60 protein-coding genes (1 of these 60 running past the window's edge) are annotated in these 53,996 nt (G+C 71.1%); 28 read left to right on the plus strand and 32 right to left on the minus strand.

The genetic code is table 11. The features are described from left to right. Positions 1-56 precede the first annotated feature (56 nt). Positions 57-941, minus strand: a complete 885-nt coding sequence (locus tag P5G59_RS00530) for a M48 family metalloprotease (protein WP_301214973.1) — start codon at positions 939-941, stop codon at positions 57-59. 7 nt (positions 942-948) lie between these two features. After that, positions 949-1,515 carry a LemA family protein gene (locus P5G59_RS00535; protein ID WP_115695507.1) on the minus strand — a complete coding sequence of 189 codons (567 nt, stop codon included), beginning with the start codon at positions 1,513-1,515 and terminating at the stop codon, positions 949-951. A gap of 211 nt (positions 1,516-1,726) precedes the next feature. On the opposite strand from P5G59_RS00535, the gene P5G59_RS00540 reads away from it, so the two are divergent. Then, positions 1,727-2,539, plus strand: a complete 813-nt coding sequence (locus P5G59_RS00540) for an ABC transporter ATP-binding protein (RefSeq protein ID WP_301214977.1) — start codon at positions 1,727-1,729, stop codon at positions 2,537-2,539. Then, a complete protein-coding gene (locus tag P5G59_RS00545) occupies positions 2,536-3,270 on the plus strand; it encodes an ABC transporter permease (protein ID WP_301214979.1) in 735 nt (244 codons plus the stop codon). The genes P5G59_RS00540 and P5G59_RS00545 overlap by 4 nt, the downstream gene beginning before the upstream one ends. Before the next feature lie 99 nt (positions 3,271-3,369). On the opposite strand, the gene P5G59_RS00550 is transcribed toward P5G59_RS00545, so the two are convergent. Beyond that, complete coding sequence (locus P5G59_RS00550; protein ID WP_301214981.1) at positions 3,370-3,822, minus strand: hypothetical protein; 453 nt, start codon at positions 3,820-3,822, stop codon at positions 3,370-3,372. After that, complete coding sequence (locus P5G59_RS00555) at positions 3,819-5,048, minus strand: winged helix-turn-helix domain-containing protein (RefSeq protein ID WP_301214983.1); 1,230 nt, start codon at positions 5,046-5,048, stop codon at positions 3,819-3,821. Before P5G59_RS00555 ends, P5G59_RS00550 begins: the two co-directional genes overlap by 4 nt. A gap of 140 nt (positions 5,049-5,188) precedes the next feature. Here P5G59_RS00555 and P5G59_RS00560 point away from each other — a divergent pair, with 140 nt between their 5' ends. The 7 genes from P5G59_RS00560 to ilvA all read left to right on the plus strand — a co-directional run bounded on the left by P5G59_RS00560 (position 5,189) and on the right by ilvA (position 12,547). After that, positions 5,189-6,325 (plus strand): ABC transporter substrate-binding protein, encoded by a 1,137-nt coding sequence (locus P5G59_RS00560; RefSeq protein ID WP_301214985.1) that lies wholly within the window; start codon positions 5,189-5,191, stop codon positions 6,323-6,325. Beyond that, a complete protein-coding gene (locus tag P5G59_RS00565) occupies positions 6,304-7,302 on the plus strand; it encodes an ABC transporter permease (RefSeq protein WP_301216948.1) in 999 nt (332 codons plus the stop codon). The genes P5G59_RS00560 and P5G59_RS00565 overlap by 22 nt, the downstream gene beginning before the upstream one ends. Beyond that, a complete protein-coding gene (locus P5G59_RS00570) occupies positions 7,290-8,162 on the plus strand; it encodes an ABC transporter permease (protein WP_301214987.1) in 873 nt (290 codons plus the stop codon). The genes P5G59_RS00565 and P5G59_RS00570 overlap by 13 nt, the downstream gene beginning before the upstream one ends. Before the next feature lies 1 nt (position 8,163). Then, positions 8,164-9,231, plus strand: a complete 1,068-nt coding sequence (locus P5G59_RS00575; protein ID WP_301214989.1) for an ABC transporter ATP-binding protein — start codon at positions 8,164-8,166, stop codon at positions 9,229-9,231. A gap of 74 nt (positions 9,232-9,305) precedes the next feature. Continuing rightward, positions 9,306-9,905: a hypothetical protein gene (locus P5G59_RS00580; protein ID WP_301214991.1), complete on the plus strand. Its 600-nt coding sequence runs from the start codon at positions 9,306-9,308 to the stop codon at positions 9,903-9,905. A gap of 63 nt (positions 9,906-9,968) precedes the next feature. Next, entirely contained in the window at positions 9,969-11,234 is a 1,266-nt protein-coding gene (locus tag P5G59_RS00585) for an AI-2E family transporter (RefSeq protein ID WP_301214993.1), read from the plus strand. Between the two features lie 53 nt (positions 11,235-11,287). Further along, on the plus strand, positions 11,288-12,547 hold the full coding sequence (gene ilvA, locus P5G59_RS00590) for a threonine ammonia-lyase (protein WP_301214995.1): 1,260 nt from the start codon (positions 11,288-11,290) through the stop codon (positions 12,545-12,547). 126 nt (positions 12,548-12,673) lie between these two features. Here the strand turns inward: ilvA and greA are convergent, their stop codons facing one another. Both greA and P5G59_RS00600 read right to left on the minus strand, forming a co-directional pair. Further along, a complete protein-coding gene (gene greA / locus P5G59_RS00595) occupies positions 12,674-13,165 on the minus strand; it encodes a transcription elongation factor GreA (protein WP_301214997.1) in 492 nt (163 codons plus the stop codon). Between the two features lie 110 nt (positions 13,166-13,275). Next, a complete protein-coding gene (locus tag P5G59_RS00600; RefSeq protein WP_301214999.1) occupies positions 13,276-13,677 on the minus strand; it encodes a DUF4307 domain-containing protein in 402 nt (133 codons plus the stop codon). Between the two features lie 186 nt (positions 13,678-13,863). On the opposite strand from P5G59_RS00600, the gene P5G59_RS00605 reads away from it, so the two are divergent. Beyond that, positions 13,864-14,148 (plus strand): hypothetical protein, encoded by a 285-nt coding sequence (locus P5G59_RS00605; RefSeq protein WP_301215001.1) that lies wholly within the window; start codon positions 13,864-13,866, stop codon positions 14,146-14,148. Positions 14,149-14,152: 4 nt separating this feature from the next. On the opposite strand, the gene P5G59_RS00610 is transcribed toward P5G59_RS00605, so the two are convergent. Then, the gene (locus tag P5G59_RS00610) at positions 14,153-14,791 is read right to left on the minus strand and encodes a LysE family translocator (protein WP_301215003.1); all 639 of its coding nucleotides are present in this window, start codon (positions 14,789-14,791) and stop codon (positions 14,153-14,155) included. Between the two features lie 113 nt (positions 14,792-14,904). Between P5G59_RS00610 and P5G59_RS00615 the strand changes: the two genes are divergently transcribed. Then, positions 14,905-15,357 carry an Lrp/AsnC family transcriptional regulator gene (locus P5G59_RS00615; RefSeq protein WP_301215005.1) on the plus strand — a complete coding sequence of 151 codons (453 nt, stop codon included), beginning with the start codon at positions 14,905-14,907 and terminating at the stop codon, positions 15,355-15,357. A 6-nt stretch (positions 15,358-15,363) separates the two neighbouring features. Here P5G59_RS00615 and trhA read toward each other — a convergent pair whose 3' ends face one another. After that, on the minus strand, positions 15,364-16,209 hold the full coding sequence (gene trhA / locus P5G59_RS00620; protein WP_301215007.1) for a PAQR family membrane homeostasis protein TrhA: 846 nt from the start codon (positions 16,207-16,209) through the stop codon (positions 15,364-15,366). A 72-nt stretch (positions 16,210-16,281) separates the two neighbouring features. On the opposite strand from trhA, the gene P5G59_RS00625 reads away from it, so the two are divergent. The 3 genes from P5G59_RS00625 to phoH2 all read left to right on the plus strand — a co-directional run bounded on the left by P5G59_RS00625 (position 16,282) and on the right by phoH2 (position 19,888). Beyond that, positions 16,282-17,079, plus strand: a complete 798-nt coding sequence (locus P5G59_RS00625; RefSeq protein WP_301215009.1) for an isoprenyl transferase — start codon at positions 16,282-16,284, stop codon at positions 17,077-17,079. 109 nt (positions 17,080-17,188) lie between these two features. Beyond that, complete coding sequence (locus tag P5G59_RS00630; protein WP_301215011.1) at positions 17,189-18,307, plus strand: aminotransferase class V-fold PLP-dependent enzyme; 1,119 nt, start codon at positions 17,189-17,191, stop codon at positions 18,305-18,307. A 156-nt stretch (positions 18,308-18,463) separates the two neighbouring features. Beyond that, positions 18,464-19,888 carry an RNA 5'-3' helicase PhoH2 gene (phoH2, locus tag P5G59_RS00635; protein ID WP_435871230.1) on the plus strand — a complete coding sequence of 475 codons (1,425 nt, stop codon included), beginning with the start codon at positions 18,464-18,466 and terminating at the stop codon, positions 19,886-19,888. An 82-nt stretch (positions 19,889-19,970) separates the two neighbouring features. On the opposite strand, the gene P5G59_RS00640 is transcribed toward phoH2, so the two are convergent. The 6 genes from P5G59_RS00640 to xseA form a co-directional block, all read right to left on the minus strand. Beyond that, positions 19,971-20,537, minus strand: coding sequence for a P-loop NTPase family protein (locus P5G59_RS00640; RefSeq protein WP_301215014.1), 567 nt, complete (start codon positions 20,535-20,537; stop codon positions 19,971-19,973). A 94-nt stretch (positions 20,538-20,631) separates the two neighbouring features. Beyond that, complete coding sequence (locus P5G59_RS00645; protein ID WP_301215016.1) at positions 20,632-22,038, minus strand: class II fumarate hydratase; 1,407 nt, start codon at positions 22,036-22,038, stop codon at positions 20,632-20,634. 35 nt (positions 22,039-22,073) lie between these two features. Beyond that, positions 22,074-22,670 (minus strand): carbonic anhydrase, encoded by a 597-nt coding sequence (locus P5G59_RS00650; RefSeq protein WP_301216949.1) that lies wholly within the window; start codon positions 22,668-22,670, stop codon positions 22,074-22,076. A gap of 38 nt (positions 22,671-22,708) precedes the next feature. Next, positions 22,709-23,368: a DUF4245 domain-containing protein gene (locus P5G59_RS00655; protein ID WP_301215018.1), complete on the minus strand. Its 660-nt coding sequence runs from the start codon at positions 23,366-23,368 to the stop codon at positions 22,709-22,711. After that, entirely contained in the window at positions 23,365-23,625 is a 261-nt protein-coding gene (locus tag P5G59_RS00660; protein WP_301215020.1) for an exodeoxyribonuclease VII small subunit, read from the minus strand. The genes P5G59_RS00655 and P5G59_RS00660 overlap by 4 nt, the downstream gene beginning before the upstream one ends. Position 23,626: 1 nt before the next feature. After that, positions 23,627-24,913, minus strand: coding sequence for an exodeoxyribonuclease VII large subunit (gene xseA / locus P5G59_RS00665; protein ID WP_301215022.1), 1,287 nt, complete (start codon positions 24,911-24,913; stop codon positions 23,627-23,629). 73 nt (positions 24,914-24,986) lie between these two features. Here xseA and P5G59_RS00670 point away from each other — a divergent pair, with 73 nt between their 5' ends. Beyond that, complete coding sequence (locus P5G59_RS00670; RefSeq protein ID WP_301216951.1) at positions 24,987-26,018, plus strand: 4-hydroxy-3-methylbut-2-enyl diphosphate reductase; 1,032 nt, start codon at positions 24,987-24,989, stop codon at positions 26,016-26,018. Between the two features lie 4 nt (positions 26,019-26,022). Here the strand turns inward: P5G59_RS00670 and P5G59_RS00675 are convergent, their stop codons facing one another. Then, positions 26,023-26,394, minus strand: a complete 372-nt coding sequence (locus P5G59_RS00675; protein ID WP_301215024.1) for a winged helix-turn-helix transcriptional regulator — start codon at positions 26,392-26,394, stop codon at positions 26,023-26,025. 94 nt (positions 26,395-26,488) lie between these two features. Between P5G59_RS00675 and P5G59_RS00680 the strand changes: the two genes are divergently transcribed. After that, the gene (locus tag P5G59_RS00680) at positions 26,489-27,358 is read left to right on the plus strand and encodes an SDR family oxidoreductase (protein ID WP_301215026.1); all 870 of its coding nucleotides are present in this window, start codon (positions 26,489-26,491) and stop codon (positions 27,356-27,358) included. Positions 27,359-27,510: 152 nt separating this feature from the next. Here the strand turns inward: P5G59_RS00680 and P5G59_RS00685 are convergent, their stop codons facing one another. Together P5G59_RS00685 and fbaA are read right to left on the minus strand one after the other, a co-directional pair. Continuing rightward, positions 27,511-28,137: a DUF6264 family protein gene (locus tag P5G59_RS00685; protein ID WP_301215028.1), complete on the minus strand. Its 627-nt coding sequence runs from the start codon at positions 28,135-28,137 to the stop codon at positions 27,511-27,513. 66 nt (positions 28,138-28,203) lie between these two features. Further along, positions 28,204-29,232 carry a class II fructose-bisphosphate aldolase gene (gene fbaA / locus P5G59_RS00690; protein WP_301215030.1) on the minus strand — a complete coding sequence of 343 codons (1,029 nt, stop codon included), beginning with the start codon at positions 29,230-29,232 and terminating at the stop codon, positions 28,204-28,206. 254 nt (positions 29,233-29,486) lie between these two features. Between fbaA and glpX the strand changes: the two genes are divergently transcribed. After that, positions 29,487-30,488 carry a class II fructose-bisphosphatase gene (glpX, locus tag P5G59_RS00695; RefSeq protein WP_301215031.1) on the plus strand — a complete coding sequence of 334 codons (1,002 nt, stop codon included), beginning with the start codon at positions 29,487-29,489 and terminating at the stop codon, positions 30,486-30,488. Between the two features lie 90 nt (positions 30,489-30,578). Here glpX and P5G59_RS00700 read toward each other — a convergent pair whose 3' ends face one another. Both P5G59_RS00700 and P5G59_RS00705 read right to left on the minus strand, forming a co-directional pair. Next, positions 30,579-31,979 carry a DNA recombination protein RmuC gene (locus P5G59_RS00700; RefSeq protein WP_301215032.1) on the minus strand — a complete coding sequence of 467 codons (1,401 nt, stop codon included), beginning with the start codon at positions 31,977-31,979 and terminating at the stop codon, positions 30,579-30,581. A gap of 124 nt (positions 31,980-32,103) precedes the next feature. After that, complete coding sequence (locus tag P5G59_RS00705) at positions 32,104-32,685, minus strand: exonuclease domain-containing protein (RefSeq protein WP_301215034.1); 582 nt, start codon at positions 32,683-32,685, stop codon at positions 32,104-32,106. A gap of 186 nt (positions 32,686-32,871) precedes the next feature. Between P5G59_RS00705 and P5G59_RS00710 the strand changes: the two genes are divergently transcribed. From P5G59_RS00710 to P5G59_RS00720, 3 genes are read left to right on the plus strand one after another with little or no spacing between them, the layout of a single operon-like run. Then, on the plus strand, positions 32,872-33,618 hold the full coding sequence (locus P5G59_RS00710; RefSeq protein WP_301215035.1) for a class I SAM-dependent methyltransferase: 747 nt from the start codon (positions 32,872-32,874) through the stop codon (positions 33,616-33,618). Between the two features lie 31 nt (positions 33,619-33,649). Further along, positions 33,650-34,723 (plus strand): redox-regulated ATPase YchF, encoded by a 1,074-nt coding sequence (ychF, locus tag P5G59_RS00715; protein WP_175338049.1) that lies wholly within the window; start codon positions 33,650-33,652, stop codon positions 34,721-34,723. A gap of 30 nt (positions 34,724-34,753) precedes the next feature. Beyond that, a complete protein-coding gene (locus tag P5G59_RS00720) occupies positions 34,754-35,161 on the plus strand; it encodes a DUF6188 family protein (protein WP_301215038.1) in 408 nt (135 codons plus the stop codon). A gap of 448 nt (positions 35,162-35,609) precedes the next feature. On the opposite strand, the gene P5G59_RS00725 is transcribed toward P5G59_RS00720, so the two are convergent. Then, positions 35,610-36,107, minus strand: a complete 498-nt coding sequence (locus P5G59_RS00725) for a DUF427 domain-containing protein (protein ID WP_301215040.1) — start codon at positions 36,105-36,107, stop codon at positions 35,610-35,612. Positions 36,108-36,142: 35 nt separating this feature from the next. Here P5G59_RS00725 and P5G59_RS00730 point away from each other — a divergent pair, with 35 nt between their 5' ends. Both P5G59_RS00730 and P5G59_RS00735 read left to right on the plus strand, forming a co-directional pair. Continuing rightward, complete coding sequence (locus P5G59_RS00730) at positions 36,143-36,742, plus strand: LON peptidase substrate-binding domain-containing protein (RefSeq protein ID WP_301215041.1); 600 nt, start codon at positions 36,143-36,145, stop codon at positions 36,740-36,742. 123 nt (positions 36,743-36,865) lie between these two features. Next, positions 36,866-38,200, plus strand: coding sequence for a coiled-coil domain-containing protein (locus P5G59_RS00735; RefSeq protein WP_301215043.1), 1,335 nt, complete (start codon positions 36,866-36,868; stop codon positions 38,198-38,200). A gap of 51 nt (positions 38,201-38,251) precedes the next feature. On the opposite strand, the gene P5G59_RS00740 is transcribed toward P5G59_RS00735, so the two are convergent. The 5 genes from P5G59_RS00740 to P5G59_RS00760 all read right to left on the minus strand — a co-directional run bounded on the left by P5G59_RS00740 (position 38,252) and on the right by P5G59_RS00760 (position 41,930). Continuing rightward, on the minus strand, positions 38,252-38,803 hold the full coding sequence (locus tag P5G59_RS00740) for a hypothetical protein (protein WP_301215045.1): 552 nt from the start codon (positions 38,801-38,803) through the stop codon (positions 38,252-38,254). Between the two features lie 412 nt (positions 38,804-39,215). Beyond that, entirely contained in the window at positions 39,216-39,623 is a 408-nt protein-coding gene (locus P5G59_RS00745; protein ID WP_301215047.1) for a rhodanese-like domain-containing protein, read from the minus strand. After that, complete coding sequence (locus P5G59_RS00750) at positions 39,620-40,276, minus strand: bifunctional 4-hydroxy-2-oxoglutarate aldolase/2-dehydro-3-deoxy-phosphogluconate aldolase (protein ID WP_301215049.1); 657 nt, start codon at positions 40,274-40,276, stop codon at positions 39,620-39,622. The genes P5G59_RS00745 and P5G59_RS00750 overlap by 4 nt, the downstream gene beginning before the upstream one ends. Further along, a complete protein-coding gene (locus tag P5G59_RS00755) occupies positions 40,273-41,196 on the minus strand; it encodes a sugar kinase (protein WP_301215050.1) in 924 nt (307 codons plus the stop codon). The genes P5G59_RS00750 and P5G59_RS00755 overlap by 4 nt, the downstream gene beginning before the upstream one ends. Next, positions 41,193-41,930, minus strand: a complete 738-nt coding sequence (locus P5G59_RS00760; protein ID WP_301215052.1) for a helix-turn-helix transcriptional regulator — start codon at positions 41,928-41,930, stop codon at positions 41,193-41,195. The genes P5G59_RS00755 and P5G59_RS00760 overlap by 4 nt, the downstream gene beginning before the upstream one ends. Before the next feature lie 158 nt (positions 41,931-42,088). On the opposite strand from P5G59_RS00760, the gene P5G59_RS00765 reads away from it, so the two are divergent. From P5G59_RS00765 to P5G59_RS00785, 5 genes are all read left to right on the plus strand, one after another. After that, a complete protein-coding gene (locus tag P5G59_RS00765) occupies positions 42,089-43,444 on the plus strand; it encodes an MFS transporter (protein ID WP_301215054.1) in 1,356 nt (451 codons plus the stop codon). A gap of 15 nt (positions 43,445-43,459) precedes the next feature. Continuing rightward, on the plus strand, positions 43,460-44,734 hold the full coding sequence (locus tag P5G59_RS00770) for a type III PLP-dependent enzyme domain-containing protein (RefSeq protein ID WP_301215056.1): 1,275 nt from the start codon (positions 43,460-43,462) through the stop codon (positions 44,732-44,734). Between the two features lie 9 nt (positions 44,735-44,743). Then, a complete protein-coding gene (locus tag P5G59_RS00775) occupies positions 44,744-46,336 on the plus strand; it encodes an N-acyl-D-amino-acid deacylase family protein (protein WP_301215058.1) in 1,593 nt (530 codons plus the stop codon). Between the two features lie 50 nt (positions 46,337-46,386). Then, the gene (locus P5G59_RS00780) at positions 46,387-46,770 is read left to right on the plus strand and encodes a RidA family protein (RefSeq protein ID WP_301215060.1); all 384 of its coding nucleotides are present in this window, start codon (positions 46,387-46,389) and stop codon (positions 46,768-46,770) included. A 164-nt stretch (positions 46,771-46,934) separates the two neighbouring features. Then, positions 46,935-48,143: a toxic anion resistance protein gene (locus P5G59_RS00785; RefSeq protein ID WP_301215062.1), complete on the plus strand. Its 1,209-nt coding sequence runs from the start codon at positions 46,935-46,937 to the stop codon at positions 48,141-48,143. A 13-nt stretch (positions 48,144-48,156) separates the two neighbouring features. Here P5G59_RS00785 and P5G59_RS00790 read toward each other — a convergent pair whose 3' ends face one another. The 3 genes from P5G59_RS00790 to P5G59_RS00800 all read right to left on the minus strand — a co-directional run bounded on the left by P5G59_RS00790 (position 48,157) and on the right by P5G59_RS00800 (position 50,052). Further along, positions 48,157-48,999 carry a hypothetical protein gene (locus P5G59_RS00790; protein ID WP_301215064.1) on the minus strand — a complete coding sequence of 281 codons (843 nt, stop codon included), beginning with the start codon at positions 48,997-48,999 and terminating at the stop codon, positions 48,157-48,159. Positions 49,000-49,139: 140 nt separating this feature from the next. After that, on the minus strand, positions 49,140-49,496 hold the full coding sequence (locus P5G59_RS00795) for an antibiotic biosynthesis monooxygenase family protein (RefSeq protein ID WP_301215066.1): 357 nt from the start codon (positions 49,494-49,496) through the stop codon (positions 49,140-49,142). 10 nt (positions 49,497-49,506) lie between these two features. Then, entirely contained in the window at positions 49,507-50,052 is a 546-nt protein-coding gene (locus tag P5G59_RS00800; protein WP_301215068.1) for a DapH/DapD/GlmU-related protein, read from the minus strand. 66 nt (positions 50,053-50,118) lie between these two features. On the opposite strand from P5G59_RS00800, the gene P5G59_RS00805 reads away from it, so the two are divergent. Next, on the plus strand, positions 50,119-50,580 hold the full coding sequence (locus tag P5G59_RS00805) for a phage tail protein (RefSeq protein WP_301215070.1): 462 nt from the start codon (positions 50,119-50,121) through the stop codon (positions 50,578-50,580). Here the strand turns inward: P5G59_RS00805 and P5G59_RS00810 are convergent. The 4 genes from P5G59_RS00810 to P5G59_RS00825 form a co-directional block, all read right to left on the minus strand. Beyond that, positions 50,530-51,216, minus strand: a complete 687-nt coding sequence (locus P5G59_RS00810; protein ID WP_301215072.1) for an alpha/beta hydrolase family protein — start codon at positions 51,214-51,216, stop codon at positions 50,530-50,532. The two genes, P5G59_RS00805 and P5G59_RS00810, sit on opposite strands and share 51 nt — an antisense overlap. A gap of 383 nt (positions 51,217-51,599) precedes the next feature. Then, positions 51,600-52,298: an MgtC/SapB family protein gene (locus P5G59_RS00815; protein ID WP_301215074.1), complete on the minus strand. Its 699-nt coding sequence runs from the start codon at positions 52,296-52,298 to the stop codon at positions 51,600-51,602. Positions 52,299-52,354: 56 nt separating this feature from the next. Continuing rightward, entirely contained in the window at positions 52,355-53,755 is a 1,401-nt protein-coding gene (locus P5G59_RS00820; protein WP_301215076.1) for an MFS transporter, read from the minus strand. 27 nt (positions 53,756-53,782) lie between these two features. After that, on the minus strand, positions 53,783-53,996 hold the 3' portion of the coding sequence (locus P5G59_RS00825; RefSeq protein ID WP_175338036.1) for a hypothetical protein. It continues 32 nt past the right edge of the window; only the last 214 of its 246 coding nucleotides appear in the window; its start codon lies beyond the right edge, outside the window; it ends in the stop codon at positions 53,783-53,785.

A 53,996-nucleotide genomic window follows, 5' to 3' on the forward strand; every position in this document is an offset into this window, starting at 1 on the left:
CACGTCGTGGTCGCTATTCGCCTCGAATAGCCGGCACGACGTGCAACTCGGTGGGGTTAGAAGGAGCCGCCCATCTCGTGGAGGCGCTCGACGCGCTGCGGGATCGGAGGGTGGGTGGAGAAGAGGCGCGCCATGAGGCCGGGCTTCAGCGGGTCGTTGATCCACAGGTGCGCCATGGAGGAGTTCTGCTTCTGCATCGGGCGGCCGTACGCCTCCAGCTTCTCCAGCGCGCCGGCGAGCGCGTCCGGGTGGCGGGTGGTCATCGCGCCGGTCGCGTCGGCGAGGTACTCCCGCTGGCGGGACACGGCCAGCTGCACCAGCGTCGCCACCAGCGGGGCGACGATCGCGGCGATCAGGCCGAACACCAGCACCACCGGGTTGCCGCCGTTGTTGTTGTTATTGCGGTTGCCGCCGAAGAACGCCATCCGCAGGAAGATGTCGGCGATGAAGCCGATGGCGACCGTGAGACCGAAGACGATCATCCCGAGCCGGATGTCGTAGTTGCGCACGTGCCCGAGCTCGTGCGCCATGACACCCTCGAGCTCGGCGTCCGTCATGATGTCGAGCAGGCCGGTCGTAGCCGCGACCGACGCGTGCTGCGGGTCGCGGCCTGTGGCGAAGGCGTTCGGCGCGGGGTCGTTGACGATGTAGACCGCGGGCATGGGCGTCCCGGTCGTGATCGAGAGGTTCTCCACGATGTTCCAGAGCCGGGGGTTGTCGGCCCGCTGGATGGGGATGGCCCCCGACATGCTCAGCGCCTGGCTGCTGGCCAGGTAGTACTGGAACAGGGCGTAGAGCACCGCCCCGATCAGCACCACGACGAGGATCGTGTAGCTGTTGTAGATGTACGCCGCCAGCCATCCGAGCGCACCGATGAGCACGAGGAACAGCAGGATGATGAAGACGGTGTTGCGCTTGTTCCTGGCGATCGCCCGATACATCGAGACCCTAGAACTGGACGCGCGGGGGCTCGGCGATCGCGGCGAGGTTGTCGACCTCGAAGAACTCGCGCTCGGTGAAGCCCAGCCGGCGGGCGAACAGGTTGTTCGGGAACACCTTGATCTTGGTGTTGAACTCCCGGACGCCGCCGTTGTAGAAACGGCGGCTGGCCTGGATCTTGTCCTCCGTGTCGACCAGGTCGGCCTGCAACCGGAGGAAGTTCTGGCTCGCCTGCAGCTGCGGGTACGCCTCCGCCACCGCGAAGATGCTCTTCAGCGCGGTCTGCATGTGCCCCTCGGCCACGGACGCCTCACCCGGTGTCTGCGCCGACAGCGTCTCCGCCCGCGCCTTGGTCACGGACTCGAAGACGCCCTTCTCGTGAGCCGCGTAGCCCTTCACCGTCTCGATGAGGTTCGGGATGAGGTCGGCACGGCGCTTCAGCTGGACCGTGATGTCGCTCCACGCCTCGTCGACGCGCACCTTCAGCGTGACGAGGGAGTTGTAGGTGGCCCACAGGTAGATCCCGATGATCGCCACGATCACGACGACGATGATGACCGGAATGAGCCATTCCATGGTGGTAGAACTCCTTGAGTGACGGGCGACGGGCGGCTGTGCTGCGCTTCCCACATCCTAGCTTTCGCGGACCGGGCGCTCACCGCGTTCCCATCACACTCGAAGCAACCGCCTCGGTGCCGGACAGCCGGGGAGAGGGCACGGCTGCGCGTCCTGACGGGGGTCCGTCGCCTCTTGACGCGGTCGCTCCCGCGGGCGAATGATTCAGCGCATGATGAGTTCGCCGGACGCGGCGGAGCCCGCGGTCGTCATCGAAGGCCTGCGGGTGCGCCGCGGCCGGACCGACGTGCTGCACGGGCTCGACCTGCACATCCCGCGCGGCCAGGTCGTCGGCCTGCTCGGCCCGAGTGGATGCGGCAAGACAACGCTCATGCGCTCGATCGTCGGCGTGCAGCGCGTGAAGGCGGGAACCGTCTCGGTGCTCGGCCAGCCCGCCGGCTCCGCACCGCTGCGACACCGCGTCGGCTACGTCACGCAGGCGGCGAGCGTGTACGACGACCTGACCGTCCGGCAGAACCTGGACTACTTCCGCCGTGTGCTCGGGGCCGGTCGCGCCGACGTCGACCGGGCGATCGAGGCGACCGACCTCGGCGACCACGCCGGGCGGCTGGTCTCAGCGCTGTCCGGCGGCCAAGTGAGCCGCGTCTCCCTGGCCGCGGCGCTGCTCGGCTCGCCCGACCTGCTGGTGCTCGACGAGCCGACCGTCGGCCTCGACCCGCTGCTGCGCGTCGAGCTGTGGGCCCTGTTCCACCGGCTCGCCGGCTCGGGGACCAGCCTCCTGATCTCCAGCCATGTGATGGATGAGGCCACGCGCTGCGACCGCCTCATCCTGATGCGGGAGGGGGCGGTGCTCGCGGACACGACCCCGGCCGACCTGCTCGCCGAGACCGGCGCGGCCGACGCGGAGGGTGCCTTCGTGGCTCTGCTGCGCCGCCACCACGCGCGTCACGCCCTTCCGGATCCGGACGTGGACGGCGACTCGGACACATCCGGCTCCTCCGGCGCCGGGGAGGACGCGCGATGAACCCGACCCGCACCCTCGCGACCGCCGGCCGCGTGCTCACCCAGATCCGCCACGACCCCCGCACCATCGTGCTGCTCCTCGTGGTCCCGAGCCTGCTGATCGGCCTGGTCGCCTGGATCTTCACCGACACGCCGGTCTTCCAGACGATCGGGCCGGCCATCCTCGCGCTGTTCCCGTTCATCGTGATGTTCCTGGTCACCTCGATCACGACTCTGCGGGAACGGCGCACAGGGACGCTGGAGCGTCTGCTCTCGATGCCGCTCGGCCGCAGCGACTTCATCCTCGGCTACACGCTCGCGTTCGGGCTCCTCGCCGTGGTGCAGGCGCTGCTCGCCTGCGCCTACGCGCTGTGGGTGTGCGGACTCGAAGTGAAGGGCGACCCCTGGCTGCTGGTGGCGGTCGCCGTGACCGACGCCGTGCTGGGCTCCACGCTCGGCCTGTTCGCGAGCGCGTTCGCCCGCACCGAGTTCCAGGTGGTGCAGTTCATGCCGCTGCTCGTCTTCCCGCAGATCCTGCTGGGCGGTATCTTCCTGCCGCGCGATCAGCTGCCGGCCGGCCTCCAGGAGTTCAGCGACTGGCTTCCGCTGTCGCACGCGGTGGACGCGCTCAACGCCGTCGCGACGAACTCGCACGACGCCGCCTACGTCGGCGGCCAGCTGCTCATCATCGGAGCCTTCGCGGTCGCCGCGGTCGTCCTCGGCGCCCTCACCCTGCAGCGCCGCACCGCGTAGCCGCGCGCCGCGCGCGCGCTGCGACTGCGGCCTCCCGGAACGCCCGCGGGTGCGCGCGCGGCCGCACACGTACCGCGGGCCCGCAGTCGCGGGCGCGGCTCAGACGGCGGCGGTCTCGTCCTCGTCGGGCTCGGGCAGCTCTGCGGTGCCCGTGTAGCGGTAGCGGACGCGCGTGCCCGTGGCGGGCTCGTCCAGCAGGCGCCACTCGGTGCCGACGTTGTCGCCGTCGCCGACGGTCGAGACGTCGCGGATGACCTCCTTCGGCTGCCCGTCGACGAACGACTGGATGACCTCGGCGTACACCTCCGAGTCCGGGTTCAGCAGCACGGCGATGTAGTGGTCCGATCGCCGCACCTCGCGGGCGGGCACCCACATCCGGCCGTCGAACTGCACGAGGGTGCCGCCGTCGGCGGCGCCGTGCGGTCTGACCCCGGTGACGATGCCGTCCAGCCAGGTGTCGCCGTCGCGGTACGCGTACAGCTCGCGCATCGGCGACTCGTAGTCGGCCTCGTCGGCCCCGTCCTCGTCCAAATAGTCCAGCGGTGACGTCATGCCCCGAACCCTACCCCCGCGCGGAGCGCGTCCGCGAGGAGGGGAGCGAGGTCGCCGCGGGCGCCGTCGGCGACCTCCACCCGCTCCAGGCCCTGCCAGGCGGCGGTCTCGTGGAGCAGCGGGACGAGCCGGTCGAGCGTCGCGGCCGGCGCGCCCGGCTCGGTCCACGCCGACTGGACGCGCAGCACGCCGGCCTGGCGGTCGCTCTTCAGGTCGATGCGGCCGACCAGCGCGTCGTCGAGGAGGATGGGCAGCGAGTAGTAGCCGTAGACCCGCTGCGGCGCCGGCGTGTAGATCTCGATCCGGTAGTGGAACCCGAACATCCGCAGCGCCCGGTCGCGGAACCACACCACGGGGTCGAACGGCGAGAGCAGCGCGGCGGCCTCGATGCTGCGCGGCTTGCGGGCGTCGCGGTGCAGCCACGCCTTGACCGGACGACCCGCGCTCTCCCAGCCGGGGACGGTCACCGGGATGAGCTCGCCCGTGTCCTCCAGCTCCTGCAGTGCGACCGAGACCCGCGGACCCTTGATGCGGTAGTAGTCGGCGAAGTCGCGCGCGGTGCCGATGCCGTAGGCGACCGCGGCGCGGCGCAGCAGCTCGCGGATGGCGTCGGCGTCGTCGACTGTGCGCGACAGGACGCTCGCGGGCAGCACGTCCTCCGCCAGCGCGTAGCGGCGCTGGAACCGCGTGCGCCCGGCGATCGCGACCTCGCCGAACAGGAACATCCGCTCGAGCGCCCGCTTCACCTCCGACCAGCCCCACCACGGACCCGTGCGGTGGTTCGCGTCGTGCTCGATCTCGCCCGCGACCAGCGGGCCACGCGTCGCGAGCTCCGAGCGAAGCCACTCGACGGTGCTGTCGTTGACCTCGAACCAGCTGCCCGGACCGCCGTAGCGCTCGCGGTAGGCGCGCATCCGCCAGGCGAACAGAGGCCAGTCCTCCTTGCGCATGAAGGCGGCCTCGTGCGGCCAGTACTCGGTGTGCGGGCCGCGGCCGTCGAAGGTCAGCCGGTCGAGCAGCGTGCGGTCGTACGAGCCGAGCCGGGCGAAGGCGGGCAGGTAGTGGCTGCGCTCGAACACGTTCACCGAGTCGATCTGCAGCAGCCCGAGCCGGTCGATCAGCCCGTTGAGCTGGCGCGTGCCGACGACTGCGGGCCGCGGCCTCCCGAACCCCTGGGCGGCGAGCGCGATGCGTCGGGCGAGAGCGGGGGAGACCTGTTCGACCACGGCTCGACCCTACCGACAACCCCGGACATCGGACGTTCACCGAGCCGTCACCCGCGCGCGACCGGCCGGACGCCTGGCCTTTCTAGCGTGACGCGAGTCCGGGCGCTCCGCCCGGGCGACACCTGCACTGGAGGAAACCCGTGATCAACAAGCGCGCACGTGTCGCCGGCCTCGCCGCCGCGGCCACCGTCGTCGCACTCTCGCTCGCCGCCTGCTCGGGCGGGGCGAACGCCAGCACCGAGGACCCCTCGAAGATCAAGACCGCCACCGACGTCGCGTCCGCCGGGGGCATGGACGCGCTGGTCGCGGCCGCGAAGAAGGAGGGCAGCCTCAACATCATCGCGACGCCGGGCGACTGGGCGAACTACCAGGAGATCTTCGACGGCTTCACCAAGAAGTACGGGATCACCATCAACCCGAGCCAGGACAGTGCCTCCAGCCAGGAGGAGATCGACGCCGCCAAGAAGCTCAAGGGCCAGGACACCGCTCCGGACACGTTCGACATCGGCTCCTCGGTCGCGCTCGCGAACACCGAGTACTTCGCGCCGTACAAGCCGACCGGGTGGGACGACATCCCCGAGAACCAGAAGGAGAAGGACGGCCTCTGGAAGGTCGGCTACTACGGCGTCATGGCGGTCGGCTACGACGCCAACAAGATCAAGACGGCGCCGAAGAGCTTCGACGACCTGCTGAAGCCCGAATTCAAGGGCGCCGTCGCGCTCAACGGCAACCCGACCCAGGCGGCCGCCGCGGCCGGCGCGGTCGCGTACGCGACCCTGCAGAACGGCGGGACGCTGGACGACCTGAGCAAGGGCGTCGAGTGGTTCGGCAAGCTCAAGAAGGCGGGCAACTGGAACGCCGCCGACGGCAAGCCGAACACCATCGCCTCCGGTGAGACCCCGGTGCTGCTCGACTGGTCGTTCAACCAGAAGGGCTACGCCACCTCCGACACCATCAAGGGCGGCGGCGTGAACTGGAAGTACGTCGTGCTCCCGGGCACCGCGTACGTCGGCTACTACAACCAGGCCATCAACAAGGACGCCCCGCACCCCGCGGCCGCCCGCCTGTGGGAGGAGTACCTCTACAGCGACGCCGCCCAGAACGCGTGGCTGAAGGGCGGCGCCTACCCTGCCCGCGTCGACGCGATGGAGAAGGCCGGCACGCTGGACAAGGCCGACTTCCCGGGCAAGCTGGACAAGGTGGCCGTCATGACGGACAAGCAGGCCACCGACGCGGGCACCCTGCTCAACTCCACCTGGGCGAACGCGGTCGGCTGATGACCGACACCGTCGCAGGCGCTGCGGCGCCCGCGGCCGGACGCACTGCCGCCGGGAGCTCCGTGACGGAGCCCCGGCGGCAGCCGTCGTCGGCCCGGCCCGCCGGAGCGCGGGCCGGGCGCCGGCGCCGGGGCGGCGTCGCGGCCGTGCTGGGGCTGACCCCCTTCGCCTTCTACGTGGTGGTGTTCCTCGCCATCCCGACCGTCGTCGCCGTCGGCAGCGGGTTCGTGGACGGCGAGGGCCGCTTCACCTGGTCGAACCTCTCCGGGCTCGCCGAGCCGGCCATCGCGGGTTCGTTCTTCGGCGCGTTCTGGCTCTCCGCGGTCACCGCGATCGTGGGGGCGATCGCCGGCGCCGCGCTCTGCTTCGCCATGCTCCGCTCCCGTCCGGGAGGCGTGACGCGCTCGCTCGTGGACTCGGCCAGCAGCGTCCTCGCCCAGTTCGGCGGCGTGATGCTCGCGTTCGCGTTCATCGCCACCATCGGTGCGCAGGGCCTGGTCACCGTTCTGCTGCGGAACCTCGCGCACATCAACATCTACGAGAACGGCGTCTGGCTCTACACCGTGCCCGGCCTCATCCTGCCGTACCTCTACTTCCAGATCCCGCTCATGGTCATCACCTTCCTGCCCGCGCTGGAGGGCCTGCGTCCCCAGTGGCTGGAGGCGACAGCGACCCTCGGCGGCAGTCGCTGGACGTACTGGACGCGCGTGGGCGGCCCCATCCTGCTTCCGTCGTTCCTCGGCAGCCTGCTGCTCCTGTTCGCGAACGCGTTCTCGTCGTACGCGACCGCCGCGGCCCTGGTCGGCCAGGCGAACAACATCGTGTCGCTGCAGATCCGCCAGGCGCTGATCAGCGAGACCGTGCTCGGCCGGGCGAACCTCGCGGGGGCGATGGCGCTCGGGATGCTCGTGGTCATGGTCGTCGTCATGCTCGCCTACTCGGCGCTGGTGCGCCGGACCGCGCGGTGGCAGCGGTGACCCGGGCGGTGGATGTGCAGCCGGCGCAGGCGGGGCCGGCGCGCCGCCGTCGCGCCCCCGAGCTGCGCCTCGGTCCTGGCCGCACCGTCCGGACCGTGATCTGGGTGGTGCTCGGGCTGTTCTTCCTCATCCCGCTGCTCTCGATGGTGGAGTTCACCCTGCGCGGGCCGAAGCCCGGCGTCTACACTCTCGACCGCTGGGTCGCGGTGTTCTCCGGCGAGACGACGCGCTACGACCGCGTCTACCAGGGGCTCGGCAACTCGCTCGTGCTGGCGGCGGTGACCGTCGCGATCGTGCTGCTCGTGCTGCTGCCGACGATCGTGCTGGTGGAGCTCCGCTTCCCGAAGCTGCGCCGCCTGCTCGAAGGCGTCTGCCTGCTGCCGATCATGATCCCCGCGATCGTGATGGTCGTCGGGCTCGCGCCGACCTACGCCGTCGTCACCGAGGTGTTCGGCTCCGGAGCCTGGACGCTCGCCTTCGCCTACGGCATCACCGTGCTGCCGTACGCGTACCGCGCGATCCAGAGCAATGTCGCCGGCGTCGACATGGTCACCCTCAGCGAGGCCGCGCGCTCCCTCGGCGCCGGCTGGTGGACCGTGTTCTGGCGCGTGCTCGTCCCGAACCTGCGCCGCGGCATCCTGGCCGCCTCCGCGCTCTCGGTCGCCGTCGTCCTGGGCGAATTCACCATCGCCTCGCTGCTCTCCCGCGTCAACCTGCAGACCTCCCTGCTGCTGGTGTCGCAGTCCGACCCCTTCGTCGCGGTCATCTTCGCGCTCCTCGCGCTGGTGTTCGCGTTCGTCCTCCTCGTCGCCGTCGACCGCCTCGTGAGCGTGCGGCGCCGGCGCACCGCGAAAGGCTGACATGACCGCCCTCGAAACGCCCCTCCTCGGCGCGCGCACCGGATCCACGGTGAAGTTGCGCGACCTCGTCCGCGACTTCGGCGGCGGGGCCGGCCTCTCCGGCTTCGACCTGGCGGCCGCGCCCGGCGAGCTGATCGCCCTGCTCGGCCCGAGCGGATGCGGCAAGACGACCGCGCTGCGCTCGCTGGCCGGCCTCGAGCGGGTCGACAGCGGCAGCATCCTCATCGACGGTCGCGACGTCACCGACGAGCCGACCAACCGCCGCGACCTCGGGATGGTGTTCCAGTCGTACTCGCTGTTCCCGCACCTGACGTCGGGCCAGAACGTGGAGTTCGGTCTCCGGATGCGCCGTGTCGCCCCGGCCGAGCGCCGCCGCCGGGCCGAAGCGGCACTGGAGCTGGTCGGCCTCGACCACCACGCGGGCCGCTACGCCCACCAGCTCTCCGGCGGCCAGCAGCAGCGCGTCGCGCTCGCCCGCGCGCTCGTCACCGAGCCGCGGGTGCTGCTGCTCGACGAACCGCTGTCGGCGCTCGACGCGAAGGTCAGGGTCCAGCTCCGGGACGAGATCCGCCGCATCCAGACCGAGCTCGGCATCACCACCTTCTTCGTCACCCACGACCAGGAGGAGGCGCTCGCCGTCGCCGACCGGGTCGCCGTCATGCGGTCGGGCCGGATCGAGCAGATCGGCAGCCCCGAGGAGCTCTACCACCGCCCGGCGACGGCGTTCGTGGCGGAGTTCGTGGGTCTGACGAATCGCGTCGACGGCACGGTCGCGGGCGGGCGCCTGCAGGTGCTCGGCCAGGAGGTGCCGCTGGCGTCGGAGGTCGCCGACGGGCCGGTCACCGCCTACCTGCGGCCGGAGGACGTGCTGCTCGCGGCGGACGGCCTCCCCGCCGTCGTGCTCACCACGAGCTTCCTCGGCGCGCTCCGCCGCACCCGCGTGCGCCTGGCGGACGGCACCGAGCTCGCGCTCCAGCACGGCGCGCGCGAGCGTCCGGAGCCGGGCGACAGGGTGTCCGTCGCGCTGACGGGCTCGCCGGTGACGGTCGCTCCGCGCGCCGACGCCTGACGTCGGGATCCGGACGCCGCGCTGTCCGGAAACCGGGCAGTCCCGTGGCGCGACCTCCGGAGTAGAGTCCGCGCATGTCCAGCGAGTCTCCACTCTCGGGGGAGCGCGCGGGGGAGGACCAGGAAGCCGCTGTGCCGATCGATCCCGCGACGTTCGAGCGAACCCAGTCCCTCACGGACATCGCGCACCGCATCACCGTGCGCGATGTCATCACCTTCCCGTGGTTCCGCCCCATCGACACCATCAGCCCCACCCACACGGTGGGGAAGGGACGGACCAACCTCACCCTGATCGCCCCCGACATCATGCAGACGGACACGACCGGCACGCCGTACGCGTCGTTCAGCTTCCGTCCGACGCCGTCGGGCGGACCGGGGGTCTCGGTGCACTTCACCCCGGGCGACTACGGCGCCACGACGGTGAGCGACTACCTCGTGACCTTCGTCGTCACGGCGAACGGCGCCGTGAACCTCAACGTGGGCGGCTACGCCGGCGGCACGACGCCGACGGGACTCGGCCCGCGCACGGTCAACGGCAACGTCGCGATCGTGGTCGGCCTGAAGAGCGTGCCGCCGACGCAGGTGACCTACGCGTCCATCCAGCAGACGGGAGGCGCGGGCTGGCAGTGGTTCCGCACCGCCATCGAGTACCCGCCGCTCATCATCCAACTGTGAGGCCCCCGGCAACCGCGTGGCCCGTTCATTGATCGGTCGGCGGCCCGGCATACACTGACGGGCATGTCAGACATCGACCGCCCCGCCCAGCCGCACGTTCCGACGCCCGGCGAGGCGGCCGAGACCAACCGCGCGCCCGCGCGCTCCTGGTTCCAGCGCCGCCGCCGCGAGCTCGGCGAGCCGGTCGAGCCGGCCGACGAGGCGGTGCCGCGCGGGATGCGGATCGCGGGCGCCTGGTCCTGGCGCCTGCTGGTGGTCGGCGCCGTCATCGCGGTGCTCATCTTCCTCATCATCCAGCTCAAGCTGATCGTCATCCCGGTGCTGATCGCCGTGCTGCTCTCCGGTCTGCTGGTGCCGTTCAAGGACTTCCTCATCCGGCACCGCTGGCCGAAGTGGCTCGCGATCGTCACGGTCCTGATCGTGCTGGTCGTCGTCGTGGCCGGCCTGTTCTACCTCGCGATCTGGCAGGTGACGCGGCAGAGCGCCCAGCTGCGGGATCAGACGGTCACCGCGTTCAACGGCCTGCAGCAGTGGCTGACCACCGGCCCGCTCGGGCTCACCCACGACCAGATCAGCGGCGCGTTCTCCTCGCTCGGGAAGTCGATCCAGCAGGACGGCCAGGTCTTCCTCTCCGGCGCCCTGTCGGTCGGCTCGACGCTGGGTCACGTGCTCGCCGGCGCGCTGCTCACCCTGTTCAGCACCATCTTCATCCTGATCGACGGCAAGGGCATCTGGGCGTGGATCGTCCGGATCTTCCCGAAGCGGGCGCGCCCCGCAGTCGACGGCGCGGGCAAGGCGGGCTGGGTCACCCTCCGCAACTTCGCCAAGGTGCAGGTGCTCGTCGCGTCCATCGACGCGCTCGGCATCGGCCTCGGCGCCTTCTTCCTCGGGCTGCCGCTCGTCCTCCCGATCGCGGTGCTGGTCTTCCTCGGGTCGTTCATCCCCGTCGTCGGCGCGGTCGTCACCGGCGCGCTCGCCGTGTTCATCGCGCTCGTGTTCAAGGGATGGGTGTTCGCGCTCATCATGCTCGGCGTCGTGCTGCTGGTGCAGCAGATCGAGGGACACATCCTGCAGCCGCTCATCATGGGCTCGGCCGTCAAGGTGCACCCGCTCGCCGTGGTGCTCGCCGTCGCCGCCGGATCCCTGCTCGCCGGCATTCCGGGCGCGCTGTTCGCCGTGCCGTTCGTCGCGGTGCTCAACGTGATGGTGCACTACGTCTCCAGCGGCGTCTGGCGGACCGATCCCAGCGCGGTGTGGAAGGACGTGCCCGACCGCGCCATCTGGGAGACCGTGCCTCGGCCGGTGCGGAAGCCTCCGGCGCGGTCATGACCGCGGCAAACCCCATGCGGCCGGGAGAATACGTCCGCCGGTAGGCTGACCACGTGGCAACCGCGACCGATCACACGCGCACCCCGTTCGCCGGCCCCGGCCTCGGTGAGTTCGAGGCCGCCAGGGCCATCGTCGCCCGCGTCGCCCAGCCGACGCCGATGGAGAGCTCGCGCTACCTGTCCGACCTGCTCGGCGCGCCCGTGCTGCTCCAGTGCGAGAATCTGCAGCGCACCGGGTCGTACAAGATCCGCGGCGCGTACAACCGGCTGTCGAAGCTGAGCGCCGAGGAGCGCGAGCGCGGAGTCGTCGCCGCGTCCGCCGGCAACCACGCGCAGGGCGTCGCCTTCGCGGCGCGCGAGCTCGGCATCCACGCCACGATCTTCATGCCGGTGGGCGTCGCGATCCCCAAGTTCCAGGCGACGCGGGCGTACGGCGCCGACGTGGTGCTGAGCGGCAGCATCGTCGACGAGACGCTGCAGGCGGCGGCGGACTTCGCGGCCGAGACGGGCGCGGTGCTCATCCCGCCGTTCGACCATCCGGATGTGATCGCAGGCCAGGGCACGCTGGGCCTGGAGATCCTGGACGCGGTGCCCGACGTCGCGACCGTCGTGGTGCCGATCGGCGGCGGGGGACTGATCTCCGGCGTCGCCAGCGCCATCAAGCAGCGGGCGGCAGTGGAGGGGCGCACGGTCCGCGTGATCGGCGTGCAGGCCGCCAACGCCGCCGCGTACCCGCCCTCGCTCGCGGCGGGCGAGCCGACCGACATCGCGCTCCTCGCGACGATCGCCGACGGCATCGCGGTGCGCCGTCCGGGCGCGCTCAACTTCGAGATCATCCGCGAGGCGGTGGACGCCGTGGTCGCGGTGTCGGAGGACGACATCGCGCGCGCCATGGTGGTGCTCCTGGAGCGGGCCAAGCTCGTCGTGGAGCCGGCCGGCGCCGCGGGGGTCGCCGCCATCCTGACCGGCCAAGTGCCGGCCGACGGGACGACGGTGGCGATCCTCTCGGGCGGAAACATCGACCCGCTGCTCATGCAGCGCGTGATCAGCCAGGGCCTCGCGGCCTCCGACCGCTACCTCAAGCTGCGGATCATGCTGCCCGACCGGCCAGGGCAGCTCGCCCGCATCGCCGAGATCCTGGCGGGCGTCAACGCGAACGTCGTGGAGGTGCTGCACACGCGCCACGGCCGCGGCATGCAGCTCAGCCAGGTCGAGCTCGACGTCAGCGTGGAGACGCGCGGCACCGAGCACCGCAGCCACGTCATCGACGCTCTCCGCGCCGCGGGCTACGACCCCGTCGTCGACGACGAGTAGCCCCACCCCCGCCCTGAGCGCGCCCGCACGCCTCCCACGCCAAGAGCTCCGGACTTTTTCGAGCGAATCGCGTGGATTCGGTCGAAGAAGTCCGGAGCTCTTGGCTGCGGCGGCTCCCGCGGAGGGTTACTGGCCGGAGTAGGTCTCGACCTTGGTGACCTCGACCGGGATCTGGCGGCCGTTGGGGGCCGTGTACTCGGTCTTGTCGCCGACCTTGAGGCCGAGGATCGCGGCGCCGAGCGGGCTCTGCTCGCTGTAGACCGGGAGGTCGGTGCCGGTCGCGATCTCGCGGTTGCCGATCAGGAAGACGCTCTCGTCGCCCGCGATCGTCGCGGTGATGACGGTGCCCGGCTCGACGACGCCGTGGCTCTCCGGAGCGGCGCCGACGGTCGCGCTGCGCAGCAGGTTCGTGAGCTGCACGATGCGGGCCTCGATCTTGCCCTGCTCCTCCTTGGCGGCGTGGTAGCCGCCGTTCTCCTTGAGGTCGCCCTCCTCGCGGGCCGCCTCGATGCGCTTCGCGATCTCGTTACGGCCGTTGACGCTGAGCTCCTCGAGTTCGGCCGAGAGACGGTCGTACGCGTCCTGGGTCAGAAACGTGACCTGAGACTCCTGGGACATGATGAACTCCTTCGCGCCTGTGCGGATGTCACCGCGTCGGCTGATGGGCCGGTCTGACTACCGGGTGTAAAGTCGACGCCCCGGCGATGCCGGGGCGTATCCGCACAATACTAGGTCAGCCAGCAGGTGTTGATCAAACCCGTGTTGGGCTTCATGATCGTGCGGATGCTCTCGTTGTGCGTGGTCACGCGGGTGTCGGATCCGGGGTACTCGACGACGCGCCAGCCGACGATGGCGAAGTCCTCGTTGAGCGCCTGCAGGGCGCATGTCACCGGCGTCCCGGGCGGCGCGTTGATGGTGAAAGAGATGTCGACGTGGTGGTCGTCGGGGATCGTGTACGCGGTGTCGGTGGTCTCGAGGTCGGCGCCGTTGTTGTCCCAGCCCGCCCAGAACACCCAGGCGGTGACGACCGCGACCATCCCGATGAAGCCGCCGATCAGCAGCCAGCGGTCGCGCCGCTTGCGCTGCGGGGTGCGGCCGTACCGGGTGTCGAGGGTCGGGGTCGCCGTCATGCGTGCACCGCCATGCCGTCCAGCACAACCCTCCCGGTCTCAGGGGCCTCCCGCCGGGCGACGGTAGGCTGAGACAAGCCTAGGAGACGAAGCTGTGAATGCCTTCGCCCGCCTCCTGCTCGTCGATGTGAAAGTGGAGACCGTGATGCCCGAGACCGACCGCTTCGCTCTGCCGGAGGTGGGTGCGTGATCCACGACGCCCTGCTGCGCGCGTCCGTCCGGCTCGCGGCGACGCCGACCCCCACGCCCTCCGGCAGCCCGAGCGACGACTCGGTCACTCCGGGCCTGCTGGGATTCCTCGTCACGTTCCTGATCGCGGTCGCCGTCGTCCTGCTCGTGCTGGACATGGTGCGCCGCATCCGCCGGGTCCGCTACCGCGCCGAGATCGCCGAGAAGCTGGACGCCGAGGAGGCCGAGGCCGCTGCCGCCGACGCGCGCGGCGACGACGACGCGGGTACGACGCGGCGCTGACGACTCAGAGCAGCTGCACGGCCCGCTCGATCAGCAGCGAGAGGCCGATGAGCGTCATCGCGACGGCCGACACGCGCGCCATCACGATCGTGCCGCGCGGGCGCGCCGAGAGCAGTCGCCGGGCGAGCACCGCGACGCCGAGGTAGACCACGGCGCAGGTGCCGACGAACAGCCCGCCGAGCACCAGCATCTGCGCGGCCGGCGCCCACGCGCCGTGCGCGGTCGTGAACTGGGGGACCAGCGCGACCAGCACCAGCAGCCCCTTCGGGTTGAAGCCGCTCACCCCCGCGCCGCGCAGGAAAGAGCCCACCGGCGACGCCACGACGGCCGCGGTCTGCGCCTCCGCCTGCGCGGCGAGCGGACGGGCAGAGCGCACCAGCCCGCCGATCCCGAGCCACAGCAGGTACAGCGCGCCGCCGACCGTGAGCGCGTCGAGCAGCACCGGGTTGGCGGCGACCAGCGCGCCCAGCCCGACGGCGACCGCGGCGACCACGACCGCGTAGCCGAACAGGATGCCGCCGATCGAGGGCACGAGCGTGCGGCCCCCGAGCCCCGCGGTGATCGCGTACGCCCAGTCGGCGCCGGGCGTGCACACGAGCAGCGCGGCGACGCTCCAGAAGCCGAGGATCATCGAGAGCTCCATACCGTGCCTCCTTCTCGGCCGTTCGTGGTTCTACCGGAAAGGTATGGCGAAGAGGCCCGAAGGTGCTTGCGACTTTCGGGCATAACGGCGCTCTGTGTGGAAGAATCCACCGCATGGATGCGATCGATCGCCAGATCCTTGCCGCGCTTCAGGAGGACGGCCGGCTCAGCCTCACCGATCTCGCCGCGCGCGTCGGGCTGACGCTGTCGCCGTGCCACCGCCGGGTGCGGGAACTGGAGCGCGACGGCGTCATCGAGCAGTACCGGGCCGTGGTGTCGCCCGCAGCGGTCGGCCTCGACTTCGAGGCGATCGTGTTCGTCACCATCGCCCGCACCGACCCGAAGACCGTCGGCGCGTTCGAGGAGGGCGTGCTCGCCATCCCGAACATCGTGCAGGCGGAGCGGCTCTTCGGCGACCCGGACTACATGCTCCGCGTGCTCACGGCCGATCTGACCGCCTACCAGGAGCTGTTCGACGGCCCGCTCGGCGCACTGCCCGGGGTCCGCAAACTCTCGTCCACCCTCGTCATGAAGCAGGTGACCGGCCGCAGAGCCCTTCCCACGTGACCGGCGTCAGCCGGCGTTGTAGGCGGGGTGGAGGGCGATGAGCAGCGTCGCGGTCCAGTGGCAGAGGAAGGCGAGCACCGTCAGGGTGTGGAAGATCTCGTGGAAGCCGAAGACCCCGGGGATCGGGTTCGGCCGCTTCATCCCGTAGATGACCGCGCCGATCGTGTACAGGATGCCGCCCACCAGCACCAGGACCATCATGGCGACGTTCGCGTCTACCAGGTCGACGATGTACATGAGGGCCGCCCAGCCCAGCGCGACGTAGATCGGGACGTACAGCCACCGCGGCGCCGTGATCCAGAACACCCGGAAGCCGATGCCGAGCAGCGCGCCCGCCCACACCAGCGACAGCAGCAGGATGCCCTTCGACGGGGGAAGCGCCAGCACCGCGAGAGGCGTGTAGGTGCCCGCGATGAGCAGGAAGATGTTGGCGTGGTCGATGCGCTTCAGGATCACCTTGGTGCGCGGCCGCCAGTTGAACCGGTGGTAGAGCGCCGAGTTGCCGAACAGCAGCATCGACGTGAGCATGAACACCGCGGACGCCCACTTCGCCGGGGCGCCGTGCGCCAGGCAGATCAGGACGATGCCGGCCGCGATCGTGACCGGAAAGGTCCCGGCGTGGATCCAGCCGCGCCAGGTCGGCTTGATGTCGGCCGGGTTGGCGGGCGAGGCGTCGAGCAGGGGGATGTTGGGCAGATCGCGGCCGCCGTCGCGCGTCGCGCGCTCGTCGGCCTGCACTGCGGCGTCCGCAGCGTCGAGGTCGGCGGCCGGCTCCTCGAGGAGCTCGGCGACGTCCTCACCGGAGCGGCGCGCGCCGGCGGTGCCGGTGTTCGGGCTCTTCCTGGGCGTCATAGACCAAGAGTAGGGGAGCGGCGGTGTCCGGATGCTGTGAGTCGGGCGAGGTTGGCGCGCTAACGTAGCAGCGTGAGGGGACGCGGATCGCCGGGGAGCCGGCTGCAGGCCAGTGGGCTGCTCTACGGGCTCTACCAGAAGCGGCTCCGGCGCGACCTGAACCGCGACGCGCTGCCGAAGCACGTCGCGATGATCATCGACGGCAACCGGCGCTGGGCGCGCCAGGCGGGCCTCACGACCGTGGCGCACGGGCACCGCGCGGGGGCCGCCAAGATGCGCGAGTTCCTGGAGTGGTGCGACGAGCTCGGCATCCAGGTGGTCACCCTGTACCTGCTCTCGTCGGACAACCTCACCAACCGCGACAGCGGCGAGCTCGGCGACCTGATCGAGATCATCGCGCAGCTGGCCGACGACGTCTCGCAGTACGGCGACTGGCGGGTGAAGCACGTGGGCACGTCCACGGGCCTGCCGCCGCGGCTCGTGGAGGCGCTCGCCGCGGCGGAGGAGCGCACCGCGGGCAAGACCGGCATGCACATCAACCTCGCGGTCGGCTACGGCGGCCGCAAGGAGATCACCGACGCCATGCGCAGCATCGTCGCCGCCCACCATGCGGAGGGCGGCAGCCTGGAGACGCTCGCCGACCTGCTCACCCCCGACCTGATCGGCGAGCACCTGTACACCGGCGGCCAGCCCGATCCCGACCTCGTCATCCGCACCTCCGGCGAGCAGCGGCTGAGCGACTTCATGCTGTGGCAGAGCGCGCACAGCGAGTTCTACTTCGTGGAGGCGCTCGGTCCCGACCTGCGCGAGGTCGACTTCCTCCGCGCCGTGCGCGACTACTCCCGCCGCCAGCGCCGCTACGGCGGCTGACCCGTCTCCGATCCCTCCCGCCGCCATCGAGTCCGCGAAGACTGCACGCTCCTGCGGCGTGTCGCGTGCAGTTTTTGTGGACTCGGGGGTGGGCGGCCAGGATGGGGAGGTGACGACGATCGAGGAGTTCGCCGCTGGGTTCGGCGAAGAGCCGGGGTACCTGGACTACGGACGGGTCGGGCCGCTGTCGGCCGCGGCCCGCGCAGAGGCGCTGGGGCAGTACGAGATCCTGTCGAAGGCCCGCTTCGGCACCATCGAGCGGATGCGGGCGGAGGACGAGCGCGTGCGCGAGGCCGTCGGTGCCCTGACCGGGTTCCCCGCCGACCAGGTGGTGTTCCAGCCGAACGCGTCCAGCGGCCTCCTGCACGCCGCCTTCGGGCTGACCGGCGGCGAGGTGCTGCTCTCGCTCGCGGAGTTCCCCTCGCTGACGTACGCCGCCGAGCGCGCCGCCCACGCCCTCCGCGTGATCACGCCGACCTGGCTCGAGACCGACCACGGCCGCGTGACGCCCGCGCGCATCCGGGAGCAGCTGACCGAGAACACCGCCGCCGTCATGGTGAGCCTGGTGGACTCGCGCACCGGCTACCTCGCCGACATCGACGGCATCCGGCAGGTCATCGGCGACCGGCTGCTGATCGTGGACGCCATCCAGGGGTTCGGCGTGGTCGACGCGCCCTGGGAGGTCGCCGACGTGGTCGTCTCCGGCGGTCAGAAGTGGCTGCGTGCGGGCTGGGGCACCGGCTTCCTCGCGCTGAGCGAGCGCGCGATCGACCACCTGACGCCCGTGTTCAGCGGCTGGACCGGCTCCGGCCCCGAGCAGCCGTGGGACGAGGTGCGGGAGCCCGTCCACGGCGCCGCCGCCTTCTCCATCTCGAACCCGGACCTGGTCGCCGAGGCGCGCTTCGCGGCCGCGCTGGAAGAGGTCGCCGCCGTGGGTGTGGAGACCGTGGCCGCCGCCGTCGCGGACAACGCCGAGCGCGTGATCCAGCTCGCCGACGAGTTCGCCGTGCCGGTGAGCTCCTCCCGCAGCCCGAACGAACGCGCCGGCATCGTCGTCCTGGAGCCGCTGCCCGAACAGCTGACCGCGCTCGGCGCGTCCCTGTTCAACCACGGCGTGAGCGCGAGCGTGCGGGCGACGTCGGTGCGGATCAGCGTCCACGCCGGCACGACGGAGGAGACCTTCGACATGCTGCGGGCCGCGTTCACGTCGTACGCGTCCGTCGCCTGACGGGCTCTCTCGCTGCTCCCCGAAGTGGGGGCGGATTGTTCACCTGACCGAAACACGACACACCGGCATCCGGTGCGTCCGTGTCGGCGGCCGGGCGTAGGTTCGACGCATCGGGCACCGCGCCCGATCGAGACGGCCACGAAAGTTCGTCTCGGAATGCAAGCGGCCGTCTCGCCAGTGAGATCCGCCGGCCCCCGAGGGGGCGGCGGGGTGGGAGTGGTCGTGGCGGAATCAACAACCCGACAGGCAGCAACCCGGTCGACCGGCTCGGTGGAAGACAGGGCGAAGACGAGCGAGCGCACCTACGTGCTCGACACGTCCGTCCTCCTCTCCGACCCGAAGGCCATCTTCCGCTTCGCGGAGCACGCTGTCGTCATCCCGGTCGTGGTCGTGAGCGAGCTCGAGGGCAAGCGCAACGATCCCGAGATCGGCTACTTCGCGCGCCAGGCGCTGCGCAACCTCGACGACCTGCGGGTCCAGCACGAACGGCTCGACTTCCCGATCCCCGTCGGCGACGGCGGGTCGCTGCGCGTCGAGCTCAACCACTCCAACATGTCGGTCCTGCCGAGCGGCATGCAGCTGGGCGACAACGACTCGCGCATCCTCGCCGTGGCGCTGAACCTGTCCAACGACGGGCTCGACGTCACCGTCGTCTCCAAAGACCTGCCGCTGCGCGTGAAGGCGGCCTCGATCGGCCTCGCCGCGGAGGAGTACCGGCACGAGCAGGTCGTCGACTCCGGCTGGACCGGCCTCGACTCCATCGACCTCGGCAGCGACGAGATGGCGGCGCTGTACGAAGACGAGTGGATGCGGACCGAGCTGGCCGCCGGGATCCCGGTGAACACGGGGCTCGTCATCCACTCCGACCGCGGCTCGGCGCTGGGCCGCGTCGTGGCGGACGGCGAGGTGAAGCTCGTGCGCGGAGACCGCGACGTGTTCGGCCTGCACGGCCGCTCGGCGGAGCAGCGGCTCGCGATCGACCTGCTGCTCGACCCGGAGATCGGCATCCTCTCGCTCGGCGGCCGCGCCGGCACCGGCAAGTCGGCGCTCGCGCTGTGCGCAGGGCTCGAGGCGGTGCTCGAGCGCAGGCAGCACAAGAAGATCATGGTGTTCCGCCCGCTGTACGCGGTCGGCGGCCAGGAGCTCGGCTACCTGCCGGGCGACCAGGGCGAGAAGATGAACCCGTGGGGGCAGGCCGTGTTCGACACCCTCGGCGCGCTGGTGTCGCAGAACGTGCTCGACGAGGTGCTGGACCGCGGCATCCTGGAGGTGCTGCCGCTCACGCACATCCGTGGCCGCTCGCTGCACGACGCGTTCGTGATCGTCGACGAGGCGCAGTCGCTGGAGCGCAACGTGCTGCTCACCGTGCTCAGCCGCATCGGCCAGAACTCGCGCGTGGTGCTGACGCACGATGTGGCCCAGCGCGACAACCTGCGGGTCGGCCGCCACGACGGGGTCGCCAGCGTGATCGAGACGCTGAAGGGCCACCCGCTCTTCGCCCACGTGACGCTGACCCGCTCCGAGCGCTCGGCCATCGCCGCCCTCGTCACCGAGATGCTGGAGGCCAACGAACTCGCCTGACCCCCCCGCCCATCATCGCTTCCTCGAGTAATCCGCCGACACGCCGCATCTGGCCGGACTTTTCGAGGAAGCGATGGTGGGGTCAGGCGGTCGACGCGCGAAGGGGGCCGGTGAGCCAGGCGTCGGCCTCGCGCGTCGAGCGGAGGCGCACGACGGTGAGGTGCGGATGCGCACGCTCGGCGGCCGGGACGCGCTCGGCGGGGGTCCGGCGGGTCGAGACCGACCAGCGGACGATGTGCTCGGGGTCGCGGAGGATGGTGTGCAGCGGTGGCTCCCGGTTGCCGTTCCACAGCTCCGTGCGGCGGAAGCGTCGGCCCAGCGTCCGGCGCACGACGCGCGGGAAGGTGACGCGCCAGTAGGGCGGGTCGAGCCACACCAGCAGGTCAGCGCGTTCCGCGAGCAGCTCCCGCACGGACGAGTACTGCCACTCAGTCGTCCACGTCTCCTCGGCCGTGAACGCGAGGACGTCGTCGCGGAACCCCGGCCGAGGCTCCCAGTCGGGGCCGTGGAACAGCCCGTCGATCTCGGTGTGGGGTCCGCCGGTCACCGCGGCGATGCGCGCCGCCAGCGTCGTCTTGCCGCTGCCGGACACACCCGCGACGAGCACCCGCCGCGGCTGGCGCGGCAACGGGTCGTCGAAGCGGAGCATCCCCCGAGCCTCCGCCATCGTGTCCGCGAAGAATCCGCCGACACGCGGGGTGACGACGGATTCTCCGAGGAGCCGACGGCTGGGAGGGGCCGGGTCAGCCGGGGTGCGTCATCGAGAGGACGTCGAGGGCGCTGTCCAGCTGCTCCAGGGTGACCTCGCCGCGCTCGACGAAACCGAGGTCGATGACGGCCTCGCGCACGGTCATGCCCTTCGCGACGGCGTGCTTGGCGACCTTCGCGGCGGCCTCGTAGCCGATGACGCGGTTCAACGGGGTGACGATGGACGGGCTCGACTCGGCGAACGCGCGGGCCCGGTCGAGGTTCGCCTCGAGGCCGCGGATCGTCTTGTCGGCGAGCACACGACCCGCCTGGGTGAGCAGGCGGATCGACTCCAGCAGCGCGGTGCCCATGACCGGGATCGCGACGTTCAGCTCGAACAGGCCCGATGCACCGCTCCAGGCGATCGTGGCGTCGTTGCCGACGACGCGCGACGCGACCATGAGCACGGCCTCCGGGATGACCGGGTTGACCTTGCCCGGCATGATCGACGAGCCCGGCTGCAGGTCCGGGATGTGCAGCTCGCCGAGACCCGTGTTCGGGCCCGAGCCCATCCAGCGCAGGTCGTTGGAGATCTTCGTCAGCGACACGGCGATGGTGCGCAGCGCGCCGGAGGCCTCGACGAGCGCGTCGCGGTTCGCCTGCGCCTCGAAGTGGTTGCGCGCCTCGGTGATCGGCAGCTCGGTCTCCTGCGTCAGCAGCTCGATGACCAGCTGCGGGAAGCCGAGCGGCGTGTTGATGCCGGTGCCGACGGCCGTGCCGCCCAGCGGGACCTCGGCGACGCGGGGGAGGGCCGCGCGGATGCGCTCGATGCCGTAGCGGATCTGGGCCGCGTAGCCGCCGAACTCCTGGCCGAGGGTGACCGGGGTCGCGTCCATCAGGTGCGTCCGGCCGCTCTTGACGGCCTCCGCCCACAGCTCCGCCTTCTCCTCCAGCGCGACCGCGAGATGGTCGAGCGCCGGGATGAGGTCGTCGGTGAGCGCGCCGGTGACCGCGATGTGCACCGAGGTCGGGAAGACGTCGTTCGACGACTGCGACGCGTTCACGTGGTCGTTCGGGTGCACCGGACGGCCGAGGCGCTGCGACGCGAGGGTCGCGAGCACCTCGTTCATGTTCATGTTCGACGACGTGCCGGAGCCGGTCTGGTAGACGTCGATCGGGAACTCGGCGTCGTGCGCGCCGGCCGCGACCTCGTCGGCCGCCGAGGCGATCGCGTCGGCGACCTCCTGGTCGAGCACGCCGAGGCGCGCGTTCGCCAGAGCGGCCGACTTCTTGATGCGCGCGAGTGCGGCGATCTGGGCCGGCTCGAGCACGGAGCCGGAGATGGGGAAGTTCTCCACCGCACGCTGGGTCTGCGCGCTGTACAGGGCGTCCTTCGGGACGCGCACCTCGCCCATCGTGTCGTGCTCGATGCGGTACTCGGTGCCCGCCTGGGTGTCCACCACGGTGTGTGTTCCTTTCTGTGAGCGGAGTATCGGTGTCAGTCGCGCATGCCGACGACGACGTCAGGGACGACCCGGCCCTCCGCGAGCCGGTAGTTGGCGCCGACGATCGCGAGAGTGTTCTCGGCGACCGCGGAGGCGATGATCTCGGACTGCGCGAGCAGCTCGGAGACCGTGTCGCGCAGGTGCTCGCGGCCCACCTCGGAGGCGTCGACGCTCTCCGGGTCGACCGCTCCGTCGCCCGCGACTCGGTGCACGGCCGGGACGATCGGGGCGATGAGCTGGGCGATGTGCGGGGGCAGTGGATCGGCGTCCTCCGCCTGCGAGGCGATGGCCGACGCGACCGCGCCGCAGCTGTCGTGACCGAGCACGAGGATGAGCGGGACGTGCAGCACGGCGACCGCGTACTCCAGCGACCCGATCACAGAGTCGGAGACGACCTGGCCCGCGTTGCGGACGACGAACGCGTCGCCCAGCCCCATGTCGAAGATGATCTCGGCGGCGAGGCGCGAGTCGGCGCAGCCGAAGACGGCGGCGACGGGCTCCTGGCCGTTCGCGACGCTCTCGCGTCGCTCCACATCCTGGTGGGGGTGCTGCGGCTCGCCGGCGATGAAGCGGGCGTTGCCATCGAGCATGGCGTTCCAGACCTTGCCGGGGCGCGTGGTTGGCACTGCTACTGACCTCCTGGGAGTGAGTGGATCTGGCCGGCCAGCGACGACGCGACCGTTCGGAACTCGGCGTCTTCTGCGGTGCCGAAGACGATGACCGTGCTGTCGCCGGACGAGGTGACCAGCGCGTACTCGACGTTGCCGTCGTCGGAGCTGGAGGTGCGGTTGTCGTAGACGTCCCAGGTCACGCCGTCGATGACGCGTGTGCCCTTGATCCGCGACTTGTTCACCTGATCGGACACCCAGCTGTCGTTCGCGCCGAAGCCCTGGGTGATGCCGATGAACTGCTGCTTCGGGGTGATGAGGCCGAGGTACCAGGAGTCGACCTTGTCGGAGGTCTTGGTGCGCAGCTCGGCGTTGTTCGACTTCCAGTCGGACGGGAGCTTCGGCACCAGCAGCGCGTCGGGCTCGCTGCCCTGCGCCTGCTGGGCGATCGAGGCGTAGTCGACCGCGGGCTTCGTGGCCGACGGGTTGCCGCGCGGCACGATGAGCACGATGACGGCGACGATCGCGAGGGTCGCCAGCAGCGAGTAGACCAGGTTGTTGATCGTCTGCCGGTTGCGGTGGTTCGCGGAGTTCTGCGCCTTGCGGGCGGCGGTCTCCTCCGGCGTCTCGGGGCGGCCGAGCTCCGCGACGACCGCGGGCGGCTTGTTGCGGGGGCTCATTCGCCGTCGATCGCCCCCGGGGCGCCGGCGCCGGCGCGGGCCGCGTCGAGGCGCGCCTTGGCGCCGATCAGCCACTCCTCGCAGTGCCGGGCGAGGGCCTCGCCGCGCTCCCAGAGAGCGATCGACTCCTCCAGCGTGGCCGAGCCCTGCTCGAGCTCCTGCACCACGCGGATCAGCTCGTCGCGCGCCTCCTCGTAGGTGAGCGTGCTGAGCGGATCCCCGGCCGGGGTCGTCTCGGAAGTGGGCATGGCGTCCATTCTATTTGGCCCGCTGGGCGTCCGCTGGGGCCTGTGGATGACCGGCCGGCGACGGCAGTGCGGCGCCCGCCGTCGCCGCGAGGGACCCGCCGGAGACCGTCAGCCGCAGCTCCGCGCCCTCCGGCGCCTCGGCCGGGTCGGTCACCACGTGCCCGGCGGCCGTCTGCACGATCGCGTAGCCGCGGTCGAGCGTGCCCTGCGGCGAGAGCGCGCGCAGCTGGCCGCGCAGCTCCGCCACCCGGGTGGTCTCGCGCTCGACGCAGCGGCCGACGAGCTCGGTGCCGCGGGCGACGTAGCGCGTCAGCTCCTCGGCGCGCGCATCCACGATCCACGAGGGGGAGGCGAGCACCGGGCGGGTGCGCAGGTGGCCGATCCGGTCGATCTCGTGCGCGATGAGGTGCGTGACCCGGGTGCCGAGCCTGGCGCGCGCCTGGTGCACGCGGGCCAGCTCCTCCGCGACGTCCGGGACGACGCGCTTGGCGGCGTCCGTCGGCGTCGACGCGCGCAGATCGGCCACCTCGTCGAGCAGCGGGCGGTCGGCCTCGTGGCCGATCGCGCTCACGATCGGGGTGAGGGCCGCTGCGGCCGCTCGCACGAGCCGCTCGTCGCTGAACCCGAGAAGGTTCTGGAAGTCACCGCCGCCGCGCGCCACGATGATGACCTCGACCTCGGGGTCGGCATCCAGCGTCCGGATCGCGGAGACGACCTCCGTCACCGTCCGCTCGCCCTGGACGGCGGCGTGCACCACCCGGAAGCGCACCTGCGGCCAGCGCAGCTGCGCGTTGCGGAGCACGTCCTTCTCGGCGTCGGAGTCCTTGCCGGTCACCAGCCCGATCGTGTGCGGCAGGAACGGCAGCCGCTTCTTGCGCTCCGCCGCGAACAGGCCCTCGGACGAGAGCTGCTGCCGCAGCCGTTCCAGCCGCTCCAGCAGGTCGCCGAGACCGACGTGCTTCATGTCGTAGACCTGCATCGTCAGGGTGCCGCCCTTGACCCAGAAGTTGGGCTTGATGGCGGCGACGACGCGGTCGCCCTGCTTCAGGTCGGCCGGGATGCGCGCCTTCACCGAGGACCAGATCGTGAAGCTGATCGTGGCGTCCTCGTTCAGGTCTTTCAGCTTGCCGTAGACGTTTCCGCCGGAGACGCCCCACTGCGTGATCTCGCCCTCGACCCACGCGGTGCCGAGGCGGTCGATCCAGCCCTTGATCTTGCTGCTCAGCAGCGCGACCGGCCAGGGGGCGTCCGCCGTCGGGGGAGCGGCCTGCATGACGACCGGTGCGGTCTGGCTCACTGGCCCCTCCCATTCCGTGCTCAGCGTGCTCACGTAGGATCGAAGGGTGAGCGACGCAACCATCAGCCTCCCGATGCCGCGCATTCCCGGCGCCAGGCGACGGCTTCAGGATAACCCGGTCGTCGGACACAAGCGGGTGCTTCTGGCCGCTCCGCGCGGTTACTGCGCCGGTGTGGACCGCGCCGTGGTCGCCGTGGAGAAGGCGCTCGACCTGTACGGCGCGCCCGTCTACGTGCGCAAGCAGATCGTCCACAACGTGCACGTCGTATCCGAGCTGGAGCAGCAGGGCGCGGTCTTCGTCGACGAGGTCGACGAGGTTCCGCCGGGCGCACACGTCGTGTTCTCCGCGCACGGCGTCTCGCCGGCCGTCGTCAACGCGGCGTCCGAGCGGGGGCTGCTCGCCATCGACGCCACGTGCCCGCTGGTCACCAAGGTGCACCGCGAGGCCGTGCGGTTCGCGCGCGACGACCGCGAGATCCTCCTCATCGGCCACGCCGGCCACGAAGAGGTCGAGGGCACCGCGGGCGAGGCGCCCGACCACGTGACCCTGGTCAACGGCCCGGACGACGTCGACTCGATCGTCGTGAAGGACCCGGACCGGGTGGTGTGGCTCTCGCAGACCACCCTCTCGGTCGACGAGACGATGGAGACGGTCCGCCGCCTGCGCGAGCGCTTCCCCAACCTCCAGGACCCACCGAGCGACGACATCTGCTACGCCACGCAGAACCGCCAGGTCGCGATCAAGAAGGTCGCCGAGCAGGCGGAACTCGTGATCGTGGTGGGCTCGGCCAACTCCTCCAACTCCGTGCGCCTGGTGGAGGTCGCGCTCGAGTACGGCGCCAAGGCCGCCTACCGCGTCGACTACGCCAGCGAGATCAAGCAGGAGTGGCTCGACGGCGTCTCCTCGGTCGGCGTCACCAGCGGCGCCTCGGTGCCGGAGGTGCTCGTGCAGGAGGTGCTCGACGACCTCGCGGGCGCGGGCTACCGCGACGTGCAGGAGGTCAAGACGGCCGAGGAGGACCTCATGTTCTCGCTGCCGAAGGAGCTCCGCAGGGACATCACCGGCAAGCAGGACGCGCGGGCGCTCGGCGGTCGCGGGCGCTGACCGGCTACGCGCCGGTGAGGATGTCGTCGGCGTTGTCCGAGATCCACGACATCAGCGGCAGCAGGTGCTCGGTCACGGCGCGGCCGCGGTCGGTCAGGCTGTAGTCGACGCGCGGCGGCACGGTCGGCTGCGCGGTGCGCAGGACGAACCCGTCCTTCTCGAGCGTGCGCAGCGTCTGGGCGAGCATCTTCTCGCTGATGCCCTGCACGGTGCGGCGAAGCTCGCCCCAGCGCAGGTCGCTCTGCGAGAGCGCGACCAGCACGAGCACGCCCCAGGTGCTCGTCACGTGGTTGAGCACGATCCGGCTCGGGCATTCGGAGGGCAGCACGCCATCCGTGAAGCCGAAACCGTTGAGGGAGGCAAAACCGGTGTCCACGTTAGTAACTTACCGAAAAGTGGGTACCTTCGTCCGGGAAGTTTTGAGTCCGACGGCCGGTTGCCGCTGAAGTAACCGATCGAAAGGATCCCCCATGACCATCGTCGTCACCGGAGCAACCGGCCACCTCGGCCGTCTCGTCGTCGAGTCCCTGCTCGAGCGCGGCGTCCCCGCTGCCGACATCCGCGCCCTCGGCCGTCGCGCCGAGCGTCTCGCGCCTCTCGCCGAGCGCGGCGTCGAGACCGCGGTCATCGACTTCGAGCGCCCCGAGACGCTCGACGAGGCCTTCCGCGGCGCCGACGCGCTGCTCCTGGTGTCCGGCTCGGAGGTGGGCAACCGCATCCCGCAGCACCGCAACGCCATCGACGCGGCCGTGCGCGCCGGAGTCGGCCGCATCGTCTACACGAGCGCGCCGAAGGCCAGCGACACCGCGCTCATCCTCGCGCCGGAGCACGCGGAGACCGAGCGTCTGCTCGCGGCCTCCGGCCTGCCGACGACCATCCTGCGCAACAACTGGTACACCGAGAACTACGTCGGCACCCTCGACCAGGCGGCGGCGACCGGCGAGATCGTGGGCAGCGCAGGCGAGGGGCGGGTTGCGAGCGCGCCGCGCGCCGACTACGCGGAGGCCACCGCGGTCGTGCTGACGACTCCGGGCCACGAGGGCGCCGTCTACGAGCTGAGCGGCGACGTCGCCTGGACGTTCGACGAGCTCGCCGCCGTCGCCTCCGAACTGCTCGGGCGCGACGTCGTCTACCGCCCGGTCTCGCCGGAGGAGCACGCGGCCGCGCTCACCGCAGCCGGGCTCGACGAGGGCACGGTCGGCTTCGTCGTCGCGCTCGACGGCAACATCCGCGACGGGCTGCTCGGGGAGGCGTCGCCGACGCTCGCCGAGCTGATCGGCCGCCCGACCACCTCGCTCAGCGAGGGGCTCGCGAAGGCGCGCGAGGCGTCCGCCGCCTGACGCGCGACCGCGTCGGCGCCGGTGGGGTCGGCCCCGCCGGCGCCGACGCGATGCGGCTCGGTGCTCCTGCGGGGCGCGACTGCGGCCTCCCGTAACGTCTGCGGGCGCGCGCGGCGCCGCAGTCGTTCCGCAGCGCAGTAGTCACTCGCGGGTCAGGGGGTCGGGCTGGGGGAGGTCGGGGGCGTGGTCCCGCTGTAGAAACCGAGCAGCACCGGGTCGGTCGCGAGCACGGCCCCGGCGAAGATGAGCAGCGCCACCATCGCCACGATGCCCGCGACCAGCGGCACCCAGAACGCCAGGCGGCGCTTCACCAGCAGCCACGCGGCGATGCCCGCCGAGACGGCCCAGACAGCGGCCATCGTGATCGAGCCGGCGAACACCAGCGAGCCGACGACCGGCGCAGGCGTGTACTGGCCGAGGTTGTTGGTGCTGTGCAGCAGCTGCATCGACGCGGGGATCGCCTGCAAGGTGGCGATCGAGTACGACATCCCGAAGAAGCCGAACACGGTCAGCAGGATGGTGAGGGTCAGATTCCAGGTCGGCGCAGGCCGCTCGGGCCGGGCGTTCTGGCTGTAGTACGGGCCATCGGACGGACCAGGACCGCCGTACGGCGCGGCCGGCGACGGCTGCTGCGGCGCGTCCGTGTCGTCCTCGGCGACGCGCCGTGAGGTGTCGAGCCGGTCAGCGTCCTCCGGCGGATGCCACACCCACCCGGGCGGCGCGAGCTCGCCGTACCGGGGCCGCGGCCGGTCGTCCGGCTGCTGTTCCTGCTCGGCCATGCCGGCGGCTCCTTGCTGATCTGGATGGTGGTGCGGGCGGCGGGGATGCCCCGCCGCCCGTGCGGCCTACTTGCCGGAGTGTCCGGCCGAGCCGAGCTGCTGCGTGGCCTCGACGACGCGCTGGGCCATGGCGGACTCCGCCACCTTCCCCCACGCGCGCGGGTCGTACAGCTTCTTGTTGCCGACGTCGCCGTCCACCTTGAGGACGCCGTCGTAGTTCTGGAACATGTAGCCGGCGATGGAGCGGGTGAAGGCGTACTGGGTGTCGGTGTCGATGTTCATCTTCACGACGCCGTTGCGCACCGCCTCGGCGATCTCCTCGTCGGTCGAGCCGGAACCGCCGTGGAAGACCAGGTCGAGCGGCTTCGGGCCGGTGCCGTACTTGGCGGCCAGGCCGTCCTGGATCTCCTTCAGCAGCTCCGGACGCAGCTTGACGTTTCCGGGCTTGTAGACGCCGTGCACGTTGCCGAAGGTGAGGGCGGCCATGTAGCGGCCGTTCTCGCCCAGGCCGAGCGCGTCGACGGCCTTCTCGGCGTCGGCGAGGGTCGTGTAGAGGGCCTCGTTGGAGCCCTCGTGACGGACGCCGTCCTCCTCGCCGCCGACGACGCCGATCTCGACCTCGAGGATGGCGTTGATGGCCTTGGTGCGCTTGAGCATCTGCTGCGCGATCTCGAGGTTCTCGTCGAGGGGCACCGCCGAGCCGTCCCACATGTGGGACTGGAAGATCGGGTTGCGCCCGGCCTTCACCTCCTCCTCGGAGGCGGCGATGAGCGGCAGTACGAAGTCGTCGAGGGCGTTCTTCGGGCAGTGGTCCGTGTGCAGCGCGACGGTGATGGGGTAGTTCTTGGCGACCTCGGTGGCGAACTTGGCGAAGGCAAGCGCACCGGTGGCGCGCGCCTTCACGCTCTGACCGGCGAAGTAGTCGGCGCCGCCGGTCGTGACCTGGATGATGCCGTCGCTGCCCGCTTCGGTGAGCCCCTGCAGGACCGCGTTGATCGTCTGCGACGACGACACGTTGAACGCGGGGTAGGCGAAGCCGCCGGCCTTCGCTCTGTCGAGCATCTCTGCGTACTGGTCCGGCGTGGCGATGGGCATTGCAGCTCCTTGGGGATCGGTGTGTCGAACGCCCTCATCATACCGGCGCGCCCGGAGCGGGTCCGGGGCGGGTCCGGGGCGGGCCGCGTGCTCACGCCGCGTGAACGTCCGTGCATAACTCCTCACGCCGCGCGGGGCCGCGGATACACTGGCAGCGTCCGGCCGCAGACGCCGCCCGGCCGGTGCGCCGGCGGGACGGGCACGCCGAGCCGGGATCGACGACGACGTTCCGAATCCGTCCGGGAGGACCCATCATGACCAGCACCGACACCGCATCCCACTTCACGCACCCGGACCGGAACCTCGCGATGGAGTTGGTGCGGGCGACCGAGGCGGCGGCCATCCGCGCGACTCCGTGGATCGGGCGCGGCGACAAGAACGCGGCCGACGGTGCTGCGGTGGATGCGATGCGCAAGTTCCTCGGGACGGTCAACTTCGACGGCGTGATCGTGATCGGCGAGGGCGAGAAGGACCACGCGCCCATGCTGTTCAACGGCGAGCACGTCGGCAACGGGCGGGGACCGGCGGTGGACATCGCGGTCGACCCGATCGACGGCACCTCGCTGACCGCGGCGGGCCGTCAGAACGCGCTGTCGGTGATCGCGGTCTCCGACCGGGGGTCGATGCTGGACGCGTCGAGCGTGTTCCGCATGAACAAGATCGTGACCGGCCCGGCGGGACACGGTGTCGTGGACCTGTCGCAGTCGATCGGGGAGAACATCCGTGCACTGGCGAAGGCGCTGGGCAAGCCGGTCTCGGAGATCCGGGTGGCGGTGCTCGACCGGCCGCGGCACGAGGAGCTGATCGAGGAGATCCGCGCGGCGGGAGCGGGGACGCGGCTGCTGCTCGACGGCGACGTCGCGGGCGGCATCAACGCGGCCCGGTACGAGTCGCGGATCGACATGTGCGTCGGTATCGGCGGCAGCCCGGAGGGTGTGATCACGGCGGCGGCGATCAAGGCCCTCGGCGGCTTCATGCAGGGCATGCTGGCGCCGAGCGACGACGAGGAGCGGGCCAAGGGGATCGCCGCGGGGCTGAAGATGGACACCATCCTGAGCGCCGACGACCTGGTGCAGGGGGACAACACGTTCTTCGTCGCCACCGGCGTGACCGACGGCGGTCTGGTCGAGGGCGTGCGCCGGAAGGGCCCGATCATCCGCACCGAGTCGATCGTGCTGCGCTCGAAGTCGGGCACCGCCCGCCGGGTGATCGCCGACCACCTCGCCGAGAAGTGGCTGGAGCCCGACCAGCTCTGACCCGCCGCCTTTCGTGACGGATGGTCGCGATTCGTGGCGAATCGCCGCGATTCGTGACGAACGGTCGCGATTCGTCACGAATCCGCGCTGCTACGCGACCCCGGGCTCCTCGGCGTCGGTGGCGGCACGGCCGCGCTCCTTCTCTTCGAGCGCGAACGTGTCGATGCCGTGCAGGTCGCGCGGCTCCAGCTCGCTCACGAGCTCGAAGGCGGTGAGCTCGCGCGGAGCCTCCTCGATGCCCTCCATCACACCGATCACCTTCGACTCGTCGAGGGCGTTCAGCTTGCGCGCGGCCGGGAAGACCTGGCGCTCGAAGGATCCGACGAAGCCGTTGTAGTCCTTGACCGTGCGCTCCAGCGACCGGCCCAGCTTCTCGATGTGGCCCGCGGTCGTCGACAGTCGGCTGTAGAGCGTGCGGCTCAGGTCGAACAGCTGCTTCGCCTCCTGCGTCAGCACATCCTGCTGCCAGCTGAACGCGACCGTCTTGAGCACCGACCACAGCGTCACGGGGGAGGCCAGCGCGACGCGCTTGCCGAACGCGAACTCCATGATCGACGGGTCGGCCTCGAGCGCGGACGACACCAGCGACTCGCTGGGGATGAACGCGATGACCAACTCGGGCGAAGACTCCAGCCCGGTCCAGTACGCCTTGTTGCCCAGCGTCGTGATGTGGTCGCGCACGGCCTTGACGTGCTGCTTGAGCAGCGCCTCGCGCTGAGCGCCTTCCGGACCGGTGGCGGTCGCCGGGATCTGACTGGCCTCCAGGTAGGCGTTGAACGGCACCTTCGCGTCGAGCGCGATGCTCTTGCCGCCGGGAAGCCGGATGATCATGTCGGGCCGGCCCGCGCCGGACTCCGAGTGGATGCTCGACTGCACATCGAAGTCCACGCGCTCGAGCAGTCCCGCGGCCTCCACGACGCTGCGCAGCTGGGTCTCGCCCCACACACCGCGGGTGCTGTTCGACCGGAGCGCGGATGCCAGGGCCTCCGCGGTGCTGCGCAGTCGCTCCTCCGACTCCGCCGCCGACCGCAGCTGCTGGGCGAGCTGCCCGTGCTGCTGGTTGCGCTGCGTCTCCAGCTCGACGACCTTGCGCTGCATGTCTGTCAGGCTCTCGCGCACGGGGGCGAGCGCCTGCAGCACCTTGCTCTCCGCACGCTCCCGTTCGGCCTGAGCCTCGGTCTCGGCGCGGTGTCGCTCCACCGTCTCGCGGTACTGCTGCTGGGCGGCCACGAGCTGCTCCTGCAGCGCGTCGACGCGGCTCTGCGCCCCGGCGAGGTCGGCGCGGATCTCCGCCTGCACCGCGGCCTCGGCCGCCCGCACCTCGGCGAGTTCCGCCTGGTGCTGCGCCGCCAGGACGGCCGGGTCGACCGTCGGCGCGGCGGGCTCGGCGGCGGTGCGCGAGCGCAGGAGCTTCGCCACCGCGAAGCCGCCGCCGACGGCGCCGGCGACGAGGCCGATCAGAAGGCCGAGGAGAAGGGCGAGGATGTCCATGCCCTCAGTGTGTCAGCCCCCTCCGACACTGCGTCCTTCCGCGCCCCGCGCGTCCCGTCGAGGGGTGAGAAGATGCACGAATCCGTGCCGAGTTGCGACAAGATGTCGCCACTCGATCGACCGATCAGGCGGCGACGGGGATGCCGATGCGGCCGAGTCGCGCGCCGGTCAGGCCGGCGAGGTCTTCGACCGTCGCCGCCTCGTGGTGGCGCGCGGCGTGGATGACGATGGCCGCGCACGCCTCCGCGTCGGCCAGGGCGTCGTGGTGCTGGAAGCCGTCGAACCCGGCCGCCATCGCAGCGACCGGAAGCCGGTACGAGTCGAGAGTGTAGGTGCGCCGGGCGACCTGAAGGCTGCACAGGTAGCTGTACTCCGGGCAGGCCACGAACGTCGCAGCGCAGGCCGCGCGGATCACGCCCATGTCGAATCCCGCGTTGTGCGCCACGAGGTGGTCGTCCTCCGCGAACTCCACCAGGTCGGCGAGCTGGTCCACCCAGCCGGCCGCGTCCGCCACCTGCTCCGGGCGAATGCCGTGGATGCGCACGTTCCACTCCTGGAACTGGTCGTGCCCGAGCGGCGGCCGGATGAACCACCCCGCCCGATCGACCACCTTGCCGTCTCTGACCTTCACCAGGCCGACCGAGCAGGCCGACGCGGGGGAGGAGTTGGCGGTCTCGAAGTCGATGGCGGTGAAGTTCAGGCTCACGTCGCCACTCTCACACGGCCCACCGACGCCGCCGCGCATCCCGCCCGCGCGCCGCGCGCTTCCGTGGTCGTCGCGCCGGGATCGAGTTGCACGTCGTGGTCGGAATCCGCCTTGAATATCGACCACTACGTGCAGCTCGCCGAGGATTCCGGGCGGGTCGCGGTGCCGCCGCGTAGCATCGGCGACATGCGACCCCGACAGCAGCGCGACCTCCACGCAGCCTCCTTCGACCGGGCGGCCGACGTCTACGACGCGTCCCGTCCGTCCTATCCGGCGGACGCGGTCAGCTGGCTCCTCGACGGCGTCGAGGGTCCGGTGCTCGACCTGGGAGCAGGCACCGGCAAACTGACCGCGGCTCTCGTCGAGCGGGGCAGGGACGTGACCGCGGTCGATCCGTCGCCCGAGATGCTGCGGGTGCTGCGCGACCGGCTGCCCGGGGTGGAGGCGATGGAGGGCACGGCGGAACGCATCCCGACGCCCGACGGGGCCTTCGGGCTGGTCGTCGTCGCCCAGGCCTGGCACTGGGTGGATGCCGACCTGGCGGTCCCCGAGGTTGCGCGTGTGCTCCGTCCGGGCGGCCGGCTCGGGCTGATCTGGAACGAGCGCGACGAGAGCGTCGGCTGGGTGCGGGAACTCGGCCAGCTCATGGACGCCGGCACCGCCGCCTTCGACGACGAGAGCGAGCCCGTCGTCCCCGCGCCGTTCGGTCCGCTCGAGAAGCACCAGACCAGCTGGGTGCAGCCGCTGACGCACGACGGGCTGCTCGACCTCGCCCGGTCGCGCAGTTACTTCATCACGAAGGATGCGGATGCGCAGGCCGCCGTCATCCAATCGCTCCGCCGGCTGCTGCGCGAGCACCCCGACCTGGCCGGGCACGACGTGATCGAGCTGCCGTACGTCACGCGCTCGTACCGCACGGCTCTCGGAGCGTGATCCGACCGGCCCCCAAGTAGGATGGACGACCGTGGCTCTCACTATCGGAATCGTCGGGCTGCCCAATGTGGGCAAGTCCACCCTGTTCAACGCGCTGACCAAGAACGACGCTCTGGCGGCGAACTACCCGTTCGCGACCATCGAGCCGAACGTCGGCGTGGTGAACCTGCCCGACCCGCGCCTCGACCGCCTGGCCGAGCTGTTCCACAGTGAGCGGATCGTCCCCGCCCCGGTATCGTTCGTCGACATCGCCGGGATCGTCAAGGGCGCGAGCGAGGGCGAGGGCCTCGGCAACAAGTTCCTCGCCAACATCCGCGAGGCCGACGCGATCGCCCAGGTGGTGCGCGGCTTCAGCGACGCGGACGTCGTGCACGTCGCGGGCAAGACCGACCCCGCCGGCGACATGGAGACCATCAACACCGAGCTCATCCTCGCCGACCTGCAGACGCTCGAGAAGGCGGAGCAGCGTTACGAGAAGGAGGTGAAGGGCCGGAAGCTTGAGCCGGTGGTCCTGGAGACCGCGCGCGCCGCGATCGCCTACCTCAACGACGGCAAGCCGCTGTCGACCTCCACGATCGACCTCGAGCCGGTCAAGGAGCTGGGCCTGCTCACGGCGAAGCCCTTCATCTACGTCTTCAACGTCGACGAGGACGTGCTCACCGACGAGTCCCGCCGCGCCGAGCTGGCGGCCCTCGTCGCCCCGGCCCAGGCGGTCTTCCTCGACGCCAAGCTCGAGTCGGAGCTGATCGACCTCGACCCGGCCGACGCCGCGGAGCTCCTCGCCTCCACGGGCCAGGAGGAGTCCGGCCTCGACCAGCTCGCCCGCATCGGGTTCGACACCCTGGGCCTTCAGACCTACCTGACCGCCGGCCCGAAGGAGGCGCGCGCCTGGACCATCCCGAAGGGCGCGAAGGCCCCGCAGGCGGCGGGTGTCATCCACACCGACTTCGAGAAGGGCTTCATCAAGGCCGAGGTCATCTCCTTCGACGACCTCATGGACGCCGGAAGCATCGCCGAGGCCCGCTCCCGCGGCAAGGCCCGCATGGAGGGCAAGGACTACGTCATGCAGGACGGCGACGTGGTCGAGTTCCGCTTCAACGTATAGCTGACCTGGACTCTTGGTTGGATTGACCGCATGACCGCGGCGCCTGCAAGTATGCCGATGAGGACCCGGGAGGGATGGACGCTCGCCACCGACAGCGACGTGGTCCAAGTCAGGTTCGACCACGCTTTGACGTTGGTGCTCGACGGATCACTGGCCATCCGGATCGAGTGTCCGCTGGTCTATTTCGACGGACGCACGGAACGTACGGCGATACCGGGCAACGCAGAGTCCGTCGCCCCTCTGGCTGGTCTCTATGGAACACAGGTGCGCGAAGCGTCGATCACCGCCGATGTGCTTCGGGTCGAGTTCCGCGGCGACCAGTGGCTTCGAGTCGCCCCCGACGACGACTTCGAGGCGTATTCGGTGACCTGGGACGGCCCGGAGGAGAAGCTGCTCATCGTGTGTATGCCAGGCGGAGGCCTCGCCGATTGGTCCTGACCCGCGCGGTCGATTTCTTTGCGGGCACCCGGACCGCCATAGCCGGGATAATCAAGGCTATGAGTCGAACCGTCGGATTCGGACGTCGACCTCGAGCAGCGATGTCGCCGGGCTAGGTTGGGTCGATGACGTTCAGTATCCGAACCGTCGCAAGAGAACTGGTCGAGTACCGAGAGGGCCACTCTTCGCACGTGTTCATCGGGGCTTGGGGTGTGTCACCACCCGTTCTCTAGCTGCCGCGGGCCGAGGACTGGGATCGCGTCGTTCCCGAGGCGTTTCGCGGGAGGCACGATGAGATCATCGACCGGCTTCGGGCCGACCCCTTCAGCCGGGGGATCCGGTTCGTGGACGCATACGCGTGATCTAGTCGACTTAGGATCAGCCGGCGTTCCGGCTGTATGTCTGGTCCTGGAGATCGCGCGCTTCAGCCTCGACTTAGCCCCGTCGCTCACCACCCGAACGACCCCGGCACCCCTTTGAAGGGCCCCACGACGGCTCTCGTGATCCAGCCGCCGTAGTAGCCGCCGGGCTGGGGCGTGACGACCTCGCCGCCGACCGTGCACTCGTCCATCTGCTGCGCGTAGACGGCGACGCGGTCTCGAAGCGACTCGTACCCGGGCGACGGGTGCGGGTAGTTCCATGCGGACGCGGGGCGCACCTCGCCTCCGCCGCGCACGTCGAGATACCGTGCCGTGCCCTTGAACTCGCAGAATGACGTGCCGTCGGCGTCGGCCAGCGCGCCGGGCGCGAAGTCCGCGATCGGGAGGTAGTAGACCGGCGGATGGCTGGTCTCGAGCACCCGGACGGCGTCCCAGGTCTCGGCGATGAGCTGGCCGCCCAGACGGATCGTCACCGGTGCGGCGACGCTCTCGACGCGGGGCGGCCGCGGGTAGTCCCAGACAGACTCCTGCCCCGGTCCGGGGATCTCGGGGCGCGGTCGGGGCACCTGTTCACTCTACGTCCGCGGTGCTTCACTGGAGTATGGCCGCCTCAGCGATGTTCCCGCTCGGATCCGTGCTCTTTCCCGGTGTGGCCATCCCGCTGCGCGTGTTCGAGCCGCGGTATCTGACGCTGGTCGGGCGATTGCTCGACGAGGTCGAACCGGAGTTCGAGTTCGGCGTCGTCCTCATCGAGCGCGGAAGCGAGGCCGGGGGAGGCGACCAGCGCGCCTCGGTCGGAACGATGGCGCGTCTTGTCAGCGCCGCCGCGGGCGCCGACGACCTGCTCATCGTCGGGGTGGGCACCCGCCGGTTCACGGTCGAGCGCTGGCTCGACGACGACCCGTACCCCCGGGCCGAGATCTCGACGCTGCCGGAACTGGAGTGGTCCGAGGCGCTCGCACCCCTGCGAGCGGAGGCCGAGGCGATCGTCCGCCGGGTGATCGCCCGCGTCGCGGAGCCGGATGCGGATGCCGTCGAGCTTTCCGAGGATCCCGTCGCCGCTGTGTGGCAACTGGCGGCGATCGCTCCTCTGGGCGAGTACGACAAGTACACCCTGTTGAAGTCGACATCGATGGGCGGTCTCCTGCGTCAGCTGATCGACCTGACCCTCGAGGCCGAGGAACTCTGGTCCGCCGGCTGAGGCAGCCCTCGACCGCAGCGGCGTGTTGCAGCGGGATGCCGTCCGCTCCCGGTTAGCGTCGATCAACGAGGTCGCCCACGGCGCCTCCGCCCCCCACACCCTCGACCACGATTCGGATGCCGAATGTCTTCAGGCCGCGCGGCAACGTCGCACTCCGTCGTGCGTGGCTGGAGGCTGGCCGCGATCGGCGTCGTCATCGCGGTCGTCGCCGTCGGAGGAGGGCTGGCCGCTCCGAGGGCGTACGCCGACAACTACCCGTCGTGGGCGGACGTGCAGGCCGCACGCTCCAGCGAAGCGGCCAAGCAGGCCGAGGTCACCACGATCACGAACCTGGTCCAGACCCTCAAAGTCCAGACCAAGGCGGCCCAGGATCTCGCCGTCCAGCGCGAGAAGGAGAACGAGGCCGCGCAGGTCGCGCTCGCCGCGGGCAAGGAGGAGGCCGACCGCCTCGCCGCTCGCTCGGCCACTCTCAAGACCGCGGCCGAGACCTCGCATCACGAGGCCGCGGTGGTCGCGGAGAGGCTGGCCCGCACCGGCAGCACGAACCTCACCGGGACGCTGTTCACGAGCAGCTCCAAGGATGCGAGCGTGCTCCTCTCCCGCCTCAGCAGCATGGGCAAGCTGACGGCCACCATCGACGGCATCTACGCCAAGGCCGCCCAGGACGACAACCTGGCGAAAGCCGCGAGCGACCAGGCCGACGCCGCCAAGAAGGAGCTCACCACGCTCGCGGCGCAGGCCCAGGCGGAGGCCGAGAAAGCCGCAGAGGCCCAGAAGCAGATGATCGCGGCACTGCAGGCGGAGACCGCCCACGAGGGCGAGCTCCAGGCGCAGCTCGCCTCGCTCACGAGCGCCACCGCGATCACCGAGCAGCAGTATCAGGCCGGGGTCGCCGCCCGAGCCGCCGCGGCTGCGGCAGCGGCGGCTGCGGCTCGCGCCCGCGCCCAGTCCGGCGACGCCGGGCCGATCTCGTCCGACGCCCAGGCACTCGCCCAGGAGCTCATGGGCTACGTCGACTCAGGGCAGCTCGTGGGCTCCTATCCCGATCACATCTTCGAGATCCGATGGATCGCCGAGGGACGCTCCGTGCCGAACTGCGGTATCGACACCTCGGTGCTCCAGGCGATGGTGATCGCCGAGCACATGTTCTCGAGCGTCGGCGTCAGCGACATCAACCGGCGCTGCACCGGCCAGATCGAGGGGGCCGGGATCTACTCCCAGCACTACATGAACGGCGGCGGCCACGCGGTCGACTTCTACAGCCTCGGCGGCCGGGCCACCAACGGTGCCGACAGCAACGCGCTCGCCCTCATCCGGACGCTCGACAACTTCATGCCGTACGGCTCGGGCCTGGGCCAGCGGCAGTGCCGGATGAGCGCAGGCGACGAACCGGGGCTGCACCACTTCCAGGACTTCTCCGACACCTGCAACCACCTGCACGTCAACGACCCGATGTGACGGGCAGTTGCCGGCCGACGCCACGAATCGCGAGGAGCTCCGCTTCGACGTCTAGCTCCCGACCGATGTGAAACGGATCTCGGCCTCGCGAGCTGCGGCGGGAACCATCTTCTGCAGGAGCGGCAACCAGCTCTGAAGGTCGCGGGCGTCGGCGTACCGCAGCCAGACGTCTTCCTTGTCGCCATACGGTTCCGTGCGCAGATCGCCCTGCGCCAGGTAGGACGAGCGTAATGGAGCGGGAAGTTGCGCGAGCACTCCAGCCGGGGCCGGAGGGAGCCGGCTGATGAACGCGTTCTGATTGCGCCGGATCTCTTCCCGCTCCTCGTGGGACAGAAGGCGAGTCAGCCGCTCCCGCGGGCGACCGCTTCCGATCACGGTGGAATCGCTCAGCGCGAACTCAACGGTGAGCGAGGTTCCGTGCCAGCCGAACGGGTCGCCCGACCGTGACACCTGCACCCACACAAGGAGAAACCGCTCACCGACGGTCTTGCACCACGCGGCTGTGGATCCAGGACGGATCCGACGGAAACCCTCTTCCCCGAGGACGGGCCCGAGTTGCGTTATCAGCTCACGGTGAACCTGCTTTGCGAGGATCGGCGACATACCGCAACGATGGAGAACGCGCGAGCGTCATCGGACATCGCCGCACCCGTGTGCGGATCCCGCCGACGGAGATCATCGGACCGCTAGCATGACGTGCGGGATCGACCGTGACCGCGACCCGTCCCGGCAAGCGACATCAGCCTTACCGTGGAGTCGATGGATGAGTGCGAACGAGTTGGATGACGCGATCGTCGTCTATACGGGAAAGGGTGCGTTCAATTTCCCGAGCCGGAGCTCTGAGCGTGTGGAAGAGCGATTCCCGGGACAGGCCGGTGTCGACCTTGCGCGCCGGGTCCGGGCGTTGGAGACCTCGTTCTACGAGGTCGAGCCGCGGGCGGACGAGACCCTCGTCGAGGCCGGCCGGTCGATTCCGTCCGTCGCGCGGAGCGTTCGCGGGTGCAGAAGCCGGCCTTCAGCCCTCCGCGGTCACCAGCGGATCCGGCACGTTCCGCGTGACCACCCCGTCCACCTCGACCGCGAAGCCGTTGCGCACCCAGTACTCGTAGCCGCCGAGCAGCTCCCGGACGTCGAGCCCTGCCGCGAGGAGGGTGCGGGCGGTGCCGGTGGCGCCGTTGCATCCCGGTCCCCAGCCGTAGACGATCAGGGTGCGGTCGCGGGGGAGTTCGCCGAGCCGGTCGTCGATCGTGGTCGTCGGCAGGTGCAGCGCACCCGCGATGTGCCCGTGCTCCCAGGATGCGAGCTTGCGCGTGTCGACCAGGATCGCGCGTCCGGAGTCGACCGCCGCGGCGGCCGCGACCACGTCGATCTCATACGCGAGGCGCGCCTCGACGTGGGCCAGCCGTGCGGCGATGTCGGTCACGACGCCGTCGCCGGGTCGAGGAGGGCGGCGAGCCGGGGGAGCTGGGCGGGGTCTTCGAGAGCGGAGCCGACCGCGACGACCCGGGCGCCGGCCTGCAGGTACTCGGCCGCGTTGGCAGCGCTCATGCCGCCGGTCGTCACGAACTGAGCCCGCGGGAACGGGCCGCGCATCGCGCCCAGCCACGCAGTGCCGAGCACGGAGGCGGGGAAGGCCTTCAGCCAGGTGAGTCCCGCCTTCATCGCCAGCTGCACCTCGCTCGCGGTCGCGACGCCGGGCATGCTCAACAGGCCGGCGTCGTGCGACGCGCGGACCACGTCGAGGTCGAGTCCGGGGCTGACGGTGAACGCCGCACCGGCCTCCAGCGCCTGAGCGACATGCTCCGGAGAGACGACCGTTCCTGCGCCGACGACCTTCCCGCGCTCCTTCGCGGCGGACGCGACCACGCGCAGCGCCTCGACGTCCTCGGGGGACTGGATCGGCAGCTCGACGACGTCGATGCCGAGGTCCCACGCGGTGGTCGAGACGGCGAGGCTGCGCTCCACGCCCATCCCGCGCAGGATGGCCATCAGCGGCGAGCCGTCGAACAGCTCCTCGAAACCCGAATTGTCCACGGTCGTCCCTTCGTCGGTTGCGGTCGTCGGTGTCACGGTCACGCCAGAGCCTCGGTCGGTGCGATGCCCACGACGTCCTCGGTGGACTGCAGCACCAGATGCGCCCTCCGGTGGCCGCCCCGCAGCCGCTCCTCGGCGGGGGCTCCGGCGAGCCGGGCGGCGAGCCAGCCCGCGGCGAAGGCGTCGCCCGCGCCGACGGCTTCGACGACCTCGGTGGGGATCGCCGGCACGAAGACCGTGTCGCCCCCGGAGAACTCCGTCGCGCCCACGTCGCCGTCCTTGACGATCAGATGGGCGGGGTCCGGGATGAGGCTGCGCACGTCCTCGGCGGTGTCGGACCCCCACAGGGTGTGCGCCTCGTCGAGGCCGACGAACACGATGTCGGACCGGTTCGCCAACCGGAGCAGCACCGGCGCCGCGTCCGCGGCCGCCCACAGCGGGGCGCGGTGGTTCACGTCGAAGCTCAGCTCCCCGCGGCCGGCTCCCCGGACGCGGTCGATGACCGCGTCCACCAGGTCGGCGCAGCCTTCCGAGAGGGCGGGGGTGATGCCGGAGAGGTGGACGATCGCGGCGCTCTCCAGGGGAAGGTGCGCGACGTCGTCCGCGGTCATGCGCGAGGCCGCCGAGCCCGTCCGGTAGTAGAGGACGCCGTGGCCCGGGTCCTTGAAGTACACGCCGGTGGGGGCGTCGGGGTCGAAGACGACCCAGCGCGTGTCCACGCCGAGCTCCGTCAGCGTGCGATGGACGCGACGGCCGAGGACGTCGTCGCCCAACGCGCCGATCCACGCGGCGTGATGCCCGAGCGCGGCCACATGGGCGGCGACATTGGACTCGGCCCCGCCGATGGTCAGACGCACCTGATCGGCGTCGTGCAGCCGGGTCGCATCCGGTGGGGCGAGGAGGACCATCGTCTCGCCGAGCGCGATCAGCGCGGGCACGGTGCCGTCGGTGTCGGAGCTCATCGTCGTGCTCTCGCCTCTTCCAGGTAGTTGTAGGCGGTCACCCGCGAGATCCCGAGCCGCTTCGCGATCGCCTCGATCGACTTGCGCATCTGCGTCGCGCCCCGCTGGTCCAGCCGCTCCAGGACGCCGATCTTGTCGTCCCGCGACATGGTCTCCACCGGCCGGCCGGCCTCGTGGATCGCCTCGCTGATCATCGAGTCCATGACGGAGACCAGGTCGGCCCCGATGTGCTCCCGGGGGGCGTCGGGCGCCGCCGGCTCCGCGGGCAGCAGCGCGGCGAGCATGTTGCGCGCCTGCTGCAGCGGGCTCAGGTCGACGTTGACGCACAGCGAGGCGATGATGTCGCCCTCGGCGTTGTGGAAGTAGACCGACGAGCAGCGCAGCTCTCGCCCGTCGCTCGTGTAGCCGGTGTAGCCGTAGGCGTCGTGGTCGGCGCGGCGGTCTTTCAGGACGTCCAGCCCGAGCGAGGTCGACGGGCCGCCGACCGAGCGGCCGGTGACGTGACCGTTCTCGATCGCCATGATCGTGTGGCCGAGGTCGACATCGGCGCCGTCGAGGTTGTGCAGCACGACCTCGGTGGTGGGGCCGGCGGCGGCGGCGAGCGCCCGCATCACCGGGCGGTACAGCGCCAGCACTTCGTCGGCGGTCTCGTACGTCTGACGCGCAGCCTCACCGGCGAGCGCAGCGGTCACTGCGGTCGCCGCGGTCTCCGACTCCGACGTCTCCGTTGCCATCCTGCTCTCCATCATCCACCTCTGAACAAATAATACAATTGTTGGACAGATTGTCTATCCGCCTGCTAGCTTGACGTCACCCCACGGCGAGTGCCGAGGGCCGGACACCGACGTACCGGCCCCCTCGCCCCCCACTACGCACCAGCAAGGAGGGTCGGATGACGACCGCGACCGCAACGCCAGTGACACCGGGTCTTACCGCCAAGCAGCGCAAGACTATCGCCGGCGGTGCCATCGGCACGCTGATCGAGTACTACGACTACTACCTGTACGGCCTCGCCTCGGCGGCGGTGTTCCCCGCGGTCTTCTTCTCGGCGAACGACCCCGTCGTCGCCCAGCTGGCGTCGTTCGCGACCTTCGCCGTCGGGTTCTTCCTGCGGCCGGTCGGCGGCATCGTCTGGGGGATGGTCGGCGACCGCGTCGGCCGGAAGACCGTGCTGATGAGCACGGTCGTCGGCATGGGGCTCGCCACCACGGCCATCGGCCTGATCCCCTCCGACCAGGCCATCGGGATCGCGGCTCCGCTCCTCCTGCTGCTGTTCCGCCTGCTGCAGGGCTTCTTCGTCGGCGGCGAGATGGGCGGAGCGGCGACCATGGTGGTCGAAGCCGCACCCACGGGCAAGCGCGGGCTCTACGGCGCGTTCCTGATCTCCGGCGCGGGCATCGCCAACGTCGTCACCGGTGGGCTCATGGCGGGGCTCGGCCTCACTCCCGAGTCCTGGTTCCTGCAGTGGGGCTGGCGCCTGCCGTTCCTGTTCTCGCTCGTGCTCGCCATCGCCGCCGTCGTGCTCCGCCGGCACCTGGAGGAGTCGGAGGAGTTCCTCGACACGCAGGCGCTGCAGATCGCGGCGGCGGGCAAGAAGGCGAACCCGCTCGTCGAGGCGTTCCGCCACCCGAAGAACGCGATCATGGGCATCCTCATCGGCCTGCCGCAGTCGATCGCCGGCTACGTCGTGCTCACCTACGGCCTCGCCTTCATGGTGTCGGACAAGAACCTCCCGGCGTGGATGGGCTTCGCCGGCACGATGATCGTCGGCCTGCTGCAGATCGTGGTCGCCCCGCTGTGGGGAGCGATCTCGGACCGCATCGGGCGCCGCACCGTCTACATCATCGGCTGCATCGGCTTCGCGGCGATGGTCTATCCCGCGTTCATGCTGTTCAGCACCGGCAACCTGTGGCTGATCTGGCTCGGCCAGATCCTCGGCTTCGTGCTGTTCGGCGTCGCCATGCAGGCGACCCTGTCGACCCTGCTCGTGGAGATGTTCGACCCGGAGGCGCGGACCACCGGTGTCAACATCGGCTACCAGGTGTCGAACACCCTCGGCGGCGGCCTCGCTCCGCTCATCTGCACCGCGCTGGTCGCGGCCGCGGGCGGCTCGTTCTGGCCCGTCGTGGTCTACGCCGCCGTGATCTCCATCGTGGGTGTGATCGCTACGCTGGTGGCGTCGGTCCGGCCCGACGTCGAGGGCGCGGGCCGGCTGCACGAACTCGCGGCCACCAAGAAGAGCCGCTAGGAGGGGGAGTCCGGGATGATCCGCGACGACGACGCGCCGCCGACGGCACAGGACACGCTGACGGCGCGGGACAAGGGCCTGCCCGACCGCGCCGTAGGCCTCTCGACGCGCGAGTTCCTGGCGACCGGCCCGCGCCTGGACGAGTTCTGGACGCCGCTGATCGCCCTGGACGACGCCGCGATGACCGCGAACGTCGCGACCATGGCGTCCTGGTGCGCGGAACGCGGCTTCGACCTCATGCCGCACGGCAAGACGACGATGGCCCCCGCGCTCTGGAAGCGGCAGACGGACGCCGGAGCCCTCGGCATCACGCTCGCGACGATGGGACAGGTGCGCACGGGACGCGACCTCGGCCTGTCGTCGATCATGCTCGCCAACGCGGCCGTCGACCCGCGGTCGCTCGCGTGGCTGGCGGGCCAGCTGGCCGACCCGGGCTTCCGGTTCGTCAGCTGGGCCGACTCCGTCGCCACGGTCGAGGCGATGGAGCACGGCCTCCGCGAGGCCGGTGCGCCGCGTCCCGTCGACGTCTGCGTCGAGCTCGGAGCCGCCGGCGGCCGCACCGGCGCCCGGTCGCAGGCGGAGGCGGTGGCCGTCGCCGAACGCGTCGCCGCCTCTCCGGTGCTCCGGCTGGCGGGGGTGTCGGGATACGAGGGCAGCCTCGGGCACGACCGCTCGCCGGCCGCGCTCGCCGCGGTGACCGCCTACCTGCGCGCCCAGCTCGAGCTGCACACCGCGCTCGCGCCGCTCTACGACGACGGCGAGCTCTACGTGACCGCGGGTGGCAGCGCCTACTTCGACCTCGTCGCGGACGTGTGGGAGGACGCGGCCCGCGATGAGCGCACGCACTTCACCCTGCGCTCCGGCGCGTACATCGTGCACGACGACGGGTTCTACCGCGGGATCTCGCCGTTCGACGAGGGCGCCGCCGGACCGGGTTCACCGCGGTTCGTCAACGCCATGCACGGCTACGCTCGCGTGGTGTCGACCCCGGAGCCCGGCCTCGCGCTGGTCGACGGCGGCAAGCGCGACTTCCCGTACGACGAGGGGCTGCCCATCCCTCGCGCCTGGCGGGTCGACGCCGCGGAGCCCTGGCGACCGCTCGACGGACACCTCTCGGCGACGAACGACCAGCACTCGTACCTGCGCACCGAGCAGCCGCTGCCGATCGGAGCAGTCGTGCGGCTGGGCCTCTCGCACCCGTGCACCGCGTTCGACAAGTGGCGCATCCTGCCCGTGGTCGAGTCCGCCGAGTCCGACCTGGTGGTGGACCTCGTCCGCACCTGGTTCTGAGGGGGGAGGATGAGTCGCATCGTCTTGCGCGGCGGATCGGTGGTCTCCGCGGACGGTCCCGTGCGCGCCGACGTCGCCGTCGACGGTGACGAGATCGTCCAGGTCGGGCAGGTCGATCCGGACGTCGCCGACACGGTGGTGGATGCCTCCGGACGGTTCGTGCTCCCCGGCTTCATCGACGTCCACTCGCACGCCGACGGTCTGCTCGGCGACACCGAGGTCGCGCTCGCGTTGCTGCGGCAGGGGGTCACGTCGGTGATCGCCGGTCAGGACGGCGTCTCCTACGCGCCGGGCGACGGCGCCTACGCGACCGAGTACTTCGCGGCGATCAACGGCCCGCACCCGTCGTACCGCGGCGGAGGGGTCGGCGCGTACCTCGCCGCCGCCGACGGCACGTCGCCGCTGAACGCCGGCTACCTCGTCCCGGCGGGGACCGTGCGCTTCGAGGTGTGCGGCCGGCACGACCGCCCCGCCGACGACGACGAGCGGCGCCGGATGGCCGCCCTGGTCGCCGAGGGGATGGACGCCGGTGCGCTGGGCCTGTCGAGCGGCCTCGACTACGTGCCCGGCCTGTTCCAGGATGCCGCAGAGCTCGCCGCCCTGTGCGCGCCGGTCGCCCGCGCCGGCGGCGTCTACGTCACCCACATGCGCGGCGGCTACGAGGCGAACACCGCCGCCGGGATCGACGAGGTGGCGGAGATCGCGCGGCTGGCATCGCGGGAGGCGGGAGCTGGGCTGAGGGTGCACGTCTCGCACTTCCACGCCGACGCCGACATCGTGCTCGGCCAGCTCGACGCCCTCGCGCAGCGCGGGGTCGACGCGACCTTCGACGCCTATCCGTATATCCGCGGCTGCACACTGCTCGGGATGCCGCTGCTGCCTCCCGAGGTCTCCACGCTTCCGCGGGAAGAGGCGGTCGCGGTCATCGCCGACCCGGCTCGACGACCCGTGCTCCGGGAGGCGGGCGAGCGGCGGGCGACCACGAGCGCCAGCCTCGGCCCCGACTGGCCCGACATGATCACCCTCGCGCACATCGCCGCCCCCGAACTGGCGTGGGCACACGGCCTCACCCTGCGCGAAGCCGCTCACCGCGCGGGCACCTCTCCGATCGACTTCGCGCTCGACGCCCTGGCGGCCTCCCGGCTCGAGTGCAGCGCCGTCATGGCGGTGCGGAACGCGCGTCCCGCCACCGAGCTGGCCCGCATCTTCGCCCACCCCGCGCACACCGGCGGCTCCGACGGCATCTTCATCGGCGCCCACCCGCACCCGCGCGCGGCCGGGTCGTTCGCCCGTTACCTGCGCGAGTACGTGCGCGAGCTCGGAACCTGGAGCTGGACCGACGCCGTCCACCACCTCTCGGCCCTGCCGGCACGCCGGTTCGGCCTCGGGCGGCGCGGTGCGGTCGCGGCCGGCGCGGTCGCCGACCTGGTGGTCGTCGACCCGGGGACCGTGGCCGACCGCGCCACGTATGAGAGCCCTCGGCGCCTGGCCACCGGAATCGACGACGTCTTCGTCGCCGGTGTCCCGGTCCTCTCCGGAGGCGAGCTGACCGGCGCCCTCCCGGGCCGCGGACTGCGCCGCACCGCAGAGCGGCCCGCCTGAGACTTCCCCGCAGGGGGATCACCCTGTTGTCAACAGAAAGGAACAGCACCATGCCGAAGACCGGTTTCTACGCGGAGGGGGCACCCGCGCCCGCCGGCCCCTACAGCCACGGGGTCGTCGCGAACGGCTTCCTCTACACGGCCGGGTTCGGGCCGCAGGACGCCGAGAACGGGAACGCGATCGCCGACAACGTGGGGGACCAGACCCGCCAGGTCCTGCGCAACATCCAGAAGGTGCTCGCGGTCCACGGCCTGACGACGGACGACGTCGTGAAGTCGACCGTGCACCTCCAGGACCTCGGCGACTTCGCCGAGTTCAACGCGGCCTACGAGGAGTTCTTCACCGCGCCCTACCCGGTGCGCACCACGGTCGGCTCGCAGCTGGCGAACATCCTCGTCGAGATCGACGTCGTCGCGGCCCTCCCGCAGGGCTGACGCCTCCGGCGCCTGAACGGGCCCGTGCTCGAGACCTGGAGGGTCGCGGGCGCGGGCCCGTCCGCTTCTCCCCGTCACCGATCTCCGAAATCCTGCCTCTGCCCGGACGTGGTCGGCGTTCTACCCTGGACGCGGGGCGCTGACGCTCCGGGGAGGGGACGCTCGTGTCCGAACTCGAGGAGAACCAGGCGCCCGCGCCCGCGCCGCCCGAGGGCGCGGGGGTCGTGCTCACGCCGCCCGAGGCCGTCCCGGAGATCCGGGAGGAGCAGGCGGTCGGGATGGTCGCGGTGCCGCCGGAGAAGCGTACCGAGCTGCAGGAGAGGGCGCAGGCGTTCGTGGACGAGCTGGCCGCGATCGAGCCTGGCAGCCCGGAGTTCACCCGCAAGGTGGCCGACATCACGCGCCTGGGGGAGCGGGAGATTCGATCCTCGGCCGAGACCGCGAACCGCATGCTGGAGCGACCGTCGTCCTCCCTGGCCGCCGCGCGCGGCCGCGGGGCCGCGTCGGAGCCGCAGGCGCAGGTGGCGCGTGCGCTGCAGGACCTCCGCACGACGGTCACCGACCTCGACCCGGCGCGCGCGGACCTGACGCCGCCGAAGCGCGCGCTGATCCGCATCCCGGGAGGCCGCCGGCTGACGCGCTACTTCGAGCGGTACCAGTCGGCGCAGAAGCAGCTCGACGCCATCATCGCGGCGCTGATCTCGGGTCAGGATGCGCTGATGAAGGACAACGCCTCCATCGAGCACGAGCGGGAGGCGATCTGGACGACGATGGGCACGCTCGCCGAGTACAACGCGCTCGCCTCCGCGCTCGACGGCGCCACCGCCGCCCGGATCGCGGAGCTGCAAGAGAGCGACCCGGCGCGCGCCGACGCGATGACCGCGGATGCGCTGTTCCCGATCCGCCAGCGCCGGCAGGATCTGACCACCCAGATCGCCGTGTCGGTGCAGGGCTACCTGGCGCTGGATGTGGTGCGGAAGAACAACGCGGAGCTCATCAAGGCCGTGGAGCGGGCACGCACGACGACGATCTCCGCTCTTCGCACCGCCATCGTCGTCGCCGACGGGCTGGAGAACCAGAAGCTGGTCCTCGACCAGATCGGCGCCCTCAACGACACCACCGACACGGTGATCGGTCACACGAGCGAGCTCCTGAAGCAGCAGACCGGCATGGTCCACGAGCAGGCCTCGTCGTCGGGTGTGAGCGTGGAGACGCTGCAGCGCGCCTTCGACGACGTCTTCTCGACGATGGACGCCATCGACGGCTACCGCGCCACCGCGGTGAAGAGGATGGCCGCCACCGTGGATGCGCTGGAGCAGCAGGTGGCCCGGTCGCGCAGCTACCTCGACCGGTCGCGGTCCGGCACGAGCTGACCGGCGGCGCAGGTCACGGCAAGTCGAGCTCGAGCCGCGACCCGGCGAAGCGGTCGGCCAGGAAGCGCCCGTTGATCAGCAGAGCCGACGCATCCTGCTCGATCGCCGCATCCCGCATCGTGCGCGCCGCGGACTCGAGCGCCTCCAGCTGCGCGATCAGCGCCTGGGCCGGCGTCAGGCCGCCCGCGAGCACGTGCTCTGCTGCCCACTCGGCGGGCAGCGCCAGGTAGGCCCGCAGGGTGTCGGGGAGGTAGACGGTCGCGGCGACGCGCACGATCACCTCCGGCTCACCCGTTCCCGCCACCCGCGGAAGCGTCTCGGCCAGCAGTGCGCCGATCCGTCCGACGGCCGCAACCGCCTCGTCCGGCACGCGACGGCCGACGCGCGCGGCGAGGGTCAGCAGGTCCTGCGCGAGGTGCGCGTCGTCGACGTGGATCTCGGAGCCGGGCGGCAGGATCCCCAGCGTCTGCAGCGCCCGCGCCGAATCCGCGGAGTCTTCGGCCGCATGCACGGCCAGGGCGGCGACCAGTTGCGCGAACGCCGTCAGCCACTGGCCCAAGGGGAGGGTGCGGGTCGACAGCGGCACGGTCCCGTAGCGCTGCTCGACCTCCGGCGCCCAGCGCGGGCCGGGCTCCCAGCTCAGGGACAGTGCCTCGGCCGGCCCGGTGAGCCGCAGCCGGGTGAGGGCGCCGGGGCGATGAGCCAGCCGGTCGGCCAGCGACCGGGTGCGCTCGATGGTGAGCGACCCGGAGGCGACGTCGGCCGGGAGGGAACGGGTGACGCTGTCGACGAGCTCGCGCAGGAGCGACTCCGGGTCGCGAGTCCATTCCGCCCCCGTCAGCCTGTCGAGCTCCATGCTCATGCTCCTGCACCGCGCCGGTTCCGGCAGGGCATCGACCGGATGCCCACGCGCTCATCCAAGCACTCGCGGCGGCGCAGCAGAACACCGGGAGCGCGGTTCTCGGCCGGTGCTCAGATAGAGGACTCGAAGGATGGTCAGCTCTCACCGTGCGCCGCGCCCGCCGGCACGTGCTCCACGCCCACTCCGGGCTGGCCGTACTCGCTGAGCACCTGGCCGATGACGACGCGGTACGGGCCGATCCAGCGGTCGTGGAGGCGCTTCGCCTCGCGGTGGGTGTCCATGCCGATCAGCTGGTGCAGGGCGTCGAGGCTGCTCCAGTAGTAGACCTCCGAGTGGAGGCCCGTCTCCGGGTTCCCCCACGACTCCTCGCCGAGGAAGCCCGGGATGGCGCGGGCGCGCTCGGCGATCTCGTCGTTGAGGCGGTGGAACTCGTCGTCGTAGGGCATCGCGGTGAAGATGAAGGTGGACGTGTAGACGGTCGGCCGGGCCATGGCCGTGATCCTAGTCCGACCAGGTGCGGCGCACAGCGGCCTTCGTGCCCGTGACGAGACTGCGCGCGGGGACGTCGTCGGCCACGACGGCGCCGGCCGCGATGACCGCATCCCGGCCGATGGTGACGCCCGGCAGGATGGTCGCGCCCGCGCCGATCCACACGTTCTCCTCGACGACGATGGGGCCGCCGGTGAGCCACACTTTGCGGTCGGCGGTGTCGACCGGGTGGCCGACCGTGATGAAGGTCGCCTTCGGGGCCACCATCACGCGCTCGGCCAGGTGGATGCCGGCGTAATCGAGGAAGGTGCAGTTCTGGTTGATGAACACGCGCTCCGAGAGGTGCAGGTTGCGGCCGTGATCGGTGAAGAACGGAGGATAGATCGTGGTCCGCGCCGGCAGCGGACGACCGAGGATCTCCGCGAACAGCCGCGCCTTGCCCGCCTCGTCGTCGAACGGCAGCACGTTCAACCGCGAGGTGAGCGCCGTCACCTCCAGCACCCGCTCCGACATGGCCTGGAATTCGGGACTGTGGATGCGCATGAGGAAGTCCGACACGCACCGATCCTCGCACGACCCACCGTCGCGCTACGGTGGTCCGAGCAGCCGACCCAGGGAGGACCCATGCCGTACGCCGTCGACTTCGAGAACGTCTCCACGGTGGGACTGGAATCGTCGCCCGTCGCCGAGGCGCTCGCCGGACTCCGCGCCAACGAGGCCCGCTACTTCCGCAACAAGTACGACCACGTCTTCACCGTCGGCACGGCGGAAGAGGAGGCCGACGCGGTCGAGCGTGTCACGCGCATCCTGGAAGACGAGCGCGGGATCCGCATCGCGTCGCCGGCCCTGGAGGCGACGCGCTTCGAGGTCGACGGCATCGACTGGACCTACGTCTTCTACCAGTCCGGCCTCTCCATCAACGTGCTCTACTCGGTCGCGGACGGCGGCAAGCGCGCGGTCGGCTTCAAGCTCTCCGACGGGATGGAGGTGCCGGAGGAGCTCTCGGCCTTCAAGTTCGCGCGGCAGAAGTCGCGGCTAGCCGGCACCATCCGCGGCTCCTTCTTCGTGATCAAGGGCACGTACTGAGACGAATCCCGCCACCGTCGCGGTGAGGAGGTCGCGCACGCCGGCGGCGGAGACCTCCGCGGTCTTCGCGACCCGCATGCCGTGATCGGCCCCCGGCACCGGCACCACCCGGATGCCGTGGTGCGAGGACACCTCTTCGGCCAGCGTCTCCGCGCTGCCGAACGGGTCGCGCGTGCCCTGCAGCACGAGGACGGGCACCTCGGGTTCGAGCAGCTCCTGCAGCCGGGACTTCTCCGGGCTGCCGGGCGGATGCAGCGGGAAGGCGAGGCACACGACGCCGACCGCACCGACCTCGGACGCCGTGCGGCAGGCGACCCGCGCGCCCGCGCTGCGGCCCCCCACGACCAGCGGCAATCCGGTCGCCGCCGACTCGAGAACGTGCGGAGCCGTCTCACGCCAGGCGATGTCGAGCGTGGCCGGCCGCGCGGCCACCTTCTTGCCGGCGACGCGCCATGGCTGCTCGTACCGCACCACGGTGATGCCGAGGGGAGGGAGTCGCGCGGCGAGGACCGCGAGGTCGAGCGCGTCGATGCCGCCCCCGGCGCCGTGGCCGAGCCAGAGCACCGCCGTCGGATGCTCGGCCGCGTCGATGGTGAGCCGGCCGGGACCGACGGAGGTGGGGACGTCGAGGTTCATGGCAACGACGCTACCCGGCGGTCGACGGCGATGGGCCGGAGCATCAGGAACGGTGGAGAAGTCGTCCGCCGACGGGGTTGTGGACGGAAATGCGAACGTCCCGCCGCCGCCGGATCTTGTTTCCCACCGGAAGCGGGCGGACCATGGAGGAAGGCGGATGGGGCGCCGCGGGTCGATGGGGAGATCACGATGGTCGCGGAATCACGGGTGTGCAGGGCGTGCGGAGCGCCGATCTCGACGGAGCGACGGCTGGTGCCGACGTCGTCCGGCGCATGGGCCGTGGCGGTGGTGTCCGTCGGCTGCCGGAATCCGCTCTGCCCGTCGGCGGCGTCGCGCCGGGAGGCCCCGCGCGGCCCCGGCGCGCTCGTCGCCTGACCGAGCGCTCACCACGCGCCGGGGTCGGAGGCGTCCAGCGCGCGGACGCTCGCCACTCCGGGAACGGCCGCCAGGTCGTCCACGAGCCTGCCGGTCTGCAACGCAGGGCCGTGCACCCGGACGTGCAGCTCGACGTTGTCGGCCGCGCCTGCGGCGCCCAGCTCCTCCACGCGCGCCTTGACGCCGGCCTGCGTGCACAGCTCCAGCACCCGGGCGACCGCGTCGCCGCTCCGGGACGCCTGCACCACGAGCGTGGTGCCCGCGGTGCGGCGGAGGAGGCGCTCGGCGGTCGGCAGCGTCCCGACGGCCACCAGGTGCAGCACCGTCCCTGCGACGGCGAGCACCGGCATGCCGGCGCCGCACGCCATCCCGACCGCCGCGGTCACCCAGATGGATGCGGCCGTGGTCAGCCCGACGACGCTGCCGCGGTGGACGAAGATCACGCCGGCGCCGACGAAGCCGATGCCCGTCACCACCTGCGCGGCGATGCGCGACGGGTCCGCCGGCGCATGCCCGAAGGCGGTGAAGCCGAACGCCGAGATGAGGGTGAACAGGGCCGAGCCGAGGCCGACGAGGATGTGCGTGCGGAGTCCCGCGCTCTTCAGCCGCCGCTCGCGTTCGATGCCGATGACGGCCGACAGCACGAAGGCGAGCAGGAGCAGCAGCAGCTGGGTGACCAGCTGCGTCCCGCCGAGCCACAACGTCATGGCCGGATTCTAGGTTCGCGGCGCGCTCCCGCACACCGCAGTTCTGCACAGCGTCGTTAGGCGGCGGCGCCCTCCGCCGCTCCCCGGCTGCGCGGCCGGACGAACACCAGCAGCGCGAGGTGCACCACGGCGAGCGCGGTCGCGACGCCGACCGCCGCCAGCCAGTTCCCGGAGGTCGTGCCGCCGCTGAACAGAAGCCCGAGCACGGTCGTCGCCACGATGGCGCCGACGTAGCGGGAGGTCTGGAAGATGCCGGCCGCGACGCCCGCGTCCTCGGGGCGGGCCGACGAGTACAGCGCCTGATTCATCCCGATGCTGACGACGCAGTACGGGATGCCGAGCGCCGCCGTCAGGAGCAGCACAGCCCACGGCGCCGTCGTGAACGCGGCGACCGCCAGGAGGCCCGCGCCGACGACCAGGGCGATCGCCCCGGTCACGAGCGTCGGCCGCAGCCCGATCGACTCGATGGCCCGCGCCGCCAGCGGCGTGATGACGATCGTCACCGCCGCGAGCGGGAACATCAGCAGGCCGGCCACGCCGGCGGAGTACCCGCCGTGCGTCTGCAGGAACTGGGGCAGGCCGAAGAAGGCCGAGTAGTAGACGACGTTGAAGATCGCGAACGACAGGTACACCAGCATCAGCCGGCGGTTGGCGGCGAGCAGGCGCAGGTCGAGGAACGGGTGCGGGGTGCGAAGCTCGCGCCAGACGAACAGCGCGCCGGCGGCCACGAACACCGGGAGCAGCCACCACAGCGGCTGCGGTTCCAGGTCGAGCAGGAAGATCAGCAGCGACGTCAGCGTGGCGACGAACAGCAGGATGCCCGGGATGTCGGACTCGGCGAGCGTCTGCCGCAGCGGCGTGCGCGCACGCTCGGCATCCTTCGGGGCGAACAGCCACGCCCCGACGAACGCGAGCGCCGCGAGCGGCACGTTCACCCAGAAGATCGACTGCCAGCCCAGGAAGGTGATGAGCGCCCCGCCGAGGACCGGCCCGATCGCGGCGCCCGAGGTGTTGGCGATCTGGATGCGGCCGAGGAGCCGCGGCGTCCCGACCTTCGAGCTCGCGGCCAGGGGACGCAGCATGGCGATCGCCGACGGGAACGCGGTCGCCGTGCCGATGGCGAGCGCGACCCGGCCGGCGCACACCGCCGCGAAGGAGCCCGCGAAGGGCGTGAGCGCGCAGGCGAGGGCGACGACCACCATCCCGAACAGGAACAGGCGGCGCGGGCCGAAGCGGTCGCCGAGCCGGCCCATGAGCGGCTGGCCGGCCGCGGACGCCAAGTAGAAGGAGGTGATCACCCAGGTCACCGCGGTCACGCCCACACCGAAGTCGTGCTGCAGCGGCACGAGTGCGACCGCGATCATCGACGAGTTCAGCGGGTTGAGCAGCGTCCCGAGGCTGAGCGCCGCGACGGCGGCCCCCGTGCGTGGGCGGGCGGGGTCGGCGGAGGCGGTCACTCCGTCCAGGCTACTCGGCTCGCGGGCTCAGTCGTCGAGGTCCTCCGTGGTGACCGGGATGGTGGAGCGGTACGGGTAGGCCGGCATCGACGAGTACTCCTCCTCGTCGGCCAGCTCGTACACGTCGTAGGCGAGGGCGCCGGCGAACGTGGTGGCGACGCGGATCTCCCCGGGCGGGCATCCGCCGATGAGGGGCACGACCACGACGCTGTCGAGGGTCCGGCCGTCCTCGTAGAGGAGG

This window comes from Leifsonia virtsii, assembly GCF_030433675.1.
Lineage (GTDB): Bacteria > Actinomycetota > Actinomycetes > Actinomycetales > Microbacteriaceae > Leifsonia > Leifsonia virtsii.

Excerpts from the sequence above, each read along its gene's own strand:
- P5G59_RS00670 (WP_301216951.1), top strand. The coding sequence starts at position 24,987 with ATGCCGCGCATTCCCGGCGCCAGGCGACGGCTTCAGGATAACCCGGTC.
- greA (WP_301214997.1), bottom strand. The coding sequence starts at position 13,165 with ATGTCCCAGGAGTCTCAGGTCACGTTTCTGACCCAGGACGCGTACGAC.
- P5G59_RS00640 (WP_301215014.1), bottom strand. The coding sequence starts at position 20,537 with ATGCTCCGCTTCGACGACCCGTTGCCGCGCCAGCCGCGGCGGGTGCTC.
- P5G59_RS00545 (WP_301214979.1), top strand. The coding sequence starts at position 2,536 with ATGAACCCGACCCGCACCCTCGCGACCGCCGGCCGCGTGCTCACCCAG.
- P5G59_RS00760 (WP_301215052.1), bottom strand. The coding sequence starts at position 41,930 with ATGGCAACGGAGACGTCGGAGTCGGAGACCGCGGCGACCGCAGTGACC.
- P5G59_RS00540 (WP_301214977.1), top strand. The coding sequence starts at position 1,727 with ATGATGAGTTCGCCGGACGCGGCGGAGCCCGCGGTCGTCATCGAAGGC.
- P5G59_RS00815 (WP_301215074.1), bottom strand. The coding sequence starts at position 52,298 with ATGACGTTGTGGCTCGGCGGGACGCAGCTGGTCACCCAGCTGCTGCTG.
- P5G59_RS00740 (WP_301215045.1), bottom strand. The coding sequence starts at position 38,803 with ATGTCGCCGATCCTCGCAAAGCAGGTTCACCGTGAGCTGATAACGCAA.
- P5G59_RS00735 (WP_301215043.1), top strand. The coding sequence starts at position 36,866 with ATGTCTTCAGGCCGCGCGGCAACGTCGCACTCCGTCGTGCGTGGCTGG.
- P5G59_RS00795 (WP_301215066.1), bottom strand. The coding sequence starts at position 49,496 with ATGGCCCGGCCGACCGTCTACACGTCCACCTTCATCTTCACCGCGATG.
- P5G59_RS00580 (WP_301214991.1), top strand. The coding sequence starts at position 9,306 with ATGTCCAGCGAGTCTCCACTCTCGGGGGAGCGCGCGGGGGAGGACCAG.
- P5G59_RS00535 (WP_115695507.1), bottom strand. The coding sequence starts at position 1,515 with ATGGAATGGCTCATTCCGGTCATCATCGTCGTCGTGATCGTGGCGATC.
- P5G59_RS00680 (WP_301215026.1), top strand. The coding sequence starts at position 26,489 with ATGACCATCGTCGTCACCGGAGCAACCGGCCACCTCGGCCGTCTCGTC.
- P5G59_RS00790 (WP_301215064.1), bottom strand. The coding sequence starts at position 48,999 with ATGGAGCTCGACAGGCTGACGGGGGCGGAATGGACTCGCGACCCGGAG.
- P5G59_RS00755 (WP_301215050.1), bottom strand. The coding sequence starts at position 41,196 with ATGAGCTCCGACACCGACGGCACCGTGCCCGCGCTGATCGCGCTCGGC.
- P5G59_RS00780 (WP_301215060.1), top strand. The coding sequence starts at position 46,387 with ATGCCGAAGACCGGTTTCTACGCGGAGGGGGCACCCGCGCCCGCCGGC.
- fbaA (WP_301215030.1), bottom strand. The coding sequence starts at position 29,232 with ATGCCCATCGCCACGCCGGACCAGTACGCAGAGATGCTCGACAGAGCG.
- P5G59_RS00615 (WP_301215005.1), top strand. The coding sequence starts at position 14,905 with ATGGATGCGATCGATCGCCAGATCCTTGCCGCGCTTCAGGAGGACGGC.
- P5G59_RS00660 (WP_301215020.1), bottom strand. The coding sequence starts at position 23,625 with ATGGACGCCATGCCCACTTCCGAGACGACCCCGGCCGGGGATCCGCTC.
- trhA (WP_301215007.1), bottom strand. The coding sequence starts at position 16,209 with ATGACGCCCAGGAAGAGCCCGAACACCGGCACCGCCGGCGCGCGCCGC.
- P5G59_RS00770 (WP_301215056.1), top strand. The coding sequence starts at position 43,460 with ATGATCCGCGACGACGACGCGCCGCCGACGGCACAGGACACGCTGACG.
- P5G59_RS00575 (WP_301214989.1), top strand. The coding sequence starts at position 8,164 with ATGACCGCCCTCGAAACGCCCCTCCTCGGCGCGCGCACCGGATCCACG.
- glpX (WP_301215031.1), top strand. The coding sequence starts at position 29,487 with ATGACCAGCACCGACACCGCATCCCACTTCACGCACCCGGACCGGAAC.
- P5G59_RS00685 (WP_301215028.1), bottom strand. The coding sequence starts at position 28,137 with ATGGCCGAGCAGGAACAGCAGCCGGACGACCGGCCGCGGCCCCGGTAC.
- P5G59_RS00610 (WP_301215003.1), bottom strand. The coding sequence starts at position 14,791 with ATGGAGCTCTCGATGATCCTCGGCTTCTGGAGCGTCGCCGCGCTGCTC.
- phoH2 (WP_435871230.1), top strand. The coding sequence starts at position 18,464 with ATGCAAGCGGCCGTCTCGCCAGTGAGATCCGCCGGCCCCCGAGGGGGC.
- P5G59_RS00710 (WP_301215035.1), top strand. The coding sequence starts at position 32,872 with ATGCGACCCCGACAGCAGCGCGACCTCCACGCAGCCTCCTTCGACCGG.
- P5G59_RS00530 (WP_301214973.1), bottom strand. The coding sequence starts at position 941 with ATGTATCGGGCGATCGCCAGGAACAAGCGCAACACCGTCTTCATCATC.
- P5G59_RS00730 (WP_301215041.1), top strand. The coding sequence starts at position 36,143 with ATGGCCGCCTCAGCGATGTTCCCGCTCGGATCCGTGCTCTTTCCCGGT.
- P5G59_RS00810 (WP_301215072.1), bottom strand. The coding sequence starts at position 51,216 with ATGAACCTCGACGTCCCCACCTCCGTCGGTCCCGGCCGGCTCACCATC.
- P5G59_RS00720 (WP_301215038.1), top strand. The coding sequence starts at position 34,754 with ATGACCGCGGCGCCTGCAAGTATGCCGATGAGGACCCGGGAGGGATGG.
- P5G59_RS00765 (WP_301215054.1), top strand. The coding sequence starts at position 42,089 with ATGACGACCGCGACCGCAACGCCAGTGACACCGGGTCTTACCGCCAAG.
- P5G59_RS00550 (WP_301214981.1), bottom strand. The coding sequence starts at position 3,822 with ATGACGTCACCGCTGGACTATTTGGACGAGGACGGGGCCGACGAGGCC.
- P5G59_RS00805 (WP_301215070.1), top strand. The coding sequence starts at position 50,119 with ATGCCGTACGCCGTCGACTTCGAGAACGTCTCCACGGTGGGACTGGAA.
- P5G59_RS00600 (WP_301214999.1), bottom strand. The coding sequence starts at position 13,677 with ATGACGGCGACCCCGACCCTCGACACCCGGTACGGCCGCACCCCGCAG.
- P5G59_RS00655 (WP_301215018.1), bottom strand. The coding sequence starts at position 23,368 with ATGAGCCCCCGCAACAAGCCGCCCGCGGTCGTCGCGGAGCTCGGCCGC.
- P5G59_RS00585 (WP_301214993.1), top strand. The coding sequence starts at position 9,969 with ATGTCAGACATCGACCGCCCCGCCCAGCCGCACGTTCCGACGCCCGGC.
- P5G59_RS00650 (WP_301216949.1), bottom strand. The coding sequence starts at position 22,670 with ATGCTCGATGGCAACGCCCGCTTCATCGCCGGCGAGCCGCAGCACCCC.
- P5G59_RS00700 (WP_301215032.1), bottom strand. The coding sequence starts at position 31,979 with ATGGACATCCTCGCCCTTCTCCTCGGCCTTCTGATCGGCCTCGTCGCC.
- P5G59_RS00775 (WP_301215058.1), top strand. The coding sequence starts at position 44,744 with ATGAGTCGCATCGTCTTGCGCGGCGGATCGGTGGTCTCCGCGGACGGT.